Consider the following 42,149-nt stretch of genomic DNA (forward strand, 5'->3'; position numbering starts at 1 on the left):
CCAAAACTTGTGTCATAGTCTTATCTTTTTTGTTGTGCATAAAGTCTTAGTTTAGCTAATCTTTTATCACTTAATCTAATTGTAAAGTTTTTCTTGACCATATTGGCAATGCCATTGCAAAACGCTATAATCATAACATGAATTACCAAACTCAAGAAAATCTTATTAACAGGTAATATAGATGATGAGGCTCACGCTTACCTTTTTATGGTGTTGTGAGCAATCAAATAAACTATATAACTCTGTTTTATTTTCAATTCGTCAAGATTACTTTGAAAACTGTAATTACAAAACTTGGTTTGATAACAATGATAATTACAGAAGAAGTCCTCGTTTAAGACGGATTAAAGTTAGTTATGCTCAATTATGTAAAGATTTTAAAGATAACGTCCATTATCAGGCAATAGGAGGTCAACAAGGACAACAGACTATTAAGTCAGTAGTAGAAGCCATAAAAGGATATAACAAGCTTTTACCAATGTGGTTTAATGGAGAATTAAAAGACAAACCTAAAATCCCTAATTATCGCAAAAAAAGGGCTTTATCAAGTTGCTTTTACTTCTCAAAACATTCGTTATGAACCACAGATCAGAATTTGTCATTTGCCTATCGCCAATTCTCAAAGAAAAGAATTAGAAAACCCATCAGTTATTATTCCTAGTGGAGCTAATTTTCAATTCTTAGATATAGCAGAGATAAGAAATTGTTCCTCAAAATGGTAAATTATGGGCAGAATATGTCTATAAAACTCAGTTGGTCAAAGCTTCTAACCTTGATTATTCTCATGCTCTTGCCATTGATCATGGGGTTGACAATTGGCTTAGTTCTGTAACAACCAAAGGTAAATCTTTTATTGTCAATGGTAGAAGAATTAAGTCAATTAATCAGAGATATAATCGCTTTGTCGCTAAGTATAAACAGGGAAAATCCCAAGATTACTGGGATGATAAATTAGAGCAGGTCACTCACAGGCGTAACTGTCAAATGAGAGACGCTATTAATAAAGCAGCAAGGTTTGTCATTAATTACTGCTTAAAACATCAAATTGGTAACATTGTTTTTGGTTGGAATGATAGACAAAAAGAGTCAATTAATATAGGGAAAACTAATAATCAAAACTTTGTACAAATTCCAACGGCAAGACTTAAAAATCGTATTCAACAATTAGCTGAATCAGTAGGAATTATCTTTACTGAAATTGATGAAGCGTATAGCTCAAAAGCCAGTTTCCTTGATGATGATTTAGTCCCGAATTATGGTGAAAAACCCAAAGGGTATAAGTTTTCAGGGAAACGATTTAAGCGTGGATTATATAAAACAGCTAAAGGCTGGTTAGTAAACGCTGATATTCAGGCAGCAGCAAATCTGTTAAAAAAAGGTAGCCACACAGCTAGGAATAAACCTAGCCAGGGTGGTTAAGGAATGTTTGACTGTTCCTAAACGCTATGAGCTTGATGGACTATCTCGATCATATCGTAAGCAAGCGGAAATGTGGCTTCAGCCCATTGAAGCTTAACCGCTTAGAATCCAGGCGTTTTTAAACCCTGGAGAAGTCAATTCTATGATTGATACTATACTAGAAAGCAGTCAGAGATAGTTAATATGAGTGATAACAATGAGATGTTAAAAGCAGTTATTTTTGATTTTAATGGGGTGATTATTAATGATGAAGATATTCATCACGAATTGATCAATGATATTTTATTAGGAGAAAACTTACGTCCTGATGCTTCGGAATATCAAGACTTGTGTTTAGGGAGAAGCGATCGCGCTTGTTTATTAGATGTTTTATCCCGTCGCGGAAGAATGGTATCTGATGAGTATTTAGATAATTTAATTGAAGCCAAAACTACCGCTTATCGTCAAAAAATAGAGGCTTTAGATGAACTTCCTATTTATCCCGAATTAAAAGATTTTTTAACCCATTTACAACAGCATAATTTAAGAATTGGATTAGTCACCGGTACCATCGCATCTGAGGTTAAATTTATTTTAGAAAAAGCGGATATCTTAAACTATTTTGAGGTGATTGTTGGCGGTGATGAAATTCCTAGAAGTAAACCAGAACCGGACGGTTATTTATTAGCGGTTGAAAGGTTTAATGAATTAGATAATACCTTAGAATTAACCCCCGAAAGTTGTTTAGTCATTGAAGATACACCAGCAGGAATTGAAGCAGCAAAACGGGCTAAAATGCAAGTGGTAGGAATTGCAAATACTTATCCTTATCACTTTATGCAAAGACTCTCTAATTGGGCGATCGATTATTTTTCGGATTTAGATATAGAAAGAGTAGAAAAAAGTTTAACACTATAATTAAGTAAAATGGCGAACCCATTGACGAAAATCTCGCAGGGTTTTTGTTTCACCATCCCTTAAACTTTGTTGAAGAAAGGGTATAAGTTGCGACAATTCTAACCAAGAAAATGTTAAACTATATTTAGATTCTTCATAATATTGACTATCATTATTGAGAACAAAACCCGTTAAATTATTTCCATTGTATCGCCAAATCTCAGTAACGCCTAAAACAGCATAAATGGGTAACTTATTGAGAGAACTATTACTCATATCAATTTCTAGAATTAAATCAGGTGGTGGATCAAAATCTAGTCTAATATCCTGTTTATGTCTTACAAGGGGTTCATTTTTGAGATAATAACAAGCATCCGGTTCAACTCCTTTTTTTATGGTCTCTTTTTTTAACGTCAGTGACCCCATTTTTTTGATATTTAAGTTCATTTCATCAGCAATAATTGCAATTAAATCAGAAATAAAACATTTACTATGTTCATGTTCTCCTAATGGGGTCATAATTTCTAGCATTCCTTCATTATAGGCTAAAAGACTTGAACGATTATTACCTAATTCTTGGAGAAGTTGCTGAAAGGTTTCCCAGGTTATCTGATTAAGAATGACTCGATTTTCAGGAATAGTTACGGGGACTGTTTGTATCATAAGACATGAGGGGAAAAATAACCTACTTATCTATTTTACATTTATTATGGAGGTAGATTGATAATAATAGCATAGAGGATAAGATAAAAATGACTGATTCTATTTCTCAAGAGCAAGCTCAAGCTATATTAAGATGGTTAAATAATAATCGTGAGAGGGTTCTTGATTTATATAAGGATCAATATATTGCTTATAATGAAAAGGGTATAGTTGCTCATGGTGAAAAGTTACAACCTGTTTTAGAAGAAGCAGAAGCAACTCATCAAACTTTTGTTATTTATTTGGTTCCTCGCAAGCATTATTCAATCCAAATTTTACCGATTCAATTTCGTTCTGTCGTTCGTCATAATTGGCAACCCAACTATTTAGTAAAATCAAAACATAATCAAATTAAAATTAAGACAACTATGTTAGTTGATTCTGGGGCAGAAGTTAGCTTAATATCGTATAAAATGGGTCAAGATTTAGGTTATCAATTAGCAGATGCAGAGTCGATTTTAGTCGCTGAAACCATTGGAGGAAATGTAGAATATGTTTTGCGTAATGTAGAACTCACCATTGATCATCATCAATTAATTGCACCTGTTGCTTGGTTACAAACACCAACGGATACAGAACAATCATTATTAGGGAGAGAAGTTATTTTTGATAAGTTTAATATTGAATTTAGACAAGCAGAAGAAAAAATCATTTTTACATGGCGAGATAATAAAATATAAGGTGGGCAATACTAATTCATGAGAGATATGATCAAAAATTCAATATTATTTCCTACCAAGATGAAAATTGAGTTATTTTTCTAATTTGTCCACCCTACAAACTAGGACAAGATAGAGATGACTAATTTTATTAAATTTCATTAAACTTCTAATATTATTAGAATTATCAGTTAAGATTTATGATAAGACTCATGGTAAAAGTTAGGTATTTAAAAATAAGGATTAATATAGAGATGTAAAGAATAATAATAATTATGTCACAAAATATCAAAATAAATTGATTAATGTAACAGTCATAACGTTGGTATCATTTTTGACTTAATAAAGTGAGTTATTGATCATAGAGTTAAAACAGAACTTGAGTCATTGAAAAAGAAATCAGAACAGGCAAATCAGGAAAAAAGTTGTTGAATTATTAATACCAATTCTGTGAAATAGAGCCGAAATGGAGTAAAGAACTCCTGGCTAGGAAACTCCTGATTTAAGAATATTTCGTTAATTTTTGAAGGAGCTAATCAAATTGGAGAGTCAACATCGTGAGAAAATTAATTCAAAATTAAAGCTTCGAGCCTTCAAAATTAATAACATTATTAATTGGATGGCAGCAGGGTTGAGAAATGACCAGATCAAAGTTCAGGCTAGAAATTTCTGGAAATTATCAGAACTTCAATTTGACGTTCTCCTTAGACAAGCTAAAGAACAACTTAAAGAGGATCTTCCTTGTACGCGCGAAGAAAGATTAACAGCTTTATTTGCCCAGGCTCATTTAATTTGTCAGGATACTAGGGACTCCCAAGAGTCTCTTATGGTTTTAGACGGGATTACCCTCGAAATAGAATTGCTATTAGAATCGAAGCCTATTTATGAGTTCCCTCATTAAATTCTTAAATTCAGCAATTCTCATTAATGAGCATGATTACTAAGCCAAAATAGAATGTATTGATAATATGCCCAAAATTATTCGAGAATTTAACACATTAATTAAACTTCTGACTTCTGACTTCTGACTTCTGACTTCATTAAACTTCTCCCCCAATCACTACATCTTTAATTCTTAAACTCGGTCCTCCACAACCCACAGCTAAACCACTTTGTCCCCCTTTACCACAACCTCCTGATTCATCCCAATAAAAATCATCTCCGATGCCTTCAATATTTGCCAAAGTTTTAAACACATTCCCCGATAAAGTAACATCTCTTACCGGTTCACAAATCTGGCCATTTCTTATCATCCAAGCTTCACCGGCACTAAAGGTAAACATCTCACCATTAGTCATTCCCCCTAACCAATTTTTCGCATAAACCCCTTCTTTTATTCCTGAAAATAAATCCTTAACGGGCGTATTTCCTCGTTCAATCCATGTATTTGTCATACGAACAATTGGAGGATAATGATAATTTAAACAGCGAGCATTTCCTGTGGGTTTCTCCTCTAATTTTCCTGCAGTTTCACGGGAATGTAAACGCCCTACCATCACACCATCTTTGATTAATTGGGTAGTGGTTGCAGGTACCCCTTCATCATCATAATAATAACTACCTCGATGACCTTCTGGGGCAGCCCCGTCAAAAATTTGTAGGGTATCGGGGCCGAATTTTCGCCCGAAACTCATAACCTCCAAAAAATCAGGGTTTTCGTATAACATATCCGCTTCTGAGAGGTGGCCAAATGCCTCATGAACGAACAACCCTGTTAAAATGGGGTCGATCACTACTGTATAGCGATCGCCTTTTACGGGGGGCAAAACCAAGGCATTGACAGCACGTTTGGCCGCCCCTTCTACCTGTTCATCCAGTCCCAACAGATCATCATAACCGCGCCGTGATCCAGTGGTTTCTCGTCCCGTTTGTACCGTGTCCCCATTTCTCGCAGTGGCCGAAAAACGCATTTCAAGATCCGCCCAAGATTGCTCAATTAATGTCCCTTCTGAGGTGGCTAAAATGATGCTCTGGTTGCTGTCTCCATAGCGCACGACGGTGGTGGTAATTTGGTCGTTTAACCCCCGTAGAATGGCGTTGTAGTGGTCACACAGTGCCTTTTTTTCGGCCAGGGGAACTTGTCTGGGATCTCGTCCGGTTAAGGGTAAATGACAAGTGGTTTGGATAGGTGCAATGTCAGCTAAAATCGTCTCGTCATCCCCGATAATTTTAGCTGAGGCGATCGCTTCTTCAATGCGTTGGGGTAAGGTGGATAATTGGTTAAACGTCGCAAACCCCCATCCCCCTTTATAACAGGCTCTAACTTGTCCTCCTGTAGAAATGCCTTCACTGAGGGTGTCTATCTTGTCTCCTCGTAGCATGATGCTGGTGCCTTGGGAGGTTTCGAGGCGAATGGCTAAATAGTCAACGCGATCGCGGTTTTTAGCGATTAAATCAGTCAAAATGTTTTTATACTCAGCAAGATTAGTCATAAATTTAGAGATAGAAATTTTATATTAGTTTAATGCTCGAATCTACGCTTCTCCTGCATGATAGGAACTCCGAACCAATGGACCGGAACGAACATGAGAGAAACCGAGAGAACGAGCGATCTCTCCTAAGTTTTCAAATTCTTCAGGGGTCCAATATTTCTGCACTGGAAGATGGGCTAAAGAAGGACGCATATACTGCCCTAAGGTTAGGCGATCGCATTTCACCCGTCTTAAATCCTTTAACGTGGTGATAATTTCTGTTTCTGTTTCCCCGTGACCTAACATTAACCCTGATTTTGTGGGTATAGTTGGGTCGATTTCTTTAACCCATCGTAGCACGTCAAGCGATCGCTCGTATTTTGCCCCTCGTCTCACTGGACCTTGCAGACGTTGCACCGTTTCGAGATTATGGTTGTAGCAAGCCGGTTTTGCCCCTACAACGGTTCTAATTCGTTCTTTTTGACTTTTTTGACCTCCTTTCCCTCCCCAAAAGTCTGGGGTTAAGATTTCTATATCGGTGTGGGGGTTAAGGGTACGAATAGCTCTCATGGTTTTAACGAACCATTGGGATCCACCGTCTTCTAAATCATCTCTGGCAACGGAGGTCAGGACAACGTAGGTTAATCCTAATAATTTAACCGATTCTGCCACTTTTTGGGGTTCGTCGGGGTCTAAGGCCATGGGTGCATGACCTTTATCCACTTGACAAAAAGCACAAGAACGGGTGCAGGTTTGCCCCATTAATAGAAAGGTGGCTGTTTTCTTACTGTAACATTCTCCTCGATTGGGACAACGGCCTTCTTCACAAATGGTATGAATATTACGAGTTTTTATAATTTTTTGAACGGTAGAAAGTTCACTGGCTTTCCCTATGGGTTTTTTTAACCAAGAGGGAATTGGAGTTACATTAATATCATTTCTCAGAGAACTTTTAGCCATTACTTATAAACTTAATTCCAATCACTATTAATTATCTATTATCTATTATAGCTTGTCAATTAGTTGCCTGATAATAATTATATTAATCCCATGTTTCAAATTCTTGCATCCACTGATTAATTAGGGTACTAATTTGACTGCGTCTATTTTCAAAATTAGCAGCCATCCAAATAAAGATTAATCCTAAAAGTAAACCTATCATCCATTTTAACAGAGGATAAGTCAAACTAACAATGACTAATTGATAAAAAACCGTGATAACAAATGTCAGAGTTCCACTAAACAAAAACCCACGAGTTTTTAACCCTAAACCTGCCACAATTAAAGTCAGTCCTAATAACCCTGGAATAATACCAGGTTCTCTATAATATAAAAAGGAAACTGTACATAAAAGTCCTGTTCCGATAAGACGAAGCCAATGTCTGATTAATTTTCCTTCTTCTCTTTGACAATAGGGTTCAAAAACAATAATTGATAACAGAGATAGACACCATATACTCGAATATAATAAGGGGGATAGTTGATCAACTATAAGGATATTTTTATAGATAGCAATATTAAGTAAAACTAAACTGGGATAAAATAAACGGGGTTTAGAGGATAGTTTAGAAAGAATCCCATAGGCAATGGAACTAATCAGCAAAGTAATAAAATTAAAGCTACTTATTACTCCAACTAAGGGTAGTATATAAGCTAATTGATTCCAAGGTCGTTTTGACCATCCCCATTGTCTCCAAGGCAGAGTATAAATTATTATACTTAATAAGGAAAGAATCGAGCCTATGATATTAGATAATAGAACAGAAGGGAAACTTAAAATTCCATAGATTGCGGTTCCTGCTGCTTCTAAGAAGCCTAGATAAACCCAAATTTCTCCTTGTCTTTTATCTAAGAAATTCCGTCCTTCTAAAATAGCATATTGAGTTAAAAATAGACTAGAAGTTAAGCCAATTAATTGTTGTGATTGAACCGGATATAATAAAGATAATCCTAGGGAAATACTGCCTAAAATCCAATGTAAATGAGCAACAATTTTTAACTCTCTGGCAGTTAAATGAAGATAAGAAGATAACCAAGGAGAAGCGAGGCGATAGCCATACATTATTCCTGTTGCTAATGCTGCCATGCTTAAATATTTATCTCCCCAAGATAAGTCTACAATCTGATAAAATAATAGTTCATAAGCAGAATAAGAAATAATAGCAAGGGCTAAATAAAGGAGGGGTTTAAACTGCTGTTTTCTCCGTCCAACCCCGATAATAATTACAGCTAAACCTAGAGAAATTAAACCCGTAAAATGATTAAAGAAATTCCATCTTAATGCGGTTCCTAATGCTCCATATAAAAGCGGTAGAATATGTAAACTACTTAAAAATTGCGTTTTTCCTGTTCTTTTGTGCCACCATTCTCCAATTAATTGAAATAAAATTCCTAAAAGAATATTGATAAAAGCTAATAATATTAAAGACTGACTCACCTTAGTTGTAATATTAATAGTCAATAATTCTAATGTCCATCCCAAGGTATAAAACATCAAATTATTAGGCTGTTTTCTAGTCCGATAAAAAATAGCTAAACATAAAATACCGATACCGATGATGACGGGAATAGAAGGATTAATATAGTTTAAATAAATAGCAATAGAATGTAATGTTAAACTTGTTAACATAACCCCACATAAAATTATTCCCCAGATGTCCACCACTTTGGCATAAATTTTAACTAAAGGTTGGGTTTTTTCTGTTAAATAATTCCCAACTAACCAGAGAATCATTAAAGAAATACTATCGCTGACTATCCAGATAGGAATTATCGGTAAGCTAGTCATTTCTATCACTTTTAAGAGAATAAAAGAACGACAAAGGATAAGCATACCAATTGTTATAAATGCCGTAAAAAAATAAGGTAAAAAATAACTATAAAGAAAGAGTAATAACGTTCCTATTGCTGATGTTATAATTCTCGCTGTTAAAAAATTAGGGGGTAACAACTGTACAATTAAAATGACAATAACACTTGACCATAAAAAAATCTTTTTACCTGTATTTTGCCAACTCCGATAAGCCATACTGATCATAATTATATTAAGGGTGAGCAGCAAAAAAAGATCATTATTTAAAAGATAATTCGTTGATAATCTAAGAATAGAAATCGTTACTACTGTTAATGTACATAAAGTCATTCCCCATAAATCTAAGGCTTTTTTATAATAATTAATGCTAGTCAATTGATAATAGTCAATAAGATGATAAATTAGCCAAAATACAAAAGTAATAATTGATGATAATAATAACCAAGTTAGCCAAAATTGCTCTCCATATTTAATGCCATTATCTTCTATAATAACCACCATTAATCCTAGAAAAAAACCAATGGTAATAAAAGCTACATTAAGCTGTTTAAAAATCTGTGTTTGCACTACCATTAAAATAGTAGCAATGGCTAATTCCACCCATCCCCATGATGATAATGATAAGGCAGGAAGAGGGACAACTGCTAACACTAATACGCTGTACCATAATGGTAATTGATTTCTGATAGATGAGGGTTGCCAACTACGATAAGTTGCACTTCCCATTAAGATAACAGAAGAGATTAAAACATTGGTTGTCGAAGTATAGACTAAAGCAATATCAAATAATCTAATTAAAATAATTAAAGACAAAAAGTAAGCATAACCATCAAAAACTTGACCATAAACAAAAGTCAAGTCTGATGTATTTTCACTCAACACATGACGAATAAACCATAAAAGCAGTGTAATAATAACTCCTGAAAGTATCCATAAAGAAGTTGATAAATTGAGAATATATAAATAGAATAAAATAGATATTAATCCCAAACTAACCGTAATAATAACCGAATATAAATGACGTAAATATCGAGTATTAACAATCATCAAAACCGTTCCCACTATTAACCCTATTAATCTAGTTTCTGGGAAGTAAACCGTTAATGCTTGTGTTAAACCTATCCCAATAATACTTAATTCGCTGGCTAGTTTTCTTTTTGGTAAATACCAAGTTGCGATCGCCGTTAAAAGAGTAGGAACAATTAACCAACTCAAACCCCAAAATGGTGAATTAATCGGTAATTTAAACCACAATAAACCATAAGATATTATGGTTAAAATTAATCCTAGATTCCAAGAATTATTATTGATCAACTTAATAAAAGATTCGTTATTTAAAGTAATTAAAGATAGTAATAATTCACCAATCATTAACCCCAAACATATCAGCGACCAAATATTAACAGAAAGCTCAGGTAAATAATAATTAATTATAGAAGCTAGACTTAATAATAAACTCATATGAGTTAATAATGCTAACGGTTTGATAAAAAAACGTCGATTATGTTTTAATTTATATTGTATTTCGTAAGCTAAAGTTACACTGGATAATATCAAATTAATTGTTCTAATTAAGGGGTTAATTAAACTAACTCCTGTTAAAATAAATCCAAATATAAAAATTAATTGACTACTAAAGTTATAGAGTTTACCTTGATGTGAATCTATAAAAAAATGTCTTCCTAAAACTATAAGTAATAAGAGAGGAAAGAGACCAACACTACTTAAAACAAAAGGATAATTATTCGTGTTAGTAAAATCAATAATATTAGTCCAGACAGTTTGAAGTATTGGTAAACGAATGATTAACCAATGAACTTGTAAACTGATGAGAAAAATTAAGATAAGATCCCGTCGTGAACCAGAGGTTTTTAACCGTTTGCCTAACCAAACTATAGCCAATAAACTAATAGCGATCGCTTGCGCCGGAACCACAAAAACAGATAATAACCATCCCAGAGTTAACGTCGCACTACCCAACCATTTCCAAGGGGTTTTTGGAGGCGATCGCCATCCCATTAACCACCCACATAAACCAATAGCTAAACCCAAGTTAAACACATTCACTTGAGTAACAAAAATAGCCCTAACCAAGAGAATAATTAAAGCATAAATAATAATCCCTTCTGTTAAACTAAAAGGCAAAAATTTATTATTATTATTTTGAGTATTTTTAGGAGAAATTAAAGTAATAATTGTTGTCCCAATAACCCCTATATAAGTGGCCATTATCGGAATTCCTGGTAACGTCCATCCCCAGTGTAAATAAGTTAACCCTAAATGATTGAATAACGGTAAAGAATTAGAGCGAGATTGGGAGTTATTTTTAAAAAAAGTAATCGTTAATAGAGTCAAAGATAGACTGCCTATCAACATTCCGATTAACCCTAAAAAAGTATGCCAGAGGGGAAAACTATCCATGGCCAAAAAATTAATAGGAACTAATAATAAAGTAACAATTCGTAACGCTTGGGTTGTTAATCGTAAATTAGCTTGTTTTCCGGTCCACCAACTCGCTACCCCAAACCCCAATGTATATAACCAGAGGATGCCATATTGTAAAACTGCCGGGAATGTTTCCCACCAACTTGCTGCTATGACTCCCGAAGAAACCACCACCATAAACACCCCTAATAACAGCAACCAAATGACACTTAATTCTGCCATTAAAGATTGAACCATTTGTGCAATGGTGGGGGTATTTCTCCGTCGTTTAGGAACCTTTAAAACCTTAGAGTTAGAAACAGATAAAGAAGGAGTTGAGGGGGGTTTAACAGGGGCGGCCGGTTGCAATACGATCTCAGGAATCTGACAACTTAACTCTTTGTGTGCAATATTTTTAACCTGTTGATTATCCAGTAATCCTAACGTTAACCAACGATCTAATCCTTGTAATACCCTGGGGTTAGTTGCTGAAATGTTAACTGTTAAATTAAATAGTGTCTCTTCAGAAAAAGAATCAACCTCTTGTAAACGTTGTAATTGTTGAATTAAATTACTAATAGTTAGAGTCGTTTTAAAATCAACTTGAAATGAATCATTATTACTGATAAGTCTAGTAGAAACTCTCTGTTCAGAAATTAACCCTAAATCTAGCCAATATTGCCACCCTTCTAATAATTCAGCGATAGCCGTTTTTCGAGTGATTTGAATAGAAATTGAGTGTTCCCTGGGCGATGACATGAAAGAGTCCTAATAGCAGTTTTCAATTGGGTATATGAATATTTTAGTTGAGTTGAGTGAGTCTGAGAGGAGTGGGGAGTAGGGAGTAGGGAGTAGGGTGTAGGGGGCAGGGGAGCAGGGGAGTAGGGAGCAGAGGGAGAACAATGTTAATTTTCTTCCCACACTTCTCACACACACTTACGTTTACTGACATCTTGCACGCCTTACAGAAAAACTCAACAATGTAAGCATTCAGTATTCAGCGTTCAGCAGTCAGTATTATAAGAATATAGCTGAGGTGCAAGATGTGAGTTTACCTATTGCCTATTGCCACCCCCTCTAACTCCCCCTTTTATCGCTTCGCTCGAAGTCAGAAGTAGGAACTTCACACTTCTGACTTCTGACTTCATGAATAGGGGGAGAACCCTTGCCTATTTATCCCCCATTCCCCATTGCCTAGCACGATAGTTAACATTTTAATCCAAAAAAAAACGGGTGAGTTTTACTCACCCTAACACTTGACTTAATCAGATAAAAATACTATGGGGCTAAAGCGTTGCCTCGCAGTAAACTACCGATAGTTTTAGCGGTAATTTTCATTTGTACTAAGGGGTTAGCCGGGACAACAGTTTTATAGAGATAACTATCAAAGGTCATCCGTTGTACATCCTTATCCGCACACATTTCGACAAACGCCTCACGGGTGGCATCGGTACGATAGAATACCCGTTGTAGGATGTCTAATACTAGGTAAGTCATACCATATTGCTTATCCCAACGCTTGAGATAAACTTTTAAATCATCTTCGGTGGGAATGCGCTGACCGGCGTTGCTCATTTCCACGATGGTTTCAGCACACATACGGGCTGATTTAGCAGCGAAATAGATACCTTCCCCAGAAGACTTAGTAACGGTTCCGGCTGCGTCTCCTACGAGGGCCACACGACCCACGACACGACGGGGACGGGGATGTTCGGGGATAGGATGAGCTTCTACTTTAATAATCTCACCCCCTTCGAGTCTGCGGGCTGCACGGGCGCGAATACCGGCTTGTAAGTCTTTGATCAGGGTTTTATTAACCTTCATGGTTCCCGTTCCTACGGCCACATGGTCGTATTTGGGGAATACCCAAGCGTAGAAGTCGGGGGAAACATCTTTCCCGACATACATCTCCGCTAGGTCTTCATAGTAGGCCATTTTGTCCTGGGGTAAGCGGATGCGCTCTTGGAAAGCGATCGCATAGTTATAGTCCCCTGCATCAATGGCTTTGGCAATGCGAGAGTTAGCCCCATCGGCACCGATAACTACATCCACTTGCAGGGTTTTCTTTTCCCCTTGGGCGTTACCGTTGGAATGATCCGCATAATGGAGGGTATAAGCACCGTTGCTTGTTTTAGGAATATCTAGTTGATAAACCGTTCCATTAATCAGATTTGCCCCCAACTTGGCAGCGCGATCGCGTAAAAACCCGTCAAGCACTTCTCGACGACACATTCCGATATATTCGTCCTGGCGATCGAGATTAATATCAACTTCAATATTGGATGGGGAGATCATTTTCATCTTCCGCACCCGTCGGTCAATAATTTCGGGAGGTAAATCAAATTCGCTTACCATACATAAGGGAATGGCTCCCCCACAAGGTTTCGCGTTATCTAATTTTCTTTCAAATAAATATGTTTCTATGCCAGCTTTTGCTAATGTTTCGGCGGCGGAAGATCCGGCCGGCCCTGAACCGACAACAGCTACCCGTAAAACCAAGGCTATTCTCCTAATTTCCAGAAGGGATTACGGATTGCATCGTATCATGGACTTTTCATTTTATGGAGCCAATCTGCGAAAATTAGTCAATTTTGCAATACACCTTAACATCTTTTGTTACATTCCTTTACAGTTTATGAGAATAATCGCTCATTCTCAATAAAGCCCATAGGTCATAGGCAATAGACCATCCATCGGTAAAATTAACTTGTTAAAGAAAACCATAGGGAATAAGCAATAGGCTTAATTCTCAGTTACAATCAAACCTATTAAGTTATGACGATTAAAGGATTTCATCACGTTGCGATTATTTGCTCAAATTACGAAAAATCAAAACAATTTTATGTCGACATTTTAGGAGCATCTATTATCAAGGAGTTTAAATTATGGGTTACGCTGTTGTTGTTGATCCTAGTAACTTTCAAAAAGAAGTTATTGAAAATTCTTATCATAAACCAGTGGTTATTGATTTTTTTGCCACTTGGTGTGGTCCTTGTAAACTGTTAAAACCAATCCTCGAAAAATTATTACAAGAATATGATTTTATTTTAGCAACCATTGACATTGATGCTCATCCTAATTTAGCTCAACAGTTCGCTGTCGAAGGGGTTCCTGATGTAAAAATTGCTTTTCAAGGAAAGATTAATCAAGGGTTTGTTGGGGTTTTACCCGAAGAAGAAATTAGCGACTTACTGAAACAATATAATTTAACCTCTGAGTTAGATCGAAAAATAGAAGAAATGCGTCAAGCGATGGCAGAAAAAGACGCAGCTAAAGCCAAAAAACTACTAGATGAGTTATTTTCTCAATATCCTAATAACCCTCAATTGATTATTGAAGCCGCTAACTTTTTAATCCGTCTTAATCGTCTAGAAGATGCTGAGAAAATGTTATCAACTATCGGAGTTGAACAAAAAGAATATTATGCAAAAGCCCAAGGAATGAAAAGTTTAATTGAGTTTAAACAAATGGCTACAATCGACGGAGATAACGAGTTAGATCAACAATTTTCCCAAGGAGCAAAATATACATTAAGCGAAAACTATGAAGACGCTTTAAAGATATTTTTAACTATGGTAGAAAACCACCGTCAATATAAAAATGATGCGGCGAGAAAAGCCATGATTTCTATTTTTAATCTATTAGGAAAAACTCACCCGTTAACCAAAAAATACCAACAAGAATTAATGATAGCCCTATACTAATTAAACATATTTAGTCATAGAACTACGGTAGGGGCTTAATATTATTAAACCCCTAGTAATTTTAATTGATTAACCACCACTGACAGGAGGAATAAAGACTAATTCATCTCCCTCTTTTAACTTAGTATCAGGTTCTACGAATTTAAAATTAACCGAAAAACGAGTAATTTTTTGCCATTTTTTCAATTCGGGATGTTCTTCAATAATCTTAGATAAAACCTCCCTAACCGTTGTTTCTGGAGGAAACTCTCGGATTAACTCAGAAACACCATAGACTTCTTGATAAATAGCAAATAGCTTAATAGTAACAGTAATAGAAGATTGAGCCATAATCATTAAATTTTAGTTCTGAGTATTTTATGTTTGAGCAATTGAACCGTTAAACTAAACTAATTATTCATGCTTTATAGACCGACAATATATTAACTTTTCTATCAAAATTGATGCACATTAAGAAAACTATGTCAAGCTATAAATATAAGAAAAGATAATAATAAGGGGGGGCTATGACCAACCAAGTTGAAAGTCGAGAAGTCCTTAATTCAGCAACTTTAGAAACTAAGACAGTTGCGCCCAAGTATGGGAAAATTTTAGTGGCCATAGAAGAAGGAGATAGCAGCCAAGAGGTCTTTGAAACTGCGTTAAACATAGCAAAAGCTCAAGGTAGCCAGTTGATGATTTTAACGGTTATTCAGGAAAATCTCAGAGAAACCATGGACTTACCCATTTACTCAGAAATGACAGGCTATGGAGCAATTTATAATCAAGAAATGATCGAGTTAGAAGAAAAATTAATCCAAGAGAGTTTAGAAGAACTACAAATTTGGCTGAAACGGTTAACCCAACAGGCAATTAATCAAGGCATTAAAGCAGAGTCAGACTATATGTATGGAGACCCAGGGAAACAAATCTGCACGTTAGCTAAAAAATGGCAAGCCGATTTAATTGTAGTCGGTCGTCGGGGTCGTCGTGGCTTATCAGAACTGTTATTAGGGAGTGTGAGTAACTATGTCATTCATCATGCACCTTGTTCTACTTTGGTGGTGCAACATTAGACACGAATCACTTATAACGGGTCACTCTTCAGTAATAATGGATTTCGGCAAATGTCAATAGATTAGTTAAAATGGAACATAGGAGTTACTCAAAAGTCATTGAAAGTCTAAGAGCAACTCCGAGAAAACCTTAATATGATTAAACTCCGTAAAATTAATGACTAAACCCTTTGGAACCTGAGATTAAGCTATCATTAGACATTAAGCTTGATCATTAGACCAAACGACCTGTTATTTAATTTTTCTATTGCTAGAAAGCCAAAATCTACCTAAGACACAATGACCACAGATAACATACGACTACGTAACGAATTTATTAATACACAAGTCATTACCCGTGAAGGAGGTAAAAAGTTAGGGGTTGTTAAAGACATTTTAGTGGATATCGATCAACGGGAAGTGGTTGCCCTGGGACTACGGGATAATATGCTTTCCTTGTCAGGTATGCCCCAATATATGTACATTAGCAGTATTCGGCAGATCGGTGATGTCATTTTAGTCGACAACGAAGATGCGATCGAAACCGTCGACGTTGATATGTACTCTCCTGTTATCAATTCTGAAGTGATCACAGAAGCAGGAGAACCCTTGGGCCGAGTCAGAGACTTTCAATTTGATCTAGCTACCGGTCAAGTTTTGTCTATCGTTATCGCTTCTCTAGGTTATCCCCAAATTCCTGATCAAGTCCTCAGTACCTATGAAATTTCTATGGAGGAAGTGGTTAGCAGTGGTCCTAACCGTCTCATTGTCTTTGAAGGGGCCGAAGAACGCTTAACCCAGTTAACCGTCGGTGTGTTAGAACGATTAGGCATAGGTCGTCCGCCTTGGGAAACAGAAGACGAAGACTATATCTATTCTCCCCCAACCGCTAGACCTGAAAATCAATTAGGAACCGGTGTTCCCGTCAGAACTCCTGTACAAGTGAAACAACCCGTCATGGAAGAACGTTGGGACGAAGACACCTGGGAACAACCCATTACTCCCCCTCCCCCCAGACGAAGAGAGGAGTCCATTCGTTATGAAGAATACGAGGATGAGTATGAAGAGGATAACTGGGGAGAAACCCGACGGGAAGAACCGGTGTCCTATGAACCTCCCCTACGAGAAAAAGAATACGAATATGATGAGGTTCAAGGGGATGTTTGGGACGATGATATTGAACCCGAACCCTATAACCCTCGTCCTGTAAATATTCCTCAAAAACAAAAGCAAGCGGAATATTACGAAGAAGAAGCTTAAAAAAACTTTTTCGATTTTTTAGGTGGGTACAGCCCACCTTTTTTATCATTGTAGAGCAGTTTAGACTACATTAATTCAATGTTATTAAACTATAATCCCGTCATTGTTTACCTTCTGCTGAAGAGTTACCAGATTCTGATGATACACCCGTGGATAACGAACTACAAGACTTAATTCCCCATGTTCTCAAAGATATTCTGGCATTAATTTGGTCAGACAGAATGGACTGGTATTTTGGGGTGGATATGGGTATTTATTATAATCCTCAACAACCCACTGATGTTATTGTACCCGATGGTTTTTTAAGTATTGGCGTTCCCCGTATTATTGATTCAGATTTACGCCTATCTTATGTCTTATGGGATGAACAAGTTATCCCTAAAATGGTTTTAGAAGTGGTTTCTCAAACGAGACGGGGAGAATATACGCAAAAAAAAGAAGATTATGCAACTATGGGGGTTTTATATTATGTGATTTATAACCCTTTACGAAAGAGAAAACCCCGTTTAGAAGTGTATCAATTAAATAATCAACAATACGAATTATTAGAAGGGGAACCAATTTGGTTATCAGAAATCGGTTTAGGTATTGGTAGAGAAATCGGCGTTTATCAAGGAGTTGAAAGAGAATGGTTATATTGGTACGATCAAGAGGGTAAACGATATTTTACTCCCGAAGAAAAGGCTTTACAAGCTGAAGAAAGAGCCTTACAAGCTGAAGAAAAGGCTAAAAAACTAGAAGAAAAGTTAAGAAGTTTAGGGGTTAATCCTTCAGAATTATCTTAATATAGCAATTCCCATGTTCCTCGGAATGACTACTAAGGATAAGGTAATAAGTTAACTTCAGAAATAAATCGATAATCGCTTTGATTTTTAGTCAATAACGGTATATTGAAAATAATAGCAGAAGACGCAATGAAAGCATCGGGAATCAACAACCCATGACTGAGACGATATTCACTGAGAAGTTTTAATGCTTTTCTTGAGATTAATTCATTGAGATCAAGGATATAAAATCGGGAAAGAAACTTATTCAGCTTCTGTAACTCTATCTTATTACGACAACCGATAATTAATTCCATATTAGTAATCACACTAATAGAAAGTTTAGCTTTCTTTTCTTCCGTCTTGACTCGATTAACCGCCGTGGAAATATTTCGACTAACATCAATTAATATATCAGTATCAACTAAAATTTTGTGAACCATTTTATCCACCCCATTCTTGTCGTCTTAACTGACGAACCCATTGAGAACTATTGGCTAACTCTTCTCTATCTTGCCACATTCCCACAAAAGACTCATTTTCTAAATCAGTTAAAGGTGACTTTTCTGCTTGTTCATTAGGGACAGAATTTAGTAATTTTTCTAACAGTGTCTTTTGTTCATCTTCTGTTAAAGAATGAATAATTTCAACTAAAGAATCTAACAATTTAGTATTCATTTTAATCACCTTATTCTCCAACTCCACCATAACCGACTAATCTTGAATTTAACTCAACCACTTGACCAATAATAGCGATCGCCGGGGCTTCAAAATTCGTTGTTTCGACCTGTTCAATAATGGTTGCTAATGTCCCTATTAACTGTTCTTGTTCCGGTCGCGTTCCCCAACGAACTAAAGCGATAGGAGTCTCAGTTGTTAACCCACCTTCTTGCAATGCTGTAACAATATTACTGAGGTTATGAACCCCCATATAAATAACAATGGTTTCTGATCCTTGGGCGATCGCAGTCCAATTAACTTCCGGTCGATATTTTCCCGCTGCTTCGTGGCCCGTCACAAAGGTAACCGAAGAACTATAACCGCGATGAGTCAGAGGAATACCTGCATAAGCAGGGGCCGCAATACCAGAAGTAATTCCGGGTACCACTTCCACGGGAATACCTGCTTTTACCAAGTCTTCCATTTCTTCCCCTCCCCTTCCAAAAACGAAGGGATCACCCCCTTTGAGACGAACCACCACAGGATACTGTCGCGCTTTCTCGATTAAAATTTCCGTGGTTTCTGCTTGTAACTTAGAATGACGACCCCGACGTTTTCCAGCATCGATTTTAATGGCATTCTCACCGATCATATCCAGGATCGGAGGGCTTACCAGCGCGTCATAAACCACAACATCAGCGTATTCAAGCAACGTTTTACCTTTTAAGGTCATTAACCCTGGATCACCCGGTCCTGCCCCCACTAAATACACTTTTCCTAAACAAGTTTGGGTTATTTTTTGCGTCATAGTTTATTCTTTCCTCTATTATTCAGTGATCAGTTATTTATCTATCAAGTGACTAACCATCAATTGAGCCAGTTCTGGGGTTGCGCCTAACGGTTGTCCTAAGTTAAGTTGAATCTGGGGTAAACTGTCTTGTAATTGTTGAACTTGTTCTTTAATAACCGTAGTAATGCCTCCTGTGAAGAGAAAATAAGGCACAATAGTAATCTGTTTTTTCCCTTGTTTGACTAAAGCATTAACTTGGTCTGATAAACTGGGTTTGATACTCCAATAAGCCACTTCAGCATTTAATTGAGAAGCGATCGCTTCAACCGAACTATTTCCCCCTTGACGACGACTGCCATGAGCGATAATAATTCTAGCGTCTTGGGGATGGGTTGAGAACTGACGATCCATAATCTTAACTAACCCTTTATAACTCCCCAAATAGGGACAGCATTCTATGTTTATTTTATGACCTATTTTTTCTTGTGCGGTTCTGATTTCTCTGGGGATATCTTCTTTAACATGAACCCCTGGTAAGAGAAATAAAGGAACCACTTTTAGGGTGTTAATGTCGACTGCTTCTAGTTGAGTGGCGAATTGTTCAATTTTCTCGGATAAAGAAAGGTCAGATAATTCCAAAGACGCTGTTTTTACCATCGTTACAGGAGATAATACCGCACAATGGTTGTTTTTATCGGGATTGGGTTTTTTTTCGCTATAAAATTGCAGTTGTTCTTCTACCAAATAGGATAAACGTTCTAAAGCAATTTTTGGCCGGGGATCACGACTTCCGTGAGAAACGAGTAGATAAGCTGATGTTAAAGTCAAGGTCTATCTTTAAAGAATTCTATATTGTTTTATCATAAGGCAATTTTTTTACTGTCATCGTGATGTGGTCATTTTCCCCAACCAAAGGCTAAGCTTACTATATTAACTAAATCCTATAACTCATTTAAAGTTAACTGAAAACGGGTCACTGGTCACTGATAACTGCTTACTGATAACTGAATTATGATAGCCCCAGAATTAGCGATCGCCACCTCTAACCTAACCAAGCAATTTGAACGCCATGTTGCGGTCAATAAGCTAGAATTAGAGGTAAAAGCCGGAGAAGTCTACGGTTTAATTGGCCCCAATGGTGCCGGCAAAACCACCTTAATGCGAATGTTGGCCGCTGTTGAAGAACCCACCACCGGGGAAATTCATATTTATGGCGATCGCCTTTTAACGGATAATAGTCACCCCCGTCTCAAGCAAAAATTAGGCTATCTTCCTGATGATTTCCCTTTATATGAAGACCTCAATGTTTGGGATTATTTAGATTATTTTGCGAGACTGTATCACGTCAAATTACCCCATCGTCGTCGTCGTATTCAAGAGGTTCTAGAATTAGTCCAATTAACCAGTAAAAAAGATAGTAATATTAAAACCCTTTCACGGGGAATGAAACAACGATTAAGTTTAGCTAGAACGATCTTACATGATCCTCTTTTACTATTATTAGATGAACCGGTTTCCGGGTTAGATCCCATTGCTAGAATGCAGTTTAGGCAAGTGATCAAAATTTTGCAAAGTGTGGGAATGACGGTTTTAATTTCTTCCCATGTGTTAAGTGATTTAGCAGAATTATGTACCTCTGTTGGTATTATGGAACTAGGATCTTTAGTCGAAAGTACCTCATTAAAAGACCTCTATGAACGATTATCTCATCAACAAATTATCATCAAAACATTGGGAGATTTAACCCAATTACAACAAGAATTAAAAGGCTTCTCTCAAGTAGAAGAATGGGAAATTATTTCTCATCAAAATAGTTTACGAGTGAACTTTGCCGGAGGAGACGAAGAAAGTGCCGAACTCTTAAAACATCTCATTTATCAGGGAATTCCTATCGCTGAATTTCACTGCACTCAAGAAGATTTAGAGTCTATTTTTCTTAATTTAGACCATAAACAAGCATCATAATTGATGTCATTAACTCACACCAAAATCTAGGAGGAATAAGTCAATGCTGTTGACCTATATTGATAAATTCGGGGACTGGAATCCCCAATTATTAAGGGAAGTAAAAGGACGTTTCAAACTTCGTAATTTATCCATTGCTGCTGTTATTGCTATTAGTCTTCAAAGTTTATTACTATTAAGTTTCAGTGGACAACTTCCCATCGATCCGAATACCATAGATGCGCCTCCATTTCAATATAGTCGCTATTGTACCGCTACACCACCAGAGAATTCTTACCCTCCCTATAATCAACTATATTGTATTCAAGATTTAGTAGGAAATTGGGTCATTAATTGGCAACTTTGGTGGTTAGATATCTTTAAAGTTCTCAGTGTCACTGGTTTATTTATTTTATTAGTGGCAGGAACTTATTTACTGATTGCAGATTTATCCAAAGAAGAAAATAAAGGAACATTAAACTTTATTCGCTTAACCCCACGGTCTTCTAACAATATTCTATTAGGAAAAATGTTAGGAGTTCCTTCTATTATTTACTTTCTGTGTTTGCTTTTATTCCCCTTACATCTAATGGCTGGATTTCAAGCCCATATTTCTCCTAGTTTAATGCTTGCCTATTATGGAGGAATTATAATCAGTTGTGGCTTTTTCTATAGTCTGTCTTTATTCTTTGCTTTGGTGAGTTCAAAGTTAGGAGGATTTCAATCTTTTCTCGGAAGCGGACTGGTTTTAATGTTTATCTTTATGACCACAAGTGTTGTCTTATCTTCCCATGATTTTATTTCCCACACTCCTCTAGATTGGTTTATGTTGTTTTATCCGGGAACAATTTTAGCTTATTTAGTTGAGTCCAGTTATATTCCCGTTAAAACTGCCGAACTTGACTACGAAACCCTACATCAGTTTGCTTGGTATGGTAAACAATTTTGGCAAAATTCATTCTTAGGAATTAGCTTTATTTTTGCTAATTATTGCCTTTGGACTTATTGGATACAGCAAGCATTAAACCGTCGTTTTCGTAATCCAAACGCTACTTGGATCAGCAAACTTGATAGTTATGGAATCTCAGCAAGTTTCATTATTATCGTCACAGGATTTGTTTTTCAATCAGGCCGTCGCGGAAGATTTGAATATCATATTTTTGATAATCTGATTGTCTTACAAATGTTTATGATTATCTTTGCTTGCTTATTAATGGTTGCTTTGAGTCCTCACCGTCAAACCTTATTTGATTGGGCAAGATATCGTCACCAAACCCCTCAAAATCGTCGTTCTCTCCTACGAGATTTAATCTTAGGAGAAAAAAGCCCTTCAACCCTGGCGATCGCTCTCAATTTAGCCATTCTGTTTGCCTATCTTATCCCTGCGATCCTGATAGCACCCCTAAATGATGCTTGTAGTGTTTTATTAGGACTCTTTATCAGCCTGAATCTCTTAATGATTTATGCCCTATTGAGTCAAAGAATTCTTTTATTGAAACTACCCAAACCCACTTTAATCGCTACTGCCGTTATTAGTGTGTTAATGGTGGTTCCTCCCATTGTCTTCGCCATTTTACAACTAACTCCCCACGAAATTGCCACTCCTTGGTTATTTACCATTTTTAGTCTGGCTGCTTTTAACCGTTATCTCGACACATTAACTCTAATGTCAGTCATCTTCCCCATACTCAGTCAATGGGGACTCATCGCTTTAGGTAGCTATGAAATGGGTAAACGTTTACAACAAGCAGGAGAATCAGAAACCAAACCCTTATTAGTGAATAGTTAATAATTCTTGAGGGGAACAGAGAAATTGTCTTTCTTGTTCCCTATTCCCTGATAATTGATCACTGGTTACTGATCACTGATCACTGTTGAGGAGGAGTTTCCGAAGAAGGTTGTCCTAGGGGTGCAGTTTCCGTCGGAGGTGCCGATAAATCCGGTTCCGGTTCTTCGACTTCAGGGGAGGGAATAAAGAACAATGCAAAGGCTGCTACCACTAAACTAGCAATCCCTAAAGTAGCAGGAATGGCTCGCTGTGCTAACGGTTCATCCGGGGGACGATAACGACGGGATAGGGGTTTTAATTGTAAGCTTAAGTTTGGTAACGTCTGACTATCGGCAACAAATTGGTCAATGGCCTCCACTAAATCAAATAACTGTACCGTCGTTAAATTGATTTCTATGGGCTTATCGGTTTGAGTCGAGGGATACCAAATCAAACGATGAATATCTTGACCTGAGACCTTTTCAATCTTGATCTTATCTTCTTCGGCTTGGCTATGAACAGGATGAGGAATACCACTAAGATACCCTTGAGCATATTCGCTCACGGTTTTCACCAAATTTTCCAGTAAACTAGACCCCCCTTGCAGTTTCTGGGCAATACCCATAAATCGACATTCAGTATTGACTAAAATTGAGAGTTCAGGACGAGGGTTGGCCATATCCGTCCCCGAATCATTATTTAATCCTTCCAGGATGAGAGTACAATTAGGCAAATTATACTGACGTTGAATATTCACGCAACCTCCCCATCAAATAAACTAATCCAAAATCGTTGCATTCCAGCAGTACCTGTACAGAATAATAGCTGTTTTAGCAAAAATAGGGCGAGTTCGTTTAATTCCTCTTCTGAACTTAGATAAACAGATACTTTAGCCCGACGGGGATTCATACGACTCCGAAAATGGGCGCGGAATTGGTCTAAATATTCAGCTAACAGAAAATGACAAGTAACAGGGAGGCCCTTTTGGTGCATTTGCTGTTCTGCCAGTAATAATTGCCGAATTTGTACCGTTAAAGGCTTAACTCGATAATTCGCAATGATTACCAGGGCTTTAGCTTGATCTATGGTTAACGTATCACGGGTATAAGCCCTTCGCCAAGGATTGGTAGAACGCAGTCGCCACAGCGCAATGCGATTTTTAATAATTTTTTCGAGATTGAAGTGTTTAATCGTCGTTAACATCTGCTCTGACGCGCCTAATTCTAATGCTTCAAGGGCAAGTAGTAAAAGGTCGATGTGTTGTTGAATACGACCAGCACACCGTTGTCCAGAAATGGTAAAATCTGGCAAATTATCTAAAATAATCGGTTTTGACTCAACAGAAGGATTAGAATCGGCCATTGTGGTTGTAGAAGAAATCATCTTACCATAGCATCAGACATCATATCCCAAATGAATGGGACTTGTGAACTGTAATCAATATAGCGTCTTTATCTGACTTGACAACAGGATACCTTACCCATCACCCAGAAAGTTCAGTTAACTCTGAGATAATCGTTGTACAGTCTGCCCTCCCAATAACCCATGAGCTTCGGCTAAATAATTGGGAATCTTATCTCGGTGAGGACTATTACTTAAACAGCTAGATAAATCTAATTTTTTGACATTTTCGGCATTTTTTCCAGGAAACCAATGCCCCCCATTTCCTAATAAGTTATAGCGCATTTTTCCATAGTCCGTCATATCATAAGCTAAGGCTAAATTTCTTAACCACAAAATTGTTTTAATATTAATATTGCCTGGGGTTTCTTCAGGGTCGGGTAATCCTTGATCCCAGGTATTAAACCAGTCTTCTCCTAACACTTTTATGGCTTCTTCTTCTAATTTAGCCAAAATAGGTGTTAAGATGGGTTGCGGATCATCGAGCAACGAAAGGGCCTTTAAATGTTCATCAAAATCCGTTGGACGAGCCGCCCCTAAACTCAGGGTATGAACTTCCGGGTGAGACAAACAAAAAAGATCATTAAATACCATGGGGCTTAACGGTTGACATAATTCCACTAATTTTTTGGGGGGATCATAAAGTTTTCCTCCCTTATCAGAAGGACTAATAATAAACACCCCCACATCATGTTTTTTAGCAGCTTCTATGGCCGGCCAATTTACCTGATTGATATAGTACCAATGGAGATTAACATAATCAAATTGATCCGTTTCTATGGTTTTTTTGATAATATCAGTAGGACCGTGGGTCGAAAAGCCAATAAAACGAACTTTCCCTTGTTCTTGTAATTTTCTAGCTTCTGCTAAACAGCCGCCTGGACGAACACAATAGTCTAAAATTTGCTCGGTATTAATACCATGTAACCCCAATAAATCCACATAGTCTAATTGTAAAAATTTTAAAGATTGATTAAACTGTCGCCGAAACTCTTTGGGATCTTCTTTAGGGGAAACTTTGGTTTGAACAATTAACTTTTCTCTAGGAAATTTAGGTAATATTTTTCCGAGTTGCATCTCCGAGGTTCCGTAGCCTCTGGCGGTTTCAATGTGATTGATTCCCACCTCTAAAGAACGGTTGATCGTTGCCTCTAAGTTATGCTGATTATCCCTAGGAATTTGCCAACCCGGAACATCTTTCCATTTATATTGATAGCGCATTCCCCCACAGGAAAATACGGGCATTTCTAATTCTGTGCGGCCAAATCTTCGATATTTCATGATCACTAATTAGTAATAATTAAAACCCTGAGTTAGATAGCTGTTTTTTCATGGATTTAAGCTTCACTAGGTTGAGTAATTATTTCTAGAATTCGTTGCTGATAGTCATCTTTGAACAGAGAATCTACGCAAACTTGAGCCACTTTTGATCTCGGAATACTCCCTTCAAACAGAGTATCTGCGGATGACACTAAAATTGGATTTGAGTTATCCTCGTTTTTAAGACCACCAGGACGGACAATGGTGTATTTCAAGCCACTATTTTCTAAATAGGTTTCTGCTTGTTTTTTCCAGTATAAAACTAACCAAAAAAGGTTAAGGGGATGAAAAAATTGCGAGACACACAGGGAAGAAACTAACACAAACTGTTCTATTCCTTGCCCTTTAGCAACATCAACTAAATTTTTTGTCCCTTGATAGTCCACCTGGTAAGGTCCGCTAGGATCAAGACTCGGTGTGGCACCCGTTGCACACAGTAAGACAGTGCATCCTGTCATGGCTTTGGTTAAACTGTCCACGTCAAGGACATCCCCCACCGCTAACTCGACTTCAGGGGGTAAAATGTTCTTTCCTTTGTCTTGATCTCTGACCAATGCTCTGACAGGAATTTGACGGTTGACCAACTCTTGGACAATTCTACGACCTGTCTGTCCGGTTCCACCTGCGACTAATGCTTTCATCATCACACTCCTTTGACTTCATTTAAAATGGATACTGTAACATTTCTTTATTGTATGAAGTTTCATAACTTTCGTAACGGTCAAGAAGTCTGATGACCTAATCCCTATCTCAAAATCTCTGTCAACTAACTGGTTAAGAAATCGTTATGCAATGTCAATGGCTCAATAATCATCCGAATAATGTCTCTGAGGGGTCTGTAAGCCATCTTGAAGAGCAAAAAGTTACTGAACCCTTAGAAGCGACTCCTGTTCATTTTAAGACCCAATTTGCAGGGTATATGGAAATGTATAGCGATGCTGATACAGTCGCTAACTATCTTAACGCTCATCAAGGATGGTTTTGTCGTTGTGCTGCGCCGATGAAAACCGAACCCATCGGCAATAACGGTTATATTTTAACGGTGGGGCGATTTGGTTCTTTTGGTTATGATGTAGAACCTAAATTAGCCGTTGTTCTAGAACCTTCGATCAATGGGATCTATAATATGCACAGTATTCCTATTCCGGATGAACCTTATTTAGGTTACGAGGTTGATTATCAAGCCTCCATGACCATTAAAGAAGTTCCCAGTCATGTAGCCAGTGCAGGGATAAAAAAAGCCTTTAAAAAACAAAATAACACCCAGTTGCCTGAAATAATTACCAAGGTAGAATGGCACTTAGGAATGGATGTAGCGGTACAATTTCCTAAATTTATTCATAAGTTGCCCTTATCGATGATCCAGAAAACAGGCGATCGCCTGTTAACCCAAATTGTTCGTCAAATCTCTCCCCGTTTAACCTACAAAGTTCAAGAAGATTTTCATAGCGGACACAACTTACCCATTCCCCCTAAAACCAGTCGTCATCTTGAGAAAATTGAAGAATCTAGTTTAGAAGAAGCAGCATAAAGAGAATTAAGAATTGAGAATTAAGAATGTAGAAATAATTAAATTCTTAATTCTACATTCTACATTCTACATTCCCTTACCCTTCAGGGCTTTCACTGGCTTGAGCTAACTGCATGGCACGCATTAAATTATTCATAGCGTACTCTAGATGAAGGCCCGCATCAACGGCCACCCATCCTTGTTCAGTCAGGTGTCGCCACTCAAAATGGAGGTGTGGCCCAGTGGAATAACCGGTACTACCCAGTCGTCCAATAACTGTCCCCTGTTCGACCCATTCTCCAGGTTGCACAAAGATATCAGAAAGGTGAGCATAACGAGATTCTTGGGTTCCTTCTAAGTGACGTAAGACCACCATTAACCCATAACCCCCAGACCAGTCAGCGTGAGACACTTCGCCAGCATAGGCTGCTAATACAGGGGTTCCCAAAGGTGCGCCAAAATCAGTGCCATTGTGCATTCTTCGGGTTCCAGAAATAGGGTGAGTCCGCCAACCAAAAGCAGAAGTCATGGTGGCCACTACAGGTAAGGGAAAGATTAAGTCGGTTTTGCCTGCTTGGGGCGCAGTGGCCCCATACATAGAAGCGGCGCGGTTATAACGGGGTAAGGGTTCTAAGGCGATGGATAAACCCTGACGTTGAATGGGTTCTAAACTCACTACTTGTTCAGAGCTAATGGGACGGCGTTTTAACCGTAGCGGTTGAACTTGTGGGGAAGAACTGACCGTTTGCGCTACTTTGGTGGTTGCTTGAGTTTGACGAGAGGCTAAGGTAACTCGACGGGACGCTAACTGTCGAGGTGCTTGAACTTTGGGCTGTTGAGCCACTGGTTTTTGAGGCGCGATAGTGCCACAGTTTCCACCGGATAACTGACCGTTTTGGGCAATGGTTTGACAACCGGTGGAGCGTTCGGTTAAGACCACTTTATTGGGTCGGGTAATGGTGGGATTAGGATTACCGTAGCTTTTGGTATCAATATAACTATTTTGACCCCCTGCGGTGGTAACAGCAGGAGATAACTGGATGTTTTTAGGTTGAGTTAGGGCCTGTTTTAAGGTTTGAGGGGGTTCGTTTTTAGAGGTTTGGGGATCTAAAATTTTCGGCGCCGATAATTTAACTTGAGGTTTAGCGGTTTCACGAGTCTGAGAAACCGAGGGTTTTGGGGAAACTTTGGGTTGATTGGGTTTATTAGAGGTGCTTGTTTGTACAGGTTTTGGACTACTAGCCGCAGTCGGGGGAACATAGGGAGAGGCTTTCGGCACTTTTGTCGGAGGTGGGGCAGCGGGTTCAGGTTTAACGGTAGGGGTTGGATTTTCAGGAATAACTAGGGTTTCCGTTGAGGCGATCGCCCCATTGAATCCTAAACTACCAGTTAACATACCCAGTCCACTAACCACAGTGATGCCTTGTCTAAGCAGGGTTTTTCTTAAAGAAGGTTTTGATTTTAAGCTATGATGTTTATTCATTTCCGTCTCACTTCTCACAGTAGGCGACTTGTTAAAGCATCATAACGAATTTTAGACTCAATCAGCGAGTTGATTAATAATGGTAGGATTGGGTAATCGTTAAAAAATGTCTTTATTCGTTAATATTCCAAGATTTAAGCATTAAATAAGATTGAGGGGAAAACCCTAATTTATTATAAAGTTTCAGAGCAGCTTGATTCCGTTCAAATACCTGCAATCCAATTTGATGATAGCCTTGCTCCTGCACCCATTGTTGTCCTTTTTCAATCAAAATGGTGGCTAAGCCTTGACGACGATGGTTCGGTTTGACATAAATTAAAAAGATGTGTCCGTAGCGATCGCCACTGACTTGATCGACTCCAGTTCCCATCCACAAACAAGCAACTTGTTCTGATTTTGTGGAATTTTCCGATTGATACTCAATCCACCACAAGGGGGTTTTTGAGGATAAATATTGTTCGACGGTAGTGCTGAGATGAGTAAAATTTGACTGTTCAGGAAATAACTCTTCATAAGTGAGTTGCATAAATTTTAACAGTTTAGCTTTATCTTGGGTTTTCCCCTGTTTTAAATAGTAATGATGAGATAAAGGGGACATTAGATGATTATTTTTTATATTTTCTCCGATTATACATTTTAATGACAAACGAATATAAATCATTTTAGGAAACAAGTCTTCATAGGTGAGTTACGTGAATTTCAGCCATTTAGCTTTATCTTGGGTTTTTCCTGGTTTCAAATGATAATGACGAAATGACAGGGGCATTTTCCCTATTCAACAATAGGGTAATGCGTCAAGAAGAATAAAAGTGAGGTATAAAAATACTAATAGAGAATTATTTTAGATTAGGGAGACGGTCACTAACTTAACTGAGATCGCCAGTGTTTTCAACACAACTAGAATCAGATACAAATAAGTCAATTTTTGTTAAGCTTTTCAAGTTCGATGTCATGATTTTAAATGATCAAGAGTTATTATAATTAATAGGAAGAGAAACAGAGTTAAATAAAGGATTAACAAAAATCTTAGCCGTTTTGGTCTTCATTTTAACTCCATCCTTCTCTATATTTTGACAGTTGTTAACCCTACTGTTCAGTCTATACATTACCAATAACCTGTCAAATTTACCCAAAGCCTAATATTTGATATGAGGTGAAGTCATGTCTAGAATCTTCATTTCTGCTGGTCATAGTTTAGGAGATCCAGGGGCGAGTACGGCGATTGGAACCACTGAATCCCAAGAGATGATCAAAACTCGCCAATTGATCATAGATGAATTAAAAGCCCAAGGTTATCAAGAAAATATTGATTTTTTCTCTGTTCCTGATACTTATAGCCTCAAACAAACCATTAAATGGATTAATCAACGAGCCAAACAGGGAGACGTTGCCTTAGAAATTCATGGTAATGCCTGTAATGGACAAGCCAAAGGAACAGAATGTTTCTATATTGTCGGTAACAATGAGCGAAAAAACAATGCAAAATTAATCTTAGATGAACTGTGCAAAGTCGTTCCTAAATTAAGGCGACATGGTGGAGATCAAGGGGCAAAACCGGATACAGATTGCTATCATGGCAGCCTAGGTTTTTGTCGTCAAATCAGCATTCCCTCCCTACTGCTAGAATTATGTTTTGTCGATAACTCATCTGATATGGAATTGTTACGAGACAATCGTAAAGCCTTTGCCCAGGGAATTGTTAATGGATTAATTAAATGGAGTGGTGGCAAAATAATCTCACCTGATAATTATCCTGTCATTGACATTGAAATCAATGGACAACTCTATGCAGATAAAGGCATTCTCGTTAATAATAATTCCTATATTCCTATGGAATTAGTGGATGAGTTTAAGATTGAAATTGCATCGGATGTCAGACGTATTGACTATGGTAGTGTTGTCTATCTCAAAGCGGTTGATCTTGATGATGTCACTGTAGGTTGGAAAACCAATACAAAAACCGTTACTCTGTCCACGGCCGTTATTCCCCCACCCGTCAACGCCATTATGGGTAAAGGACAAGCTTCTGCGGCTCAATTGGATAGCTTTTTGAGAAGTCATAATACGGACAATCATGTTGGTTTCTTCAACAAATTAGCAGAAGTCTATGTCAATGAAGCAGAAGTCGAAGGAGTTAACCATGACATTGCTTTTTGTCAAATGTGCTTAGAAACCGGATTCTTACGTTTTGGTAACGACGTTAAACCTCAACAATACAACTTTGCTGGTATTGGTGCAGTGGGGGGTGGTGCCGCCGGGGCTTCGTTTGCTAATGAAAAAGAAGGGGTTCGCGCTCAAATTCAACATTTGAAAGCCTATGCTTGTACACAACCTCTTAAACAAGCTTGTGTTGACCCCAGATTCCATCTCGTTGCCAGGGGATGTGCGCCCACAGTAGACAAATTATCGGGAAAATGGGCTGCTGATGGCAACTATGCCAAAAAAATCATGAAATTGTTGCGTAAACTACACACCCAAATCCAGATCAGACCAACCTTATCCCTTGAAATCTGTAGTCCCGAAGACGGTGAAACCTTCGACTTTGGCGATCGCATTATCTTTGAAGGAACTGCTGCGCCACAAATTGCTAAAGTAGAACTCTATGCAGACGATAAATGGCTTCTAGGAAGTTGTCAGGTTAATAATGGCAAGTGGTCAATCGCTTATCAATTCACAGCCACCGGCCAACGGTTAATTATGGCCAGGGGACTGGATAATAACGGTCATCTGGTAGATAGTGCTGAAATTGATGTTTGTATTACTTCCGACATTAATTCCAATCTACAACTGAGTCCTAACTTTACCCTTGGGGAGTTTATTCAGTCTGAAACAGCAGAACGACACAATATTGACAATACTCCTACCATGTCAGAAGTTGAACATCTACGCCAACTCTGCCTTAATATACTACAACCGGCCCGTGATGCTTTAGGACCGATTAGTATCACTTCAGGTTATCGTTGTCCTGAGTTGAATGAATTAGTGGGGGGTAGTCCTTATAGCGCACACCGGAAAGGCTATGCAGCCGATGTTATCCCGCAAAATGTCAGCACAAAACAGTTAGCTGATTGGATTGGAAGCCATTGTCGCTTTGATCAACTGATTAGTGAATATGGAACCAGACAAAATCCCGCATGGATTCATATTAGTGTCGATCCTCGAGAGAGAATGCAAACTTTCCGGATTCCATAACTTCTTAATCTGATTAATCAATTCTAGAAAAAATCCCCGCACTTCTAGCGGGGATTAAACCAACCAATTAAAAGAGAGGAACTTCTTCTTTATCCCAGTTTCTGGGTTCAACTTCGTTATTAACGTCATCAAAGTCAGGAATACAGTTATTTTTCATATAACTGAGATAATTTTCTTTAGCGGTTGCACATTTATAGTCATCCCAACCACAATAGGTTTTTAGGGTATCAATGAGGGTGGGTAACACTTCTAACCCATAATGATATTCCATAGCGATCGCGGTACGACGACGGGCAATATCGACTAAAGTCTGGGCATATTCATGACGCACTGCATAAACCACCTGTGCTTTAATATCGGGTAACTCAGGGGTAATTAATTCTCCTAACTTGGGTTCTGAGTCCACTAACTCTAAAACCTTCACCGCTCTTGCTCCATACACCTTAAAGAGATGGTTAATGGACTGACGAGGTACTTTATCGTCATAGTTTAATACGGTTTGTTGAATCAAAGAATCATTGGGTAGAATAGCCCCTGGTAAGGGTTGACGTTCGGTCGGACACGGAGGGGCAGACTTACCTAATTTTTTGTAGACTTGATCAACCATTTCTTCTCCCACTTGACGATAGGTAGTTAACTTACCCCCGATGAGAGAGATGAGATTGTTAACCCCTTCTTTGCTATGGTCAAAGAGAATATGACGACGGGTAATGCTTCCTGCTTTTTTCCCTTCTGCATTGGGTAAAGGACGAACCCCAGAATAAGTAAATTTTACGTCTTCACGGGATAAACGGGCGTTGGGGATAACATTATTGGTTTCTTGCAGTAAGTAGTCGATTTCGTCGTTGTCTGCTTTTAATTGATCAGGAGTTCCCTCGAAACGATAATCCGTTGTTCCGATCAAATACATTCCCAACCAAGGCACAATAAAGAAAGGACGACCATCGGATTTGGCTTCTACATATAAACTGGTATCAGGCGCACCGGCAAAGGGTTCGACCACAATATGACTGCCCTTGGTTCCGCCAATTTTTTGGGTTTTGCCGATGGGTGCGTTGTTACCATCTTTAACCCCTAACTGACAAACGTTATCTACCCAAGGGCCAGAAGTATTAATCACCATACATTTATCTTTGCCCTTAACCGTAAATTCTTCCCCGGTGAGGACATCTTGACAGGTGAGATGGGTGATTTTATTGCCTTCGCGGTGTAATTGAGTCACTTTAACGTAGTTTAGCACCGTTGCCCCGGCTTCATCGGCCGAAATAATATTTTCTAAACAGAGTCTTTCTGCATAAGTGACTTGACCATCATAATATTGCGCTCCCCCCACTAAACCGTCCGGGTCCATTGACGGAAATAGTTGTTTAAATTTTTCCTCTGAGAGCATTCTATGGGAAGGAACTGTCTTATCTGCGCTTAAAATATCGTAGAGAAACATTCCTGCCCAAATTTTCCAATAGGGGCGAGAACGATCTTTATAGATAGGAATGGTTAACAGTAGGGGTCTCACTAAGTGAGGAGCGGTATGTAATAAAATTTCCCGTTCTCGCAGGGATTCTCTGACTAGGGGAACTTCAAAATATTCTAAATACCGTAAACCGCCATGAATGAGGCGGGTTGACCAGCTTGAAGTGCCTCCAGCAAAGTCTCCTTTTTCGATGAGAATGGTTTTTAAGCCTCGTAAAGCCGCATCCCGTGCGACTCCCGCTCCATTGACTCCCCCACCAATTACAATTAGGTCGTAAGTTGTTTCTTGAATGGATTGAAAATCTCGCACGATTCTTATAGATATAATTTAACTACTTATAATATAATCTAGCGAGATTTTCAGATTATTGAAACTTTCATTGTCTTAGTTAGGCATCATCAGCAAGATAAGCTCTTTTCTGGCGATAAACTTAAGAGATGGCCAGAGATGGTTACACTGAAAAAGTTCAATTTATTTTTTTATTCTATTGATACTTGCATCAGTGTCGAATGGTTGGCTCTAGCAAAGAGTGGCTACAATCTGAACAGAGCTTGTTACAATATTTTACAAAAGGATTTTTATAATTTTATTTCTATGGCTCACTCAACCCTTTCTCCAGATACAGTTAATGCTGATAAGATTACGATTACAGTAGAACCTCGTCACATTCCCAAGGCACACATGGAAGACTTAGGGCCGATGAGTGATGCGTCTCCTGAGAGTTGGGAGTATCATCCTGATATTATCAACGACTATTATCGTAAACGTCTGCCCCAAGTAATTGGCCGTTTGATCACTGTTTTTGTTTTATTTTCCCGTTTTGCCATCGGGTTATGGTGGGATAAAATTAGGGGCAAAAATCCTAAGCAAGAAAGAAAACGAGCCATTCATCTACGGGAGATGTTAACAGAATTAGGACCGACTTATATTAAAGTGGGTCAAGCTTTATCGACTCGGCCTGATTTAGTTCCTCCTGTTTATTTAGACGAATTAACCACCTTACAAGATAAATTACCCTCTTTTCCCAATGAAGTGGCTTTTGGTTTTATCGAGGAAGAATTAGGCCAAAGTCCCCAGGAAATTTATGCTGAAATATCAGAGAAACCCATTGCAGCGGCTTCTTTGGGTCAGGTGTATGTTGGTAAATTAAAAACAGGGGAAAAAGTTGCCATTAAGGTGCAGCGTCCTGACTTAATTAAACGCATCACTTTAGACATTTATATTTTACGTCATCTGTCAATTTGGGCGCAAAATACTTTCTCTTTTATTCGCTCAGATTTAGTGGCTATTACCGATGAATTAGCCGGTCGTATTTTTGAGGAAATTAATTATCTTCAAGAAGGACGTAACGCCGAAGAATTTGCCGAACTTTATGGTCATTTACCTGAGATTTATATCCCTAAAATTTATTGGGAATACACCGCCAGACGGGTGTTAACTATGGAGTGGATTGATGGTATTAAATTAACCAATATTACAGCAATTCAAGCAGCCGGAATTCAAGCCACTCACTTGGTAGAAGTGGGGGTTAATTGTTCGTTACGTCAGTTATTAGAACATGGATTTTTCCATGCTGATCCCCATCCAGGCAACTTATTGGCCATGAAAGATGGACGATTAGCCTATCTCGATTTTGGCATGATGAGTCGCATTAAACCTTATCAAAGATATGGCTTAATTGAAGCAGTGGTTCATTTAGTGAATCGAGATTTTGACTCATTAGCTTATGACTATGTTAAGTTAGACTTTTTGAAGCCTGAAACTGATCTAACTCCGATTATTCCTGCTTTACAAGAAGTATTTGGTAATGCTTTGGGATCGAGTGTTGCTGAATTGAACTTTAAAAGTATTACGGATCAAATGTCAGAAATGATGTATGAATTTCCGTTTAAAGTTCCGGCTTATTATGCTTTAATTTTGCGCTCAATGGTCACCTTAGAAGGGATTGCTATTGGTATTGATCCTAACTTCAAAGTCTTAAGTAAAGCCTATCCTTATGTAGCAAAACGGTTATTAACTGATCAGTCTCCCCAGTTGCGTGCTTCTTTGAAAGATTTATTATTTAAAGAAGGAAGTTTTCGCTGGAATCGTTTAGAAAATCTGATGAGAAATGCTAAAGATTCCCAAGATTATGATATCGATAAAGTCGTTGATCAGGCTAGTGATTTTCTCTTCTCTCCACGGGGTGAATTTATTAGAGAAAGATTAGTCACAGAAATTATTAATGCTTTAGATATCTATAGCCGTCGAACTTGGTTTAATATGTCTAGTATGGTCAGGGAACAAGTGGGTTTAGCGGTTCAAGAAACACCAGCAGATTTACAAGCCAAAAGCGAAAGCGTAGAGCATATCCAAAATATCTTAAAAATTCTAGAAAATACCCCCGGCTTTGATCCGATGAAAGTGGTTCCTTTAGTAATGAAACTGTTAGGAAAGCCCGAAACACAAAAGATGGGTCAGAAAATTGCTGAAGGGTTACTGCAAAAAATGGTCGCTCGTTTGATTCGTAATTTACTACTAGAAATTGATCAACCCAAAGAAACCATTAAGACTCAAAAAACCTTACCCGCAGCTTAACAGAAATGGGTTAGGTTAAGGGGAAATTAAAAGGCGCTCCCGAAGGCATCTGCTCCGCAGTGCGCTAACTAATCAATTTTTAATCCGATACACCTATACTGTATCGGATTTCGTTTTTTTAACCAAGAATTAAGCTTAAATTATTATTAAGATAATGGATAAAATAGCTAATAAGTTTTAAATTAGTCGATTTGACAAATTGGGAAAAATTGATTTATGTTAATCTAGATGATAATGTTAGGACTCCACAAATTGGGTAAACAGCAAACTTATCTTTTAGGCAACATTTAACAGTAAAAAAACAGATAGAAGTCTTATTAGTTCCATAAACAATACATAGCACTACAATTCCAACTTTATGCAAAGGTAATTACAAATAATGAATATTTTCTCAGATACAGTTACCCTGTCTCGGATGCAGTTTGCCCTGACGGCTATCTTCCATATGCTATGGCCGGTTTTAAGCACAGGGATGGCTATTTATTTGGTGGTGGTTGAAGGGTTATGGTTAAAAACTCGCAATCCTAACTATTACTATCATGCTCGTTTTTGGAGCAAACTCTACGTCCTTAACTTCGGTATTGGAGTCGCTTCTGGTTTACCGATGGAATTTCAATTCGGCACCAACTGGGCCCCTTTTTCAGAAGCCGTCGGGGACTTTTTTGGCAGTATCCTCGGCTTTGAAGGGGCGATGGCCTTTATGCTTGAAGCCGGATTTTTAGGCATTATGTTATTCGGATGGGAACGGGTTCATCCTGCAGTTCACTATCTGGCCACGATTATGGTGGCGTTTGGGGCGAATTTGTCCACGTTTTGGATTTTAGTGGCGAATTCTTGGATGCAAAGCCCCTCTGGGGGAGAGATGGTTAATGGAAAATTTGTGGTGAGTGATTACTTTGAGGCTATTCTTAACCCTTTTATGGCTAAAAGTGTCTCTCATATGTTTTTAGCCACCCTAGAAACCTCGTTATTTGTCATTGGGGGAATTAGTGCTTGGTATATTATTAACCAGCGACATCAAGCCTTTTTTGCCCGTTCTTTAAAAATTGTCTTAGCGGTGGCCATTGCTGTCACTCCTCTACAAATTTATGTGGGCCATTTAAGTGCTGAACAAGTGTATCGTTATCAACCCACCAAGTTAGCGGCCATGGAAGCGAAATGGGAAACCTCCCCGGCCGGACAACCGGCGGACTGGAGTTTACTGGCCTTACCCAACGAAAAACAGGAATTCAACCCCTGGGAAATCACGATTCCTAACGGACTCGGATATATTTTAGAATTTAAGGCTAATCTTTCTGAACCAGTTCAAGGATTAAAAGAATGGCCAGTGAACGAACGGCCTAGGATGGTAGGGTTAATTTACTATTCGTTTCGGGTGATGAGTGGGATTGGCTTTTTCTTAGCTGGTTTGATGGTGTGGAGTCTTCTGCAATGGTTAATCGGTAATCTATCCCCTGAAAAAATTAGTCAGCGAAAATGGCTGTTAAGAACTTGGATATTCGCTGCACCTTTGGGTTATATTGCCGTAGAATCCGGTTGGATTGTGCGGTGTGTGGGGCGACAACCTTGGGCGGTATACAAACAAGTTCGTACCGTTGACGCTGCTTCTAATCTACCTGCAAGCAATGTGTTGACTTCTTTAATCTGTTTTGCTGTCATTTATTCGACTTTATTGGTGGCAGCTTTATATTTTGGCAGTCGTATTATTCGCCGAGGGCCTAAGTTAGATTTACCCCTCCCTCATTCAGAGGATAAAGTGGCTATGTCAACCGAACAAGCAAATTTTGTCAAAGATCAACGTCCCGTAGAAGCACAACAATAAACAATTGATATGGACCCGTTATTACATTTTCTCGCCCAAGTTTGGTTTGTTATTTTAGCCCTGTTTTTATTTCTTTATGTCATGTTAGATGGTTTTGATTTAGGGGTAGGTATCCTATCTTTGACCAGTTCTAATGAGGAACGAAGAACCCTTTTAATGACCAGTTTAGGGAATATCTGGGACGCTAACGAAACTTGGTTAGTGTTAATGGGAGGTGCCTTATTTGGGGCGTTTCCTTTGGCTTATGGGACGATTCTCAACGCTCTGTATATTCCCATTTTTATGATGATTTTCGGTCTGATTTTTCGGGCCGTTGCCTTTGAATTTCGAGAACAGGCTAATAATAAATTCTTTTGGAATTTTGCTTTTGGGATAGGTAGTTTATTGGCTGCTTTGGGCCAAGGGTTTGCCCTGGGTACGGTGATTCAAGGGATTAAAGTGGATGCAATGGGGCATTTTATTGGTTCTACTTGGGATTGGTTAAACTGGCGCAATCTATTGGTAGCGTTAACATTGATTCAAGGTTATGTGTTAATCGGTTCAACCTACTTAATTTTGAAAACAGAGGGAGAACTGCAAATTACCCATTATCGAACGGCTAAGTTAGCAGCAATAACCACATTATTAGGGGCGATTATAATTACGATTACTACCCCAATTTTTTATGAAAGCTTGAGAGAACGCTTATTTACTGCGCCTTTGGTTTATATTTTTGGTGCCATTCCCATTTTAGGATTGTTGTTAGTTTGGTTACTGATACAAAGTCTTAATCAACGAGAAGAACGGACTCCTTTGGTTTGGACAATTTTGATCTTTTTATTGAGTTTTATTGGTTTAGGATTAATTGTTTTTCCTTATATTATTCCCACAGATATCACTATTTATCAAGCTGCTGCTGCTCCGAGTGCTTTAGTGTTTATGCTGGTTTTTGTCGGCTTTCTTATCCCTGTTATGTTGTTTTATAACATCTACAATTATGTCGTGTTTCGGGGAAAAGTAGTCAACCATGAAGAGGGATATTAGTTTTTTGAGGCAAAAGGCACTCATGCAAAAGCCTTTGTCAAAATCTATTTACATTTTAGGAACAATATCCATTAAGGCTGATTGAATGGTAGGATATTGATACTGAAATCCTAAAGCTAGGGTTTCTTTTGGCAGAACTTGTTGACCTTCTAAAACCACTTTTGAGCCTTCTCCTAACAGCACTTCTAAGGCAAAATCGGGTACAGGTAGCCAAGAGGGTCGATTCATCACTTCCCCTAGGGTTTCACATAATTCATTCATTCGTACAGGATTCGGAGCCGTAGCGTTAAATGTTCCGACGATTCCTGAACGGTTTAAAGACTCTTTAAGTAACTGTACCAAGTCATCAATATGAATCCAAGAAAACCATTGACGACCACTGCCAATGGGTCCACCAGCAAATAGTTTAAAGGGGGGAATCATGCGACTTAACGCCCCTTCTGTGCCTAAAACAATACCAAACCGCAAAATGACTAAACGCACATTGACTTTTTTGACTTCTTGTGCTTCGCTTTCCCACGCTTGGCAAACTTCCGCTAAAAAATCATCACCAGGGGGGCTATTTTCATCAAAGGTTTTTGTTTCGCTGGTGCCATAATACCCCACAGCAGAAGGGTTAATTAAAACTGAAGGTTTATCTTTTGCTTTGCTAATAGCTTCGACAATTTTTCGGGTTCCTAACTGACGACTTTCTAAGATGGCTTTTTTATGTTCAGGACTCCACCTTTCTGCAATGGGTTCTCCTGCTAAATTAACCACAGCATCACACCCTGATATCTTATCTTGCCACTCTCCTGATTCTGTGGCGTTATAACCCACGATTTCCACATTGGGAAAGGTAGAAGGGGGATAAATGGTTGTAGCACGATTAACGTTTCGGGTGAAGATGACAAATTGATGACCTTCATCCTTTAAGCTATGGACTAATCGAGTTCCCACAAATCCAGTTGCGCCAGTAATTGCGATTTTCATTGGTTAAATCGTTATTCTTATAGCTCTTAGCATAACTGATCAAGGGGTTCTGATTCAATCTTTAGTACACAATTACCTAAATCAAAAAATTGCAGTAAAATTAAGAGGTTGTGTTATTCAGTTGAGTATGGTTGATAATCAAACCCTTCCCCCCCAAAATATTGAAGCTGAAGAGTCTATTTTAGGGGGAATTTTACTGGACCCTGAAGCGATGGGAAGAGTGGTGGATTTAATAACCCCAGAAGCGTTTTATGTTCAGTCCCATAAGGAAATTTATCAAGCCGCTTTAAAGTTACATGGACAGGGACAACCGACGGATTTTTTAACGGTTAAAAGTACCTTAGATGACCATCAGTTATTGGAACAAGTGGGGGGACTCAATAAGTTAACTCAGTTATTAGATAGAACGGTTTCTGCGGTGAATATTGACCGTTACGCTGCGTTAGTAATGGATAAGTATTTGCGCCGTCAATTGATTGCAGCCGGTCATGAAATTGTTGATTTAGGATTTGAAACCACACAAGAATTAGAGATTGTTTTAGATGAGTCAGAAAAGAAGATTTTTGCTTTAACTCAAAAGCGTCCTCAAGAGGGGTTAATTCCGATTTCTGATACGATTATTAAAACCTTTAATGAGTTAGAAAAACTCCACGAACAAACGGCACTTCCGGGTATCGAAACCGGATTTTATGACTTAGATGCTATGACGGGAGGATTGCAACGTTCTGACTTAATTATAATAGCCGGTCGCCCCTCAATGGGAAAGACAGCGTTCGGATTGGGGATGGCTGCCAATATTGCCAAAAACTTTGATTTACCGGTGGCAATGTTTAGTTTAGAAATGTCAAAAGAACAGCTTTCTATGCGTTTATTAGCAGCAGAAGCAGGAATTGAAAGTAACCGTTTACGTTCGGGTCGATTCGTTCAAAATGATGTTGAAAAGCTGAGTATTGCCATTGGAACTTTATCTAATTTACCGATTTATATTGATGATGCTGCGAATATTACAGTGACCCAAATTAGATCCCAAGTTCGTCGTCTTTTAGCAGAAAAAAAAGGGGAATTTGGTTTAGTTTTGATCGATTACTTACAGTTAATGGAAGGTGCAGGAAGTGAAAATAGAGTCCAAGAATTATCAAAAATCACCCGTTCTTTGAAGGGATTAGCCCGTGAAATTAAAGCCCCTGTTATTGCTTTATCCCAGTTAAGTCGTGCGGTTGAAGCTAGGAATAATAAGCGTCCAATGATGTCAGATTTACGAGAAAGTGGTGCGATTGAACAAGATGCAGATTTAATTATGATGTTATATCGGGAAGAATATTATAATCCTGATACTCCAGATAGAGGAATAGCTGAAATTCTTTTAACTAAGCATCGTAATGGACCAACGGGAACGGTGCGGCTACTCTTTCAGCCAGAATTAACTAAATTTTTAAATATGCAAAACAGTTCTAATTATGCCTAATTCCTACTTAAGAAAATCTGGTCGATATTGGTACTTAATTATATTTATTTTTCTTGTATTAGGTATCTTTTTTAGATTGACTAATATTGAACAGAAAGTTTACTGGCACGATGAAATCTTTACCAGTTTGCATATTAGTGGATTTTTGATGAGTGATTGGATCAATAATTTATTTACAGGGGACATTTTTGAACCTAGACAATTACAATACTATTTACAAAATCATCCTCACAAAACTATAGGAGATACCCTTAAAGTTTTGGCAATAGAAGATCCCCATCATCCCCCTTTATATTATATTTTAGTGAGAGTCTGGCGACAAGTATTCGGAGATTCTATTACAGTAATTAGAAGCTTTTCTGCTTGGGTTAGTTTATTACTTTTTCCTAGTATCTATTGGTTAAGTTGGCAATTATTTAAACAACCCATTGTGAGTGGGTTTTCTTTAGGATTAATTGCCATTTCTCCTTTTTATATTCTTTATGCTCAAGAGGCGAGAGAATATGCTTTGTGGACTGTTTTAGTTACTTTATCTAGTGCGACTTTATTAAGGTGCATTGAGTTAATAAATTCTCAAAAAAATCAAACATATAAGTCTTATTTAATGTGGGGATTTTATACAATTTTAACAACCCTCAGTTTTTATACTTCTTTATTTACTTTATTTGTGGTTTTAGCTCAAATCG

35 protein-coding genes and 2 pseudogenes are annotated in these 42,149 nt (G+C 38.1%); 19 read left to right on the forward strand and 18 right to left on the reverse strand.

Features of this window, described 5'->3' with window-relative positions; all coding sequences use genetic code 11:
* The first annotated feature begins 181 nt into the window (after positions 1-181).
* The 3 genes from C4E06_RS27905 (at position 182) to C4E06_RS12825 (ending at position 2,316) form a co-directional block, all read left to right on the forward strand.
* Positions 182-580: a hypothetical protein gene (locus tag C4E06_RS27905; RefSeq protein ID WP_198648620.1), complete on the forward strand. Its 399-nt coding sequence runs from the start codon at positions 182-184 to the stop codon at positions 578-580.
* A gap of 173 nt (positions 581-753) precedes the next feature.
* Positions 754-1,419, forward strand: coding sequence for a transposase (locus tag C4E06_RS27910; protein WP_198648622.1), 666 nt, complete (start codon positions 754-756; stop codon positions 1,417-1,419).
* A 201-nt stretch (positions 1,420-1,620) separates the two neighbouring features.
* Entirely contained in the window at positions 1,621-2,316 is a 696-nt protein-coding gene (locus C4E06_RS12825) for an HAD family phosphatase (RefSeq protein ID WP_198648636.1), read from the forward strand.
* Here the strand turns inward: C4E06_RS12825 and C4E06_RS12830 are convergent, their stop codons facing one another.
* Complete coding sequence (locus C4E06_RS12830; protein WP_198648624.1) at positions 2,317-2,958, reverse strand: Uma2 family endonuclease; 642 nt, start codon at positions 2,956-2,958, stop codon at positions 2,317-2,319.
* Positions 2,959-3,047: 89 nt separating this feature from the next.
* Here C4E06_RS12830 and C4E06_RS12835 point away from each other — a divergent pair, with 89 nt between their 5' ends.
* Positions 3,048-3,677: a retropepsin-like domain-containing protein gene (locus C4E06_RS12835; protein ID WP_107668425.1), complete on the forward strand. Its 630-nt coding sequence runs from the start codon at positions 3,048-3,050 to the stop codon at positions 3,675-3,677.
* 520 nt (positions 3,678-4,197) lie between these two features.
* Positions 4,198-4,557: a hypothetical protein gene (locus C4E06_RS12840; RefSeq protein WP_157951151.1), complete on the forward strand. Its 360-nt coding sequence runs from the start codon at positions 4,198-4,200 to the stop codon at positions 4,555-4,557.
* Positions 4,558-4,696: 139 nt separating this feature from the next.
* Here C4E06_RS12840 and C4E06_RS12845 read toward each other — a convergent pair whose 3' ends face one another.
* The 4 genes from C4E06_RS12845 to chlP form a co-directional block, all read right to left on the reverse strand.
* On the reverse strand, positions 4,697-6,088 hold the full coding sequence (locus C4E06_RS12845) for a TldD/PmbA family protein (RefSeq protein WP_107668427.1): 1,392 nt from the start codon (positions 6,086-6,088) through the stop codon (positions 4,697-4,699).
* Positions 6,089-6,130: 42 nt separating this feature from the next.
* Positions 6,131-7,027, reverse strand: a complete 897-nt coding sequence (gene lipA / locus C4E06_RS12850; protein WP_107668428.1) for a lipoyl synthase — start codon at positions 7,025-7,027, stop codon at positions 6,131-6,133.
* 82 nt (positions 7,028-7,109) lie between these two features.
* Positions 7,110-12,062 (reverse strand): hypothetical protein, encoded by a 4,953-nt coding sequence (locus tag C4E06_RS12855; protein ID WP_107668429.1) that lies wholly within the window; start codon positions 12,060-12,062, stop codon positions 7,110-7,112.
* A 519-nt stretch (positions 12,063-12,581) separates the two neighbouring features.
* On the reverse strand, positions 12,582-13,802 hold the full coding sequence (gene chlP / locus C4E06_RS12860; RefSeq protein WP_107668430.1) for a geranylgeranyl reductase: 1,221 nt from the start codon (positions 13,800-13,802) through the stop codon (positions 12,582-12,584).
* A 276-nt stretch (positions 13,803-14,078) separates the two neighbouring features.
* On the opposite strand from chlP, the pseudogene C4E06_RS28770 reads away from it, so the two are divergent.
* Positions 14,079-14,180, forward strand: a pseudogene (locus tag C4E06_RS28770) (VOC family protein); the annotation flags it as partial.
* A gap of 8 nt (positions 14,181-14,188) precedes the next feature.
* Positions 14,189-15,007, forward strand: a complete 819-nt coding sequence (locus C4E06_RS12870) for a tetratricopeptide repeat protein (protein WP_107668431.1) — start codon at positions 14,189-14,191, stop codon at positions 15,005-15,007.
* A gap of 69 nt (positions 15,008-15,076) precedes the next feature.
* Here C4E06_RS12870 and C4E06_RS12875 read toward each other — a convergent pair whose 3' ends face one another.
* Complete coding sequence (locus C4E06_RS12875; protein ID WP_198648626.1) at positions 15,077-15,337, reverse strand: MoaD/ThiS family protein; 261 nt, start codon at positions 15,335-15,337, stop codon at positions 15,077-15,079.
* A gap of 176 nt (positions 15,338-15,513) precedes the next feature.
* Between C4E06_RS12875 and C4E06_RS12880 the strand changes: the two genes are divergently transcribed.
* The 3 genes and pseudogenes from C4E06_RS12880 (at position 15,514) to C4E06_RS12890 (ending at position 18,086) form a co-directional block, all read left to right on the forward strand.
* Positions 15,514-16,062 (forward strand): universal stress protein, encoded by a 549-nt coding sequence (locus tag C4E06_RS12880; RefSeq protein ID WP_107668433.1) that lies wholly within the window; start codon positions 15,514-15,516, stop codon positions 16,060-16,062.
* A 279-nt stretch (positions 16,063-16,341) separates the two neighbouring features.
* Positions 16,342-17,301, forward strand: a complete 960-nt coding sequence (locus tag C4E06_RS12885; protein ID WP_107668434.1) for a PRC-barrel domain-containing protein — start codon at positions 16,342-16,344, stop codon at positions 17,299-17,301.
* Between the two features lie 78 nt (positions 17,302-17,379).
* Positions 17,380-18,086: pseudogene (locus C4E06_RS12890) on the forward strand (Uma2 family endonuclease).
* A 32-nt stretch (positions 18,087-18,118) separates the two neighbouring features.
* Here C4E06_RS12890 and C4E06_RS12895 read toward each other — a convergent pair.
* Genes C4E06_RS12895 through C4E06_RS12910 form a run of 4 tightly spaced genes read right to left on the reverse strand, consistent with a single transcriptional unit; the run spans position 18,119 to position 20,343 of the window.
* Positions 18,119-18,508: a type II toxin-antitoxin system VapC family toxin gene (locus C4E06_RS12895; RefSeq protein WP_107668435.1), complete on the reverse strand. Its 390-nt coding sequence runs from the start codon at positions 18,506-18,508 to the stop codon at positions 18,119-18,121.
* A gap of 1 nt (position 18,509) precedes the next feature.
* Complete coding sequence (locus tag C4E06_RS12900; protein ID WP_198648630.1) at positions 18,510-18,743, reverse strand: hypothetical protein; 234 nt, start codon at positions 18,741-18,743, stop codon at positions 18,510-18,512.
* Positions 18,744-18,753: 10 nt separating this feature from the next.
* Positions 18,754-19,533, reverse strand: a complete 780-nt coding sequence (cobA, locus tag C4E06_RS12905; RefSeq protein ID WP_107668437.1) for a uroporphyrinogen-III C-methyltransferase — start codon at positions 19,531-19,533, stop codon at positions 18,754-18,756.
* 33 nt (positions 19,534-19,566) lie between these two features.
* A complete protein-coding gene (locus C4E06_RS12910; protein WP_107668438.1) occupies positions 19,567-20,343 on the reverse strand; it encodes a sirohydrochlorin chelatase in 777 nt (258 codons plus the stop codon).
* A gap of 183 nt (positions 20,344-20,526) precedes the next feature.
* On the opposite strand from C4E06_RS12910, the gene C4E06_RS12915 reads away from it, so the two are divergent.
* Both C4E06_RS12915 and C4E06_RS12920 read left to right on the forward strand, forming a co-directional pair.
* Positions 20,527-21,480 carry an ABC transporter ATP-binding protein gene (locus tag C4E06_RS12915; protein ID WP_107668439.1) on the forward strand — a complete coding sequence of 318 codons (954 nt, stop codon included), beginning with the start codon at positions 20,527-20,529 and terminating at the stop codon, positions 21,478-21,480.
* Between the two features lie 43 nt (positions 21,481-21,523).
* Complete coding sequence (locus tag C4E06_RS12920) at positions 21,524-23,248, forward strand: hypothetical protein (RefSeq protein ID WP_107668440.1); 1,725 nt, start codon at positions 21,524-21,526, stop codon at positions 23,246-23,248.
* Between the two features lie 79 nt (positions 23,249-23,327).
* Here C4E06_RS12920 and C4E06_RS12925 read toward each other — a convergent pair whose 3' ends face one another.
* The 4 genes from C4E06_RS12925 to C4E06_RS12940 form a co-directional block, all read right to left on the reverse strand.
* Positions 23,328-23,984 carry a DUF4335 domain-containing protein gene (locus C4E06_RS12925; protein WP_107668441.1) on the reverse strand — a complete coding sequence of 219 codons (657 nt, stop codon included), beginning with the start codon at positions 23,982-23,984 and terminating at the stop codon, positions 23,328-23,330.
* Positions 23,981-24,610 (reverse strand): DUF3038 domain-containing protein, encoded by a 630-nt coding sequence (locus tag C4E06_RS12930; RefSeq protein WP_198648632.1) that lies wholly within the window; start codon positions 24,608-24,610, stop codon positions 23,981-23,983. The genes C4E06_RS12925 and C4E06_RS12930 overlap by 4 nt, the downstream gene beginning before the upstream one ends.
* Before the next feature lie 117 nt (positions 24,611-24,727).
* Positions 24,728-25,909, reverse strand: a complete 1,182-nt coding sequence (locus C4E06_RS12935) for an aldo/keto reductase (RefSeq protein ID WP_107668442.1) — start codon at positions 25,907-25,909, stop codon at positions 24,728-24,730.
* Positions 25,910-25,965: 56 nt separating this feature from the next.
* A complete protein-coding gene (locus C4E06_RS12940) occupies positions 25,966-26,589 on the reverse strand; it encodes an SDR family oxidoreductase (protein ID WP_107668443.1) in 624 nt (207 codons plus the stop codon).
* A 146-nt stretch (positions 26,590-26,735) separates the two neighbouring features.
* Between C4E06_RS12940 and C4E06_RS12945 the strand changes: the two genes are divergently transcribed.
* Positions 26,736-27,479, forward strand: a complete 744-nt coding sequence (locus tag C4E06_RS12945) for a DUF1997 domain-containing protein (RefSeq protein WP_107668444.1) — start codon at positions 26,736-26,738, stop codon at positions 27,477-27,479.
* A gap of 76 nt (positions 27,480-27,555) precedes the next feature.
* Here C4E06_RS12945 and C4E06_RS28775 read toward each other — a convergent pair whose 3' ends face one another.
* Entirely contained in the window at positions 27,556-28,941 is a 1,386-nt protein-coding gene (locus C4E06_RS28775) for a M23 family metallopeptidase (protein WP_107668445.1), read from the reverse strand.
* Positions 28,942-29,053: 112 nt separating this feature from the next.
* Positions 29,054-29,539 (reverse strand): N-acetyltransferase, encoded by a 486-nt coding sequence (locus C4E06_RS12955; protein ID WP_107668446.1) that lies wholly within the window; start codon positions 29,537-29,539, stop codon positions 29,054-29,056.
* 563 nt (positions 29,540-30,102) lie between these two features.
* Between C4E06_RS12955 and C4E06_RS27325 the strand changes: the two genes are divergently transcribed.
* The gene (locus C4E06_RS27325) at positions 30,103-32,133 is read left to right on the forward strand and encodes an N-acetylmuramoyl-L-alanine amidase (protein ID WP_157951153.1); all 2,031 of its coding nucleotides are present in this window, start codon (positions 30,103-30,105) and stop codon (positions 32,131-32,133) included.
* Between the two features lie 67 nt (positions 32,134-32,200).
* Here the strand turns inward: C4E06_RS27325 and glpD are convergent, their stop codons facing one another.
* A complete protein-coding gene (gene glpD, locus C4E06_RS12965; protein ID WP_107668447.1) occupies positions 32,201-33,913 on the reverse strand; it encodes a glycerol-3-phosphate dehydrogenase in 1,713 nt (570 codons plus the stop codon).
* A gap of 285 nt (positions 33,914-34,198) precedes the next feature.
* Between glpD and C4E06_RS12970 the strand changes: the two genes are divergently transcribed.
* The 3 genes from C4E06_RS12970 (at position 34,199) to cydB (ending at position 39,026) form a co-directional block, all read left to right on the forward strand.
* On the forward strand, positions 34,199-36,181 hold the full coding sequence (locus C4E06_RS12970; RefSeq protein ID WP_107668454.1) for an AarF/ABC1/UbiB kinase family protein: 1,983 nt from the start codon (positions 34,199-34,201) through the stop codon (positions 36,179-36,181).
* A 379-nt stretch (positions 36,182-36,560) separates the two neighbouring features.
* Complete coding sequence (locus C4E06_RS12975; RefSeq protein WP_107668448.1) at positions 36,561-38,003, forward strand: cytochrome ubiquinol oxidase subunit I; 1,443 nt, start codon at positions 36,561-36,563, stop codon at positions 38,001-38,003.
* Between the two features lie 9 nt (positions 38,004-38,012).
* On the forward strand, positions 38,013-39,026 hold the full coding sequence (gene cydB / locus C4E06_RS12980; RefSeq protein WP_107668449.1) for a cytochrome d ubiquinol oxidase subunit II: 1,014 nt from the start codon (positions 38,013-38,015) through the stop codon (positions 39,024-39,026).
* A 48-nt stretch (positions 39,027-39,074) separates the two neighbouring features.
* On the opposite strand, the gene C4E06_RS12985 is transcribed toward cydB, so the two are convergent.
* Positions 39,075-39,998 (reverse strand): TIGR01777 family oxidoreductase, encoded by a 924-nt coding sequence (locus tag C4E06_RS12985; protein ID WP_107668450.1) that lies wholly within the window; start codon positions 39,996-39,998, stop codon positions 39,075-39,077.
* 127 nt (positions 39,999-40,125) lie between these two features.
* On the opposite strand from C4E06_RS12985, the gene dnaB reads away from it, so the two are divergent.
* Together dnaB and C4E06_RS12995 are read left to right on the forward strand one after the other, a co-directional pair.
* Positions 40,126-41,463 carry a replicative DNA helicase gene (gene dnaB, locus C4E06_RS12990; RefSeq protein ID WP_107668451.1) on the forward strand — a complete coding sequence of 446 codons (1,338 nt, stop codon included), beginning with the start codon at positions 40,126-40,128 and terminating at the stop codon, positions 41,461-41,463.
* A 76-nt stretch (positions 41,464-41,539) separates the two neighbouring features.
* On the forward strand, positions 41,540-42,149 hold a 610-nt coding region (locus C4E06_RS12995; RefSeq protein WP_198648634.1), incomplete at its 3' end, for a glycosyltransferase family 39 protein.

This window comes from Cyanothece sp. BG0011 (assembly GCF_003013815.1).
Classification (GTDB): Bacteria; Cyanobacteriota; Cyanobacteriia; order Cyanobacteriales; family Microcystaceae; genus Crocosphaera.

What these genes read in the sequence shown, in the direction of transcription:
- C4E06_RS12875 (WP_198648626.1), bottom strand. Translation starts at nt 15,337, where the DNA reads ATGGCTCAATCTTCTATTACTGTTACTATTAAGCTATTTGCTATTTAT.
- C4E06_RS12845 (WP_107668427.1), bottom strand. Translation starts at nt 6,088, where the DNA reads ATGACTAATCTTGCTGAGTATAAAAACATTTTGACTGATTTAATCGCT.
- C4E06_RS12900 (WP_198648630.1), bottom strand. Translation starts at nt 18,743, where the DNA reads ATGAATACTAAATTGTTAGATTCTTTAGTTGAAATTATTCATTCTTTA.
- cobA (WP_107668437.1), bottom strand. Translation starts at nt 19,533, where the DNA reads ATGACGCAAAAAATAACCCAAACTTGTTTAGGAAAAGTGTATTTAGTG.
- C4E06_RS12975 (WP_107668448.1), top strand. Translation starts at nt 36,561, where the DNA reads ATGAATATTTTCTCAGATACAGTTACCCTGTCTCGGATGCAGTTTGCC.
- C4E06_RS12970 (WP_107668454.1), top strand. Translation starts at nt 34,199, where the DNA reads ATGGCTCACTCAACCCTTTCTCCAGATACAGTTAATGCTGATAAGATT.
- C4E06_RS12870 (WP_107668431.1), top strand. Translation starts at nt 14,189, where the DNA reads ATGGGTTACGCTGTTGTTGTTGATCCTAGTAACTTTCAAAAAGAAGTT.
- C4E06_RS28775 (WP_107668445.1), bottom strand. Translation starts at nt 28,941, where the DNA reads ATGAATAAACATCATAGCTTAAAATCAAAACCTTCTTTAAGAAAAACC.
- C4E06_RS12985 (WP_107668450.1), bottom strand. Translation starts at nt 39,998, where the DNA reads ATGAAAATCGCAATTACTGGCGCAACTGGATTTGTGGGAACTCGATTA.
- C4E06_RS12895 (WP_107668435.1), bottom strand. Translation starts at nt 18,508, where the DNA reads ATGGTTCACAAAATTTTAGTTGATACTGATATATTAATTGATGTTAGT.
- C4E06_RS12885 (WP_107668434.1), top strand. Translation starts at nt 16,342, where the DNA reads ATGACCACAGATAACATACGACTACGTAACGAATTTATTAATACACAA.
- C4E06_RS12880 (WP_107668433.1), top strand. Translation starts at nt 15,514, where the DNA reads ATGACCAACCAAGTTGAAAGTCGAGAAGTCCTTAATTCAGCAACTTTA.
- C4E06_RS12855 (WP_107668429.1), bottom strand. Translation starts at nt 12,062, where the DNA reads ATGTCATCGCCCAGGGAACACTCAATTTCTATTCAAATCACTCGAAAA.
- C4E06_RS12825 (WP_198648636.1), top strand. Translation starts at nt 1,621, where the DNA reads ATGTTAAAAGCAGTTATTTTTGATTTTAATGGGGTGATTATTAATGAT.
- dnaB (WP_107668451.1), top strand. Translation starts at nt 40,126, where the DNA reads ATGGTTGATAATCAAACCCTTCCCCCCCAAAATATTGAAGCTGAAGAG.
- C4E06_RS12955 (WP_107668446.1), bottom strand. Translation starts at nt 29,539, where the DNA reads ATGTCCCCTTTATCTCATCATTACTATTTAAAACAGGGGAAAACCCAA.
- C4E06_RS12835 (WP_107668425.1), top strand. Translation starts at nt 3,048, where the DNA reads ATGACTGATTCTATTTCTCAAGAGCAAGCTCAAGCTATATTAAGATGG.
- C4E06_RS12930 (WP_198648632.1), bottom strand. Translation starts at nt 24,610, where the DNA reads ATGATTTCTTCTACAACCACAATGGCCGATTCTAATCCTTCTGTTGAG.
- C4E06_RS12915 (WP_107668439.1), top strand. Translation starts at nt 20,527, where the DNA reads ATGATAGCCCCAGAATTAGCGATCGCCACCTCTAACCTAACCAAGCAA.
- C4E06_RS27325 (WP_157951153.1), top strand. Translation starts at nt 30,103, where the DNA reads ATGTCTAGAATCTTCATTTCTGCTGGTCATAGTTTAGGAGATCCAGGG.
- C4E06_RS12830 (WP_198648624.1), bottom strand. Translation starts at nt 2,958, where the DNA reads ATGATACAAACAGTCCCCGTAACTATTCCTGAAAATCGAGTCATTCTT.
- C4E06_RS12920 (WP_107668440.1), top strand. Translation starts at nt 21,524, where the DNA reads ATGCTGTTGACCTATATTGATAAATTCGGGGACTGGAATCCCCAATTA.
- C4E06_RS12935 (WP_107668442.1), bottom strand. Translation starts at nt 25,909, where the DNA reads ATGAAATATCGAAGATTTGGCCGCACAGAATTAGAAATGCCCGTATTT.
- lipA (WP_107668428.1), bottom strand. Translation starts at nt 7,027, where the DNA reads ATGGCTAAAAGTTCTCTGAGAAATGATATTAATGTAACTCCAATTCCC.
- C4E06_RS27905 (WP_198648620.1), top strand. Translation starts at nt 182, where the DNA reads ATGATGAGGCTCACGCTTACCTTTTTATGGTGTTGTGAGCAATCAAAT.
- C4E06_RS12940 (WP_107668443.1), bottom strand. Translation starts at nt 26,589, where the DNA reads ATGAAAGCATTAGTCGCAGGTGGAACCGGACAGACAGGTCGTAGAATT.
- C4E06_RS12945 (WP_107668444.1), top strand. Translation starts at nt 26,736, where the DNA reads ATGCAATGTCAATGGCTCAATAATCATCCGAATAATGTCTCTGAGGGG.
- cydB (WP_107668449.1), top strand. Translation starts at nt 38,013, where the DNA reads ATGGACCCGTTATTACATTTTCTCGCCCAAGTTTGGTTTGTTATTTTA.